Genomic DNA, 56,570 nt, shown 5'->3' with positions numbered 1-56,570 from the left:
GCTCCTGGAAGCGGAAGCCGGCAAAGCCGGAATTCTCGGGCAGCTTGCGGGCGGGGGAGTCCGCCGGCATGTCGAAATAGTTTGCCTCGTAAAGGATCTCGCGGGCCTGTCCCTTCTCCACGACGTGCATGTGCACGGGCTTCTGGAAGTAGCGGCCCATGTGGAAGAAGGTGACCGGGAACTCGCTCGGCCCCTTGGCCCAGAGCGCGAGGTCGGTCTTGAACTTGATCTTGCCGTGAGCGTCGTAGTCGATCTGGTTCAGGATCTCGGGCGAGGGGCTAGCGGGCGCCACATAGGGGCTCGCCGCCATATCCCGCGCGCGCTTCTTCAATCCCTCGAAGGAAAAGGCCGACGGCGCGCCGTACCTCAGGCCCTGCTGCGCCAGGGCCGAAGCCGGAAAGCCCGCTGCCGCGAGGCCGGCGGTAGCGGTTGCGAATTGAAGAAACTGACGACGATCGAACATGGGAAAATGCACTTCAGCCCAGAGCATGATCAGAACAAATGGAAACCGGTTGTTCGCCCGGATCATGCGGTAAAATCAAGGAGACTGGTGTCTGATCGTGTTCAAAGAGACCCGATCGGACGCCAGGACTAACCCTACCAAGGTGGCAGGATTGCGATCCTCATAACCTCTTGAGAAATCCCCGTCAGCCGTCAAACTGCATCCAACCACAGGCGTAAAAGCGCCGCCAGCGGCAACGTCTGCAGGCTTGGGGCCGTTTGTCTAAGGTGCTGAAGGTGTGCGGGAGCCTTCTTGAGAAGGCTTCAGGCGCGCTTGGTCAGGGGCTCGACGGCGACGCACTGGCGCCACAGGGCCACGAGCGCATAGAGCGCGAGCAGGCTGAAAAGGCCCATCAGGACATAAGCGACGATCGGCCCGAGATCGAACAGGCCCGCAAGCGCCCAGCCGCCGGAGAGGGCGACGCCGAAGACCTCCGTGCCGATGAGGATCATGATGCTCACGACGGTCAAAAGGTTGCGCCAGTTGGTGCGGGTCGGCTTGGACAAGGTCGAAACTCCCTTTTCGTGAGATGAGGAACTACCCCAAACCCGGCCTTCGGCGCAAGTTCGGGTGTCAGCTCGCCGCGCCGGAGCCAAGCAGCCCGAACAGGAGGCTGAGGCCCAGCACCAGCACGAAGGCTGCGGCCAGAAGCTCGATTCCCGCCATCGCGAGCGCCCCGGCGACGCCTCGCCCGCCCGCGACTCTCAGAGCGGTCGCCTTCGCAAAGACAGCAAGCGCCGCGATCGCGCCGGTGGTCAGCGCGGTGCCGAGGGCCATCGCGAAGGTGGAGGCGATGCCCGCCGCAAAGAGCCCCTGCGAGAGGGCGAAGACGAGCACGATCAGCGCACCCGCGCAGGGGCGGATGCCCGCCGCGAGGGCGACGCCCGCCATCTCCCGCCACTTCGTCAGGCGGTCGAACGCTTCCGGCGGCGGCAGGTGGACGTGGTCGCACGATTCATCCTGCGCTTCGGCGAGGGGATTGCGCGAGAGCGCCGCGACACCGAGAACCTTGCCCGCCTTGCGCCAGGTGATGAGCGCGCCCATCAGCGCGACGACGGCGAAGCTCGCCATTTCCACCTGCGCGGTGAGCGCGTTCATGGTCGCGGCGGTGGCCTTCAGGATCAGCGCGGCGACGCAGACGATGAGGATGGCGACGAGCGCCTGAATCAAAGCGGCGGCGAGGCTCAACGTGAAGCCTTTGCGCAGCGCCTTCTCGTCGGCGATCAGATAGGCCGAGATCACCGCCTTGCCGTGGCCGGGGCCTGCGGCGTGGAAGACGCCATAGGCGAAGCCGACGAAGAGCAGCGACCATAGGGCCGCGCCGTTCTCCTTCAACTCCCGCACGGAGGCCTGAAGGCTTTTGTAGAAGCCGGCCTGAATGGAAAGGAGATAGGTGCCGAGCGTGCCGGAGGGCGCCGCTTCCCGCGCGCCGATGCCGAAGGGGTTCTTGACCGGCGGGGGGGCTGCCGGAGCAAACCACCACACGAGAAGCGCGACGACAGCGGCGACCAGCGCCGTTGCAGCGATGGCAAGGAACGCCCTTTGCCAGAGGCGGCCTTTGCCGGGAGCGGCGATCTCAAGCGGTTCTGCCGTTACGGACATGCGAGGATCGCCTTGTTGGAATACTGCGCGCCAAAATTGGCGTTCGCCGAATTGCTGAACATGCCCTCGGTCAGCGCCTGCTGGTCGGCCATGTCGAGGCCCTTGGCGCGGGTCACGGTGATCGAGCAGCCCTGCGGCGCGCCCACCATCTTGATGGCGTCGTTCGCTTTGGCGAGCTCGAAAAAGACGAAGAAAGAAGGATCGTTGATATCGACCGAGACCGCGCCCCCGCCCGGGATGGGCGATTTCAGGGGCAGGAAGAACGAGAGAACGACCTTGCCGTCTTCGAACGCCATGCCGGGGTTTTGCGGGGCATCGAAGGCCTGCTTCTTTCCGTTCGCCTTCATCACGGTGAAGTAGTCGAAATCGACCAGCGATTCTGTGTTCTCCTTGGCGAGATCCTGCAGCTCGTCGGGCGTCAGCTTGCCGTCGTTATTCTTGTCGAGCCCCTGCGTGACATAGGCCGAATAGCCTTCGTCGAAGGCCCAGGAATGGCGGATGCCGGTGGCTTTTCCGTCCACGAAGACCACATCCGCCTTGGCCGTGACCCAGACATGGGGGTGGGCCAGGGCCGGGAGGGCCGCCGCGGAAAAGGCGGCGGCGAGAGCGGTTTTGAGACCAAGGCGACGGTTCATGCGTTTGTCTTCAAAATGGCGAGGCTTGAATCGGTGCTGCAAGGCTTGGACCGCAAGTCGGAGAGGCTTGCAAGGGAAAGGCGGCGAAAGGGAGGCGCCGATTGACGCATAAGATGGTTTATGTCAGCATTCCTGACATAAATAGAAAAGAACAAAAAGACCGGATCACCGGCGTTTCTGGGGGCACCAGAGGAGGAAGCGGGCAATGGCCAAAGGTCATGTCGCTCTACGGGACGTAACGCTCGACGATAAGTACGATCTCACGAAGGATCGCATTTTCGTCACGGGCACGCAGGCCATCATTCGAATGCTGTTGATGCAGCGCGAGCGCGACAGGCTCGCCGGGCTCAACACCGCCGGTTTCGTTTCCGGCTATCGCGGCTCACCCATCGCCGGGCTCGACCTGAACCTCTGGCGCGCGAAGCACTGGCTCAAGGAAGAACAGATCGTCTTCCAGCCCGGCCTCAACGAGGAGCTGGCAGCGACCGCCGTGTGGGGCTCGCAGCAGGCGGAGCTTCACGGGGACGGCAAGCACGATGGCGTGTTCGGCATGTGGTACGGCAAGGGACCCGGCGTCGACCGCTCGGGCGACGTGTTCCGCCACGCCAATATGGCAGGCACCTCGAAGCATGGCGGTGTGCTGGCTCTCATGGGTGACGATCACACGGCGGAATCCTCCACCGTCGCCCACCAGTCGGAATTTCATTTCCTCGATGTGATGATCCCAATCCTGAACCCGGCGGGCGTTCAGGAGATTCTCGATTACGGCCTTTACGGCTACGCCATGAGCCGCTTCTGCGGCACCTGGGTCGCGTTCAAATGCGTGAAGGAGAACATCGAGTCGACGGCCTCCGTCGACGGTTCCCTCGACCGCGTGAAGATCATCATGCCCGATGATTTCGCGATGCCGCCCGGCGGGCTCAACATCCGCAATCACGATGGCGTGCTGGATCAGGAAGCGCGGCTGCAGGACTATAAGCGCGATGCGATGATCGCCTTCGTGCGCGCCAACAACCTCAACCGCATCATCCTCTCCGGCGGGCGCAACCCGAAGGTCGGCGTGATCACCGTCGGCAAGTCCTATCTCGACGTGCGCCAGGCGATGGACGAACTCGGGCTCGACGAGGTGAAGGCGAACGACATGGGCCTTCGGCTCTACAAGATCGCCTGTCCCTGGCCGCTCTCGCAGCGCGAGCTGATCGCCTTCGCCGAAGGCCTCGACATGATTATCGTTGTCGAGGAAAAGCGCTCGCTCATCGAAGTGCAGGTGCGTGAGGAGCTTTACGGCACCGCCAACCAGCCGATCTGCATCGGCAAGAAGGACGAGCAGGGCAACTGGCTCTTCCCCGTGAAGGGCGCGCTCGATCCCAACGACATCGCCATCACCATCGGCGAGCGTCTGTTGCAGTATCACCGCAACGACGACCTTGCCGGGCGCGTCGCGCGCTTGAAAGAAGCGCAGGCGATTCTCGCCGCGACGACCGATATCGCGACCCGCACGCCGCATTTCTGCTCCGGCTGCCCGCACAACACCTCGACGAAAGTGCCGGAGGGCATGCGCGCCTATGCGGGCATCGGCTGTCACTACATGGTGCAGTGGATGGACCGCGCCACAGAAGGCTTCACGCAGATGGGCGGCGAGGGCGCGAACTGGATCGGCGAAGCGCCGTTCTCCAATCGCGGCCACGTCTTCCAGAACCTCGGCGATGGTACGTACAATCATTCCGGCGTGCTGGCGCTGCGGTGGGCGGTCGATACCAAGACCAACATGACCTACAAGATCCTGTTCAACGATGCGGTGGCGATGACAGGCGGCCAGCCGCACGAGGGCGGGCTGACGGTGGATATGATCGCGCGGCAGGTGCGCGACGAGGGCGTCGAGCGCATCGCGCTCGTCACCGACGAGCCGGATAAATATCCGAAGTCCATTCAGTGGCCTTCGGGCATGACGATCCATCATCGAGATGATCTCGATGCGGTGCAGCGCGAGCTTGCGACTGTTCCGGGCGTCACGGTGATGATCTACGATCAGACCTGCGCCGCCGAAAAGCGCCGCCGCCGCAAACGCGGCGCGTATCCCGATCCGGACAAGCGCGTCATCATCAACGATCTCGTCTGCGAAGCGTGTGGCGATTGCTCGGTGCAGTCGAACTGCGTGGCGGTGCAGCCGGTGGAGACGGAGTTCGGCCGCAAGCGCCAGATCGATCAGTCGAACTGCAACAAGGACTTTTCCTGCGTTAAAGGCTTCTGCCCGTCCTTCGTGACGGTGCATGGGGCGAAGATGAAAAAGGCGCTGCCCGCGATGGGAGAGGCCGACGGCTTCGCCCTACGGGCCTTGCCCGATCCTGTTCTTCCGCCCATCGATCTCACCTTCAACATCATCGTGACGGGTGTGGGTGGCACGGGTGTCGTCACCATCGGCGCGATCCTCGGCATGGCGGCGCATCTCGAAGGCAAGGGCCTCGGCATGATCGACATGGCGGGTCTCGCGCAGAAGGGTGGCGCGGTCTATTCCCATGTGCGCCTCGCCAACAAGCAGGACGACATTCACGCCATCCGCGTCTCGGCGGGCTGCGCACATCTGGTGCTCGGCTGCGATCTTGTGGTGACCGGCACCAAGAAGGTGCTTGCTTCCGTGTTGCCGGGGCAGACGGCGCTCGTGGTCAACACGGCGGAGGTGATGCCGGGTGACTTCACCCGCAATGCCGATTTCTCGTTGCCGGTGGAGCGCCTCAAGCGCGCCATCGCGTCTTCCGCGGGCTCCGACCATGTCGCTTTCATCGATGCGACGGCGATTGCCACCAAAGTCCTCGGCAATGCGATTGCCGCCAACATGTTCATGCTGGGCTACGCCTATCAGTCCGGCCATGTGCCGCTGACGGCGGATGCGATCGAGAAGGCCATCGAGCTCAACGGCGAAGCGGTGAAGATGAATCTCGCTGCGTTCAACTGGGGCCGCCGCGCGGTGGTGGAGCCGGAGATCGTTACGAAGATCATGGCCGATCTGAAAGCCCCCACCGACGAGCTCAAGATCTCGGCGACTCTCGATGAGATGATCGAGCGCCGCGTGAGCTTCCTCGAAAGCTACCAGAATCGCGCTTATGGCCGACGCTACCGCAGGATCGTCGAGAAGGTGCGCGCGGCGGAAACCGCGATGCTTCCTTCCGCCACCGCGCTCACCGAGGCGGTAGTGCGCTCGCTCTTCAAGCTCATGGCCTACAAGGATGAGTACGAGGTGGCGCGCCTTTACACCGATGGGCATTTCGAGCGGCTCGTGGCTTCGACCTTCGAGGGGGACAACCTGCGCTACGAGTTCCATCTCGCACCGCCGCTCTTCGCCAAGAAGGACCCCGTGACCGGCGTGCCGAAGAAGATGAGCTTTGGTCCCGGTATGATGAGAGCGTTCAAGGTTCTGGCAAGCTTACGGCGCGTGCGCGGAACGCCGCTCGATGTGTTCGGCTACACGCAGGAGCGTAAGACCGAGCGGCAGCTAGTCCGCGATTATGAGGCGCTGGTCGAAGACCTGATCGCGCATCTTTCGCCGGAAAAGCACGCACTCGCCATCGAACTCGCCAACATCCCGCAGAAGATCCGCGGGTATGGCCACATCAAGGAGCGCAACCTGAAGAACGCGAAGGTGGAGGAGGCGGCGCTTCTTGCACGCTGGCGTTCCGCAGAGTCTCCGCTGGCCATGGCGGCGGAGTAACTCCAGAAGATGTCATCCCGGGTCCGCGCCAGCGGAGCCCGGGATCGCGTTCAGGTGACGTGCTGAAGAACCTCAATCCAGCCGCCAGTCGATGGGCGGCATGCCCTTCGACACGAGCCATTCATTTGTGCGCGTGAACGGCCTCGTGCCGCGAAAATCGCGCAGGCGGTTGAGTGGCGAAGGGTGGCCGCATTCGATGACGAGATGCTTCGTTCGGTCGATGAGTTCGGCGCGTTTGCGCGCCGGACCGCCCCAGAGCAGGAAGACCACGGCGGGGCGCTCTTTGGAAATGGCGGAAACGGCGTTGTCTGTCAGGGCGGACCAGCCAAACTTGAGGTGCGCCCCGGCCTTGCCCGCCTCCACGGTCAAAGCTGTGTTGAGGAGAAGAACGCCTTGCTTCGCCCACGGCGTGAGGTCGCCCGACTTCGGCACGGATGTTCCGGTTTCCTCCGCCATCTCCGCAAGAATGGTCTTGAGAGAGGCCGGCAGGCGGCGTTTGCCGTGGTAGGAAAAGGCGAGACCGTGGGCATCGCCCGGCGTCGGATAGGGGTCCTGCCCCAGAATGACGACCTTCACCTCATCAAGCGGCGTCGTGATGAGGGCGTTGAAGATCTCTCCCGCCGGGGGCAGCACCGATGCGCCTGCGGCAATGCGTTCATCCACCCGCTCCGCGACAGCGTCGGCCGCATGCCCATTGAAGAAAGGCAACTTCCGCCATCCGACCGAGCGTGGGTCGTCACGAAAGGCGGCAAGGGCCTGACCGGCGAGTCCTTTCATCGATTCTCTCTTAACATATGGACTTGTTTTCGAAGGTCCGGGGTATCAGGTCCGGCGGCGACTTGCACTCGCATGTTCGATCCTTTGACAGGAAAGCCAAGGGCAAAGCGGGCCAGGGATGGAACTGCTACGCCTCGGATGCGTTGAAGAGGCTATTGGCCGCTCTTGTGGTTCTGCTATGAACTATTACTCTCTTGGGGAGATCCGCGGCCACGAGACCGGAGCGACATTGCGATCCCAGCCCTCCATGCGCCCTCCATGCGCCCGTTGAGTTCGACGCTCTCCCAAAAGCGCCGGATACGCTCCCTGACACGGGGCCGGGCCGCCTTGATCATGGGCATGTTCGGAGTCGTCTTCATCGCGATCACGTTCGGCTATATCGCCTGGGAGCAGCGTGACCGTCTGCTGCAGCAGATTACCGACAACACGCGCAGCAACGCTTTTTTCCTGGCGGATCACGCAGCCCGTCTTTTTGAAGTTTCCGACCTTGCCCTGCAGAAGACCGCGACTCTGATCGAAGAGCAGAACTGGAGCACGATACAGGCCTCGCGCCCGCTCTGGGAAGAAATGCGCGCCATCAATGAGACACTGCCTTATATCGAGAACATCTGGCTCAACGATTCCGATGGCCAGCTGCGGCTGACGACGGCGGAGTTCCCTGCGCCACCAGCGAATGCAGCAGGCCGCGATGTTTTCACGGCGCAGCGGGACGCGGCAACAGGCCTCTTCGTCGGCGCGCCGATCATCGGACGCTTGACGCAACGCCCGACATTCGTCGTGAGCCGGCGTCTCGAGTTTTCCGATGGCACGTTCCGCGGCATCATGTCAGTGACGGTCTCGCTCGCCTATTTCTACACGCACTGGAACGAACTCCGGTTACCCAAGGGTAGCAGGGTTACTTTATTCCGTGCCAACGACAGGGCGGTCCTCGCGCAGTTGCCGCCGCCGGCGGATGGCGTTTCCTTCGTTCCGGTCGAGTCGAACGCATTCCTCGCCGCCTCGGAGAAGGACAGTCGCCAAGGCACCATGCAGTACGAGATTATCGGTGAGGAGCGTATCGGCTCCTACCACAAGGTTGGAGCCTTTCCGCTTTACATCCTGGTCAGCATGCCGAAGAGCGCTTACTGGATGCCGTGGGTTGCACAGGCGCGGTTGTACGGGATCTTTGCCTTGGTCGCGCTTCTTGCTCTACTCGCGTTGACGGGGTTCGCATCACAGCAATTCCGCGAACACGCGCTGAATGCCGCGCTCCTGGAGCGGGACGTGGCAATGCGCACCAGCGAATTGCAGGCGGAAACGACGGCGCTCGAGATTCTCAACAGAACCATCACCACGCTTGCGGCGGAACTCGACATCGACCGCATCGTGCAAAACGTCATCGATGCCGGAGTGGAGTTGAGCGGCGCGCAGTTCGGCTCTTTCTTTTACAGGGGCGATAACGATCCGCAGGACAGCTTCACGCTTTTCGCGCTGGCCGGAGCCTCGCGTGACGCATTCGCTCATTCGCCCGCCGTGCGCGTCACGGAGGTCTTCAGGCCCACCTTTTCGGGCGAAGGGGTGGTGCGCTCCGACGACATCACCACCGATCCTCGCTACGGCCATAATGCTCCCTTTACGGGCATGCCGAATTGGCATCTGCCGGTGCGCAGCTATCTTGCCGTCCCGGTAGTCTCGCGCACGGGCGAGGTGCATGGAGCGCTGCTCTTCGGCCATACCAGACCCGGCGTCTTCACCGAGCGTTCCGAGAGGTTGATGGTCGGCCTTGCGGGACAGGCTGCCATTGCTCTCGACAATGGCCATCTCTATCAGGCTGCGCAGCATGAAATCAGTGAGCGCAAGCATGCCCAGGCGCAGCAATCGCTGCTCATTCGTGAGCTGCACCATCGGGTCAAGAACACGCTCGCGACAGTGCAGGCGGTGGTCGGCGCCACCGCGCGCGCGACGTCCAGCGTCGACGAATTCTATCAGGCTTTCGTCGGGCGCATCATTTCGCTGGCGAATACTCATTCCCTTCTCACGGAGGCTCTCTGGCAGACGGCCTCGCTGCGCGAATTGGTCGAGAAGGAGTTGAGCCCTTACAATGACGACACGGGCGTGCGCGTCAGCATCGATGGAGAGCCCGTCGAACTGCCGTCGGATGCCGCCGTTCCCATCGGCATGGCCATCCACGAGCTGACGACGAATGCCGCGAAATATGGCGCCCTTTCTGTCAGCACGGGCCGCGTGGCCGTGGGCTGGACCGTCGATCCGGATATCGAGGGCGGGCGGCTTCGTTTGGAATGGCGCGAGGCGGGGGGGCCGAAGGTCGTGCGCCCCAGGCGTCAGGGTTTCGGCTCCCGCCTGCTCAACCGGGTGCTGGCGGCCCAACTGAATGCCCGCGTGGAGACGAACTACGACCCACAAGGGCTCCATGTGACCATCGAGGCCCTCCTGAAGCACACCGAACCGCTCGATTCCGTCGGCTGAGAGAAGTTTCTCACGGCGGCGACCTTTCTGCCTGTTGGCGCATGGCGCGGAACCTCTTATCTAGCAGCGAGATCCGGAAAGGGACGCAAAAGTCGACTTCTCGGAAAATGACGCAGATCATCTCGCGGGGCCTTGCTGAATGAATGAGCGTATCGATCCAGTTCTTTTGAACGTCCCCGGGCAGAGGCCCACCGATCATCCCACCATGAAGGTCGGGCGGATCGGCGTCCTGCTCCTTAATCTCGGGACGCCCGAAGGGACCGACTACTGGTCGATGCGGCGCTATCTCAAGGAGTTCCTGTCAGACCGCCGGGTGATCGAAACGCCACGGCTTCTGTGGTGGCCGATTCTCAACCTCATCATTCTCACCACTCGTCCCGGCCGGAAGGGGCGGGATTATGAGACGATCTGGAACAAGGAGCGTGACGAGGGGCCGCTGAAGACCATCACCCGCGCCCAGGCCGAGGATCTCACCCGCCATCTCGGCACCATCGCCGGTGATCGCGTGGTCGTCGATTGGGCGATGCGCTACGGCAAGCCGGAGATGCGCGAGCGCATCAAGAAGCTTCTCGATCAGGGCTGCGACCGCATTCTGCTTGTACCGCTCTATCCGCAATATTCCGCCGCGACATCCGCCACGGCCTGCGATCACGCTTTCCGCGCCCTCATGGACATGCGCTGGCAGCCGAGCGTGCGCGTCTCGCCGCCTTATTACGACGATCCGGTCTATATCGACGCCGTCGTTTCTTCCATGAAGCGCGACTTGGCGAAGCTCTCCTTCGAGCCCGAGGTCATCCTCGTGTCGTTTCATGGGGTGCCAAAAGAGTATCTCTTGAAGGGCGATCCCTATCATTGCCACTGCGTGAAGACATGGCGTCTGATGCGTGAAGCCTTCGGCTGGCCGGCTGAGCGCTTTCGTATCAGCTTTCAATCACGCTTCGGGCCCGACGAATGGCTGCAGCCCTACACTGACAAGACCGTCGAGGCGCTGGCGAAAAGCGGCGTGACGCGGCTGGCCATCGTGGCTCCCGGTTTTTCGGCGGATTGTCTCGAGACTCTCGAAGAACTCGATGTCGAAAACCGCGAGATCTTCCTGCACAACGGCGGCGAGCAGTTCGCGTACCTGCCTTGTCTTAACGACAACGAGGACGGCATGCGCGTGATCCGTCACATCGTCGAGCGGGAGTTGCAGGGCTGGCTTTAAATCTCGCCTGCGCTCAAGCGCGCGCAGCGTCGAAGGCGTGCAAGAGTTTCTTCAGGAGGTCGAGATTGGTGAACATCGGTTCTTTCATCGCCTGACGTTCAATATGGCGAAAGAGGTCGCGCTCGGCTTCCTCGAGATAGTCGCGCCTGGTCGCGCCCCGCATCGAGGCGAGGCCGGTATTGCGGAAGAACTCGACCAGTGCGTCGAAGTCGAAGAGCGAGACGCCCAGATGCTCGAGCGGATTGCCTGTCGCCGGGTTGGCCGCGAGGCTGCCGAGCGTGACGTTTTTGTCGAACAGAAGGAACTCTGTGGCGCGAGGTTCGAGGGTCTTCCTGAAAATCTGAATGTGATTGTGCCGGCGATTCAGGAAGACGCATCGGCCCAATGAACCTGTCCCGAGCAGCTCGACGCCGTGGCAGGCCGATCCTTCCGGAAAAACGAGCAGTTCCGCCTTGCGGTATGTGTCCATCTGCTCGGTGAAGGAACAGTTCTCGGGGTGAAAGACCTCGAAGCCCTCAGCGGCGAGAATGCGTTCCACATATCGCTCGCCGAGAATGCTGCCGGGCGATCCATAGGCCGACCGCGAGACGTAGATACGCCCGTTGGACTTCTGCGCTCCATGCAGCTTGTCGAGGCGGCCATGCGTGTAGTCCGCGAGGAGGTCGAGATAGCCCGGCTTCGCTCCGCCTCCGTAATCCGAGCCCTGCTCGCAAACGAAGAGTTCGGAGACAATGGTGTTCTGGTTCAGGACCGAGACGTTGCTCTCGTTCAATTCGAGGAATTCATAGATCGGCTTCAGCCAGTCGAACAGTTTCTCGAACGTATTTCGAGGGTATTTGGGGGTCGTCACCAGGACCCAGTGAGGGTCTCGAACATGAGCCTTGCTGGGAATGATGCGGTGGACCATCTCCGCCATGACGTGGCCGAAGTGATGGTAGGTCGCTCCCGCATACACATAGGAGCCTTCCAGAATGGATGGGTATTCGGCCGCAGGGTCGAAGCTGTCCACCGGCTTGCGGGAGCGGGTCTGCCGAAGCCTTGCATCCTCCTCACCGTCGCCAAGCACCAACCCGCCGCGCCAGCCCTGCGGAGGCGGGGCGACCTGCGGGTGCTGGAAGGCCTGAATTCGGGCGTCCGCAATGGAGCGGTGGGCGAGGGATGGGAGAATCATCCTGCAATCTTGCGCGTGAAATAGGCGCGCAACAATATTTAATTGCGGGATTGCGGGATTGCGAGAGAAACCGGCTGCCGACGAGCGTCCACCTCAATCGGCAAAGCCGACGCGGATGCGCCTGTTCTGGCGGCCTTTGTTGTCGCTCTTGAGGATCCTTACGCCACGCCCTCGCGCAGCAGGTCGAGATAATGCACCAACCCGACGGGGCGAGCGTTCTCCACCACGATGAGAGAGGTGATCTTCGCCGTCTCCTGCACTTCGAGCGCGCTCGCGAGGAGGTCGTCCGGAGCGATGGTGCGCGGTGTCCTCGTCATGACGGCGGTGACGGGAAGCGTCGCGAGGTCGGGCTTGAGATTGCGCCGCAGATCCCCGTCGGTGATGATTCCGGCCAGGGTGCCGTCCGCATTCGTTACGATGACGGAGCCGAAGCCCTTGGCGCCGATCTCGGCGATGGCGGCATCCATCTTCGCATCGGCGCTCACGATCGGCAGGCGCTCGCCCTTGTGCATCACGTCGCGAACGAGCTTCAACTGCGCGCCGAGTTTTCCGCCCGGGTGATAGACGCGGAAATGCTCGGCGGTGAAGCCGCGCCGCTCCAGAAGGGCGACGGCCAGCGCATCGCCCAGCGCCAACTGCATGGTGGTCGAGGTGGTCGGGGCAAGGCCGTTCGGGCAGGCTTCCTTCGCCTTCGGCAGAGCAAGGCAAAGATCCGCGGCATCGCCCAGGGTCGAGGTTGCGCCGGAGGTCAGCGCGATCAGCGGTACCCGGAAGCGCTTGGCATAACCGATCAGGTCCGCCAGTTCGGTCGTCTCGCCCGACCAGGAGAGGGCGATAATGACGTCCTCTTTGCGCACCATGCCGAGGTCGCCGTGGCTCGCTTCAGCGGGGTGCACGTAATAGGCGGGGGTGCCGGTGGAGGCGAGGGACGCGGCGATCTTCCGGGCCACATGGCCGGATTTTCCCATGCCGCTGACGATCACGCGGCCTTGCGCCGAGGCAATCAGGTCGACGGCCTTGGTGAAGATCTCGCCAAGCCCGTTCCCGATGGCCTCCATCAGGGCGGTCAGGCCGTCCCGTTCGGTGGCAAGGGTGCGCAGGGCCGAAGCGACGGCCTGCTCGGAGGAGATTTTGGTCGCGGTCAAGGAAGCCATGAGCACGCTCTAGCACGGGGGAGGGGGCAAGCGAACCCCTCCCCGAGGGAGATGGCCGTTACTTTTGACGCAGGAAGGTCTCGAGTTCGCGGCGGAAATCGGGGCCGAGGTCCTCGCGCTCGAGGGCATAGGCGACGTTCGCCATCAGGAAACCGATCTTCGAGCCGGTGTCGTAGGTTCGGCCCTGGTAGTTCATGCCGTAGAACTTCTGGTTCGCCATCAGGCGGATCATGGCGTCGGTGAGCTGGATCTCGTTGCCCGCGCCGCGCTCCTGCGTGCCGAGGAGATCGAAGATCTCGGGCTGCAGGATGTAGCGGCCGGAAATCATGAAGTTCGACGGCGCGGTGCCCTTGGCGGGCTTTTCCACCATGCCGGTGACCTCGAAGGTCTGGCCGAAGGTCTGGCCCATCGAGACGATGCCGTACTGGTGCGTCTGGTCGGAGGGGACCTCCTCCACCGCGATGATGTTGCCGCCGTGCTTGTCGTAGGCCGAGACCATCTGCTCCATCGAGCCGCGGCTGAGCATGTCGGGGAGAATCACGGCGAAGGGCTCATCGCCCACGAGCTCCCGGGCGCACCACACCGCATGGCCGAGGCCCAGCGGCTCCTGCTGGCGCGTGAAGCTCGTCTGGCCGGCCTCGGGCTGGTCCTTGGCGAGGGCCTCGAGCTCCTTGGTCTTGCCGCGCATTTTCAGGGTGTTGTTCAGCTCGTAAGAGAGGTCGAAGTGATCCTCGATCACGCCCTTGTTGCGGCCGGTGACGAAGATGAAATGCTCGATTCCGGCGGCCCTTGCCTCATCGACCACATGCTGGACGACCGGCCGGTCAACCACGCACAGCATTTCCTTCGGCATCGCCTTGGTGGCGGGAAGAAAACGCGTGCCGAGACCGGCGACAGGGAGGACGGCTTTGCGGATACGCTTCATGGAATGCGCCATTGCGGAAAAAGTTCGGGTCGGTGAGGAAGGCAGGAGACCCAAACCCTAAGGATTTGAGCCGTCCAAGCCTACCGGCTAGAAAGGATGGCCTGTTGCATCAAGCCAGATTTTCTGTTTGCCATAAAAGACATGAATTGAAGCTGAAGCCTTTTGGTTAACGGGCTCCGGAAAGACGGATTTTGGGAGAATATTCATGACGGTCCTGGTGACGGGTGGAGCTGGCTATATCGGTAGCCACCTGGTTCTCGAGCTGGTTGATGCGGGCGAAAAGGTGATCGTCCTCGACGATCTGTCCACAGGCTTCCGTTGGGCCGTGCCTTCCGAGGTCCGTCTCGTCCAGGGGGATGTCTCCGACAAGCAACTGGTGGCCCGCCTCATCGAGGAGAACGGCATCGACAGCATCCTGCACTTCGCCGCGAAGATCGTGGTGCCGGAATCGGTCGCCGACCCGCTCGGTTATTATCTCAACAACACGGTCAAAGCTCGCACGCTCATCGAGACGGCGGTCGAAAAGGGCGTGAAGAACTTCATCTTCTCCTCGACGGCTTCGGTCTACGGCAACACAGAGGTGAGGCCGCTCACCGAGGATACGCCGATCTCGCCGATCAACCCTTACGGACGCTCCAAGGCGATGACGGAGTGGATTCTCGATGATGTCGCGAAGGCGCACGGCCTGCGCTACGCAGTGCTGCGCTACTTCAATGTGGCGGGGGCCGACCCGAAGGGGCGCTCCGGTCAGTCGACGCCGCAGGCGACGCATCTTCTGAAAGTCGCTGCCCAGGCAGCCCTCGGCCAGCGGCCTTATCTCGAAGTGTTCGGCACCGATTACCCGACGCCGGACGGCACCTGCGTCCGCGATTATGTGCAGGTCAACGACGTGGCGCGGGCGCATCTCGTCGCCCTCAATCATCTGCGGGGTGGCGGTGAAAACCTCATCCTCAATTGCGGCTATGGGCACGGCGCTTCGGTGCTCGAGGTCATCGAGGTGGTGAAGAAGGTTTCCGGCGTCGATTTCGAGGTGCGGTTCAGCCCGCGCCGCGCCGGCGACCCGGCCAACCTCGTCGCCAGCGTGGACCGCGTGCGCAGTCTCGGATGGAAGCCCCTCTACGACGATCTCACCGTCATCGTGGAACAGGCCATGCGGTGGGAAAAGACGCTCGCGGCACGCAAGGCCGCCTGAGCGATGCGCCGGTCAACGGTTCGTTAATCGCAATGATGGCGCAATGGGGCCGACGATCCTTCTCGCGAGTGAGCGCCGGTATGTTTGACGCCTTCCCCTTGCGCCGCATTGTTTGCGGAGCCCTGTTCCTTGGCCTGACGGCGGCCTTTGGTCTTGCCTCGGCGACCGTGCCGGCGCAGGCCCAGCAAGACGTTTCCCAAGCCGGGTTCGACCGTTTCATCGCCGGGCTCTGGCCCGCGGCCAAGGCGCGCGGCGTTTCCCGCGCGACCTTCGACGAGGCTTTCCGGGGTGTTTCGCCCGATGCGAAGATCATCGCGCTCACCAAAAAGCAGTCCGAGTTCGTGCGCCCGATCTGGGATTATGTGGAGGGCTCCGTCTCGCAGCAGAGGCTGGATCGCGGGCGCCAGCTCGCGGGCCAGTGGGCGAAGACCCTCGATACCGTCGAGCGCCGCTACGGCGTGCCGCGCGCGGTGGTGCTCGGCGTCTGGGGCATGGAGACGAATTTCGGCAGCTTCACCGGCTCGATCTACGTGGTGCGGGCACTGGCGACGCTGGCGTACACGGGCTACCGGGGCGACTTCTTCAAGAACGAACTGCTGACGGCGCTGGAGATCCTGGAGCAGGATCATATCGACCGCGCCAAGATGCTGGGCTCCTGGGCGGGGGCGATGGGGCAGACGCAGTTCATGCCCTCGAGCTTCATGGAATATGCGGTGGATGGCGATGGCGACGGCGCGCGCGACATCTGGGCCTCGGTGCCCGATGCGCTGGCCTCGACGGCACACTACCTTCGCCAGAAGGGCTGGCAGCCGGGCCTGCCGTGGGGGTTCGAGGTTCACCTTCCCAAGGGCTTTGACTTCCGCAATCTGCGGCAGGGCCTTGCAAGTTGGGCGTCCCTCGGCCTGCGCCGGGTCGACGGCAAGGCGATGCCGAGGTCTGGCGAGGCGAGCCTCTTCCTGCCCGGCGGCGCGAGCGGACCGGCCTTCCTCATCACCGACAACTTCGCCGTCATCAAGGCTTACAACTCGTCCGACGCCTACGCGATGGGCGTTGCTCATCTCGGTGACCGGGTGATGGGCGGCGCGTCGATCAAGGGCGCATGGCCGAAGCATGAGCCGATGCTCAGCAAGGAGCATCGGCAGGAGGTGCAGCAGCGTCTGGCATCGCTCGGGTACTATATGGGCGATGCCGATGGCATGCTCGGCTCCAAGACCCGTGAGGCCGTGCGCAATTTCCAGCTTGCCGCCAACCTGATTCCGGATGGCTATGCCGACAGCGCCCTGCTGCGCGAATTGCGCGCGGCACGCTGACGAAGGGGGCTGCGAGCCCTATAAAAAGGTGGCCCGACGGGAGTTGGACCACCAATGCCGTTAAAGCTCTGGCCGCTGCTGCGTCTGATGCCTGTCCTGACCGGTTGCGCCTTCATCGCGCTGGGGGCGGCTCCTTCCAATGCACAAACTTATGGATACCCGCAGCAGCGCTCCCCCTATGGTGCGCCGCCGTCTCCGGGGCGTCGCGATCTGCGCGCTTATCCGCCGGGCTATTATCCCGGCAAGCTGGTGCAGCCGGCACCGCAGCAAGGCTTCAGCCTGCGGCGGTTCTTCGGCATTCCTGATGAACCGCCTCCCCAGCCGCTTGTCGTCCGGCCGGCGCGACCCAAACCTGCGCCGACGACGGTCGTTCATCAGGAAAAGGTCAAGCCCAACGCGGCAACGCATATCGTCGTTTTCGGTGATGCTCTTGCCGCCTTCGCGAGCCAGGGTATCGATGCCGTCTACGCCGAATCCGAGGATGTCGCCGTGATCCGCAAGACGCGGAACGAAAGCGGCCTCGCGCGGGCGGCTGCCGATGAGTGGCCGAAGTTCATCCGTGAGACGCTGGATGGCGGGCAGAAGATCACGCTCGCGGTGGTGATGATTGGCGTCAATGACCACGCGCCGATCAAGGACGGCAACGAGACTTATGAGCCGCTCTCGGATCGCTGGCGCGACATTTACCGTCAGCGCGCCGACGGGATCGTGCGCGCCTTCAAGGAGCGCGGCATTCCCTTCATCTGGATCGGCCTGCCGCCCATGCGAAGCGACAAGCTCTCCGAGGATCTCATGGCCATGAACGAGATCTTCCGCGAAGCCACAGAGCGTCTCGGCGGTGACTACGTCGACATCTGGCAAGGCTTCGTCGATGAGGACAACCGCTTCACCATGGCGGGCCCGGACGTTGACGGCCAACCCGCGAAGCTGCGCACCAATGACGGCGTGTTGTTCACGAATGCGGGTGCGCGCAAGCTTGCGCATTTCGCGGATATGGAGATCAAGAACCTCCTTGAGCAGCACGCCGCGACGGGAATGGCGGCAAGGCCGGATGACGGGATGCAAGGACCGATTGTCCCGACCCCGGAGACGGCGGATATTCCCGCCCTTCCATCAAAGCCCCTGATCGGGCCCGTGCTTCCGCTGACCCGGCCGGATCTCGCTCAAGGTGGAACGCTCGTCTCCTCCCCACCACGCCTGCAAGGCGAGCGCGCCTCTCCGATCCAGCGCTCATTGCGCGAAGGTGCGCCGTCCAGCCCGCCGCCGGGGCGGTTGGACGATTTCCGCTGGCCGCCTTCGTAGGGCTCGCAAAAAAAGAAAAGCCCGCCCAGGATGATGTCCGAGGCGGGCTGCAATTGTTGCAAGTTGCTGAATGTCAGCGCGGCAGGAGGCTCGATCCCGTCAGGGATTCATCGATGGCGCGCGCGGCCTGCCGGCCTTCGCGGATCGCCCACACGACGAGGGATTGGCCGCGCCGCATGTCGCCTGCCACGAACACCTTGTCGCTCGAGGTGCGATAGTCCGCATCGTTCGCCACCACGTTGCCGCGACGGTCGAGAGCGACGCCGGATTCGTCGAGCAACCCTTCCTTCACCGAACCGCCAAAGCCGATGGCGATGAAAACGAGGTCGGCCTTGAGGATGAATTCCGATCCGGGAATAGGCTGGCGCCTCTCATCCACGCGCGCGCACTTCACGCCGATGGCGCGGCCGTTCTTGCCCTCGACGCCGAGCGTCGCCGCCTGGAACTCACGCTCAGCGCCTTCCGCCTGGCTGGATGAGGTGCGCATCTTCGTCGGCCAGTAGGGCCACACGGTGAGCTTGTCCTCACGCTCGGGCGGACGCTGGCGAATGTCGAGCTGCGTCACCGACAAAGCGCCCTGGCGGAACGCGGTGCCGACGCAGTCGGAGGCCGTGTCGCCGCCGCCGATGACAACGACATGCTTGCCGTTCGCGAGGATCGGCTCGCCCGTCACACCCTCCGCGCCGACGCGCTGGTTGGATTGAGTGAGATAGGGCATGGCGTAATGCACGCCCGCGAGATCCTGCCCCGGCAGGTTCGGATTGCGCGGATCTTCTGCGCCACCCGCGAAGAGCACCGCATCGAACTCGTTGTGCAGCGAAGCGAAGGAGCGGGTGACGCCGATATTGACGCCGCAATGGAACGTCACGCCTTCCGCCTCCATCTGCTTCACGCGGCGGTCGATGTGGTATTTCTCCATCTTGAAATCGGGAATGCCGTAGCGCAGCAGACCGCCGGGCTTCGCCTGACGCTCGAACACATGCACATCGTGACCGGCGCGCGCGAGCTGCTGCGCGGCGGCAAGGCCTGCGGGGCCCGAGCCGACGATCGCCACGCGCTTGCCGGTGGAGACTTCCGCCGGCTCCGGCTTGATCCAGCCCATCTCCCACGCCTTGTCGGCGATGGCCTGCTCGATGGTCTTGATGGTGACCGGCTGATTCTCGAGGTTCAGCGTGCAGGCTTCCTCGCACGGCGCGGGGCAGACGCGGCCAGTGAATTCCGGGAAGTTGTTGGTAGAATGCAGATTGCGTGTCGCATCCTCCCAATCACCCTGGAAAACGAGATCGTTCCAATCGGGAATCTGGTTGTGAACGGGGCAACCCGTTGGCCCGTGGCAGAAGGGAACGCCGCAATCCATGCAGCGCCCCGCCTGCTTCTTCAGATCGCTGTCGTCGAGTGGCAGCGTGAATTCGCGGAAATGGCGAATGCGGTCGCCGGCGAGCTGATACTTCTGCTCTTGCCGGTCGTATTCGAGAAAGCCTGTGACCTTGCCCATTTTCTTTGCCCCTCTCGTTCTTATTCCGCAGCCTGCAAGGTGCGCAGACGATCCATTTCCTGAAGCGCGCGGCGGTATTCCACCGGCATCACCTTCACGAACTTCGTGCGGTAGGTCGGCCAGTTGTCGAGGATCTCCTTGGCGCGGGCCGAGCCGGTATAGGTGTGGTGGTTGGAGATCAGCTGCATCAGGCGCTCTTCGTCGGAGCCCGACATGTTGGCCATGATGTCGATGCGCCCCTTGGTCTCCAGATCGCCGCCGTGATGGTGGAGGCGCTGCATCAGGTCCTCCTCTTCCTCGACGGGTTCGAGATCGACCATCGAGAGATTGCAGCGCTTGGCGAAGGTGCCGTCCTCATCGAGCACATAAGCGATGCCGCCCGACATGCCCGCCGCGAAGTTGCGACCGGTTTGGCCGAGCACGACGACGAGGCCGCCGGTCATGTATTCGCAGCCGTGATCGCCCGTGCCTTCCACCACCGCGATAGCGCCGGAATTGCGCACGGCGAAGCGCTCGCCTGCGATGCCGTGGAAATAGGCTTCGCCTGCAATCGCGCCATACATCACCGTATTGCCGACGATGATGGAGCGCTCAGGCTTTGCTTGCGACGCACGGGAGGGTGAGATGATCAGCTTGCCGCCGGAAAGACCCTTGCCGACATAGTCGTTTGCCTCGCCTTCGAGGATGAGGGTGACGCCCGCCGCGAGCCATCCGCCGAAGCTCTGTCCGGCGGTGCCCTTCAGGTTCACGGTGATCGTGTCGTCCGGCAGGCCCTCATGGCCATAGCGCTTGGCCACTTCGCCGGAGAGCATCGCACCCACCGTGCGATCCGCGCTGCGCACGCTGGCCTCGATGGTGACGGGCTCCCCCTTCTCGATAGCTTGACTTGCCTTCGCGATCAGATCGCGGTCGAGCACATCCGCGATGGGGTGCACCTGGCGCTCCTGATGGCGGATGGAAACGCCTTCGCCGGCTTGCGGTTTGTGGAAGATCTTCGCGAAGTCGAGACCTTTCGCCTTCCAGTGGTCGATGGCGGTGTTCTTGTCGAGGAGGTCGGACTGGCCGATCATTTCGTCGATGGTGCGGAAGCCCATCTCCGCCATCAGCTCGCGCACCTCTTCGGCGACGAAGAAGAAGTAGTTGATGACGTGTTCGGGCAGGCCCTTGAAGCGCTTGCGCAACACCGGGTCTTGCGTCGCGACGCCGACCGGGCAGGTGTTGAGATGGCACTTGCGCATCATGATGCAGCCCGCCGCGATGAGCGGCGCGGTCGAGAAACCATACTCGTCCGCGCCGAGAAGCGCCGCGATGATCACGTCGCGTCCGGTGCGCAGGCCACCATCCGCCTGAATGGCGACACGCCCGCGCAGGCGGTTGAGCACGAGAGTCTGCTGCGTTTCGGCAAGGCCGATTTCCCACGGCGAACCGGCGTGCTTGAGCGAGGTGAGGGGGGACGCGCCCGTGCCGCCCTCGAAACCGGAGATCGTGATGTGATCGGCGCGCGCCTTCGCGACGCCCGCCGCGACCGTACCGACGCCGACTTCGGAGACGAGCTTCACCGACACGTCCGCCGAAGGGTTCACGTTCTTCAGATCGAAGATGAGCTGCGCGAGGTCCTCGATGGAATAGATATCGTGGTGCGGCGGCGGCGAGATGAGGCCGACGCCCGGCGTGGAGTGACGCACGCGCGCGATCTTCGCATCCACCTTGTGGCCGGGAAGCTGGCCGCCTTCGCCGGGCTTCGCGCCCTGCGCCACCTTGATCTGCATCATGTCGGCATTGACGAGATATTCCGTCGTCACGCCGAAACGGCCGGAGGCCACCTGCTTGATGGCTGAACGCTTGGAGCGTCCGTCGGCAAGAGGCTTGAAGCGCTCCGGCTCCTCACCGCCCTCGCCGGTGTTCGACTTGCCGCCGATGGAGTTCATGGCAATCGCCAGCGTCTCGTGCGCCTCGCGCGAGATCGAGCCGAAGGACATCGCGCCGGTGGAGAAACGCTTCACGATCTCCTTGGCGGATTCGACCTCGTCCAGCGGAACGGCCGTGCGGCCGTTCTCTCCCGCGAGCTTGATGCGGAACATGCCGCGCATCGTCTTGAGGTTCTTGTCCTGCTCGTTCACCAGCTTCGCGAATTCGCGATAACGCTCCTGCGAATCGAGGCGCACCGCGTGTTGCAGGGTCGCGACGGTGTCGGGCGTCCAGGCATGTTCCTCGCCGCGCAGGCGATAGGCGTATTCGCCGCCGACATCGAGGGCGTTGCGGTAGACCGGCGCATCGCCGAAGGCGTCGCGGTGGCGGTGCACGTTTTCTTCCGCCACCTCGTCCATGCCGATGCCTTCGATGGTGGTCGCCGTGCCGAAGAAATCGCGATTCACGAAATCCGAACGCAGGCCGACCGCATCGAAAATCTGCGCGCCGCAATAGGATTGGTAGGTCGAGATGCCCATCTTGGACATCACCTTGAGAAGGCCCTTATCGATGGCCTTGATGTAGCGATAGACGATCTCGTCCTCGTCCACTTCCGGCGGCAACTCGTCCTTCATGGCAAGAAGCGTCTCGAAGGCGAGATAAGGATTGATCGCCTCCGCGCCGTAGCCTGCAAGGCACGCGAAGTGATGGATCTCGCGCGGCTCGCCGGATTCGACGACGAGGCCGACGGAGGTGCGCAGGCCCTTGCGGATCAGGTAGTTGTGAACCGCAGCGGTGGCGAGCAGCGCCGGGATCGGGATGCGGTCCGGCCCCACCATGCGATCGGAGAGAATGATGATGTTGTAGCCGCCATGGACAGCCGCTTCCGCTCGGTCGCAGAGCCGGTCGAGCGCGCCGTCGAGCGCCGCTGCGCCAAGCTCCGACGGATAGGTGATGTCGAGCGTTTTGGTGTCGAAACGATCTTCGAAGTGCCCGATGCAGCGGATCTTCTCCAGATCCTCGTTGGTGAGAATCGGCTGACGCACTTCAAGGCGTTTGCGGCGCGAGGTGCCCTCAAGATCGAGAATGTTCGGACGCGGGCCGATGAACGACACGAGGCTCATCACGAGCTCTTCGCGGATCGGATCAATCGGCGGGTTCGTCACCTGCGCGAAGTTCTGCTTGAAATAGGTATAGAGCAGCTTCGCCTTGCTCGAGAGCGCGGAGATCGGCGTGTCCGATCCCATCGAGCCGACAGCCTCCTGCCCGGTCACGGCCATCGGCTGCATCAGGAGCTTCAGATCTTCCTGCGTGTAGCCGAAGGCCTGCTGACGGTCGAGAAGCGAGACGTCCGTGCGCGACTCGCGCGCCTGCACGGGCTTCAAATCTTCCAGAACGATCTGCGTGCGCTTCAGCCAGTCCTGATAGGGATGCGCCTGCGAGAGCTGCTGCTTGATCTCGTCGTCGGAGACGATGCGGCCCTCTTCCAGATCGATGAGCAGCATCTTGCCCGGCTGCAGGCGCCACTTCTCGACGATCTTCTCTTCCGGAATCGGCAGAACGCCCATCTCGGACGCGAGCACCACGAGTCCGTCGTCGGTTACGAGGTAGCGCGCGGGGCGAAGGCCGTTGCGGTCGAGCGTCGCGCCGATCTGCTTACCGTCGGTGAAGCACACGGCGGCAGGACCGTCCCACGGCTCCATGAGGGCGGCGTGATATTCGTAGAATGCGCGACGATCCTCATCCATGAGCGGATTGCCGGCCCAGGCCTCGGGGATCAGCATCATCATGGCGTGGGTCAGCGAATAGCCGCCGCGCACCAAGAACTCGAGGGCGTTGTCGAAACACGCGGTGTCGGACTGGCCCTCATAGGAGATCGGCCAGAGCTTCGAGATGTCGTTGCCGAAGAGTTCCGAGTCGACGGAGGCCTGACGCGCCGCCATCCAGTTCACGTTGCCGCGCAGCGTGTTGATCTCGCCGTTATGCGCAACCATGCGATACGGGTGCGCGAGCTGCCAGGTCGGGAATGTGTTGGTGGCAAAGCGCTGGTGCACGAGGGCGATGGCGCTCTCGAAGCGCTGGTCCTGCAGGTCGAGGTAATAGCCACCAAGCTGGCCCACCAGCACCATGCCCTTGTAGACGATGGTGCGCGAGGACAGCGACACGGGGTAATAGCCCGCCGTGCGCGGGTCCTTCATGTCGTAGACGGCGTTGGAGATGACCTTGCGGGCGAGGAACAGGCGACGCTCGAACGTCTCCTGATCGTCCATGCCCGAAGTTTTTCCGAGACCTTTGCCTTTGCCGACGAAGATCTGCCGGTGCAGGGGCTCGGTCGCCTTCACACTCTCGCCGAGGTCGCTGGAATCGACCGGCACGTCGCGCCAACCGAGAACCTGCAGGCCTTCATCCGCGATGGCTTTGGTGACGATTTCCTCGACGAGCTTGAGGCCTTCCGCATCTCGCGGCATGAACAGGTGGCCGACGCCGTATCCGCCTTCCTCCGGCAGCCAGATGCCGAGCTTGGCGCATTCGGCGGAAAAGAACTTGTGCGGGATCTGAACGAGAATGCCGCAGCCGTCGCCCATCTTGGGGTCCGCGCCGACCGCGCCGCGATGGTCGAGGTTCTTGAGGATCTGGAGGCCCTGCTGGACGATCGCATGCGACTTGCCGTTCTTCATATCGGCGATGAAGCCGACGCCGCAGGAATCCTTCTCGTTCGCCGGGTTGTAGAGGCCCTGAGCGAGGGGCAGGGCAGGATCGCGAACGGCGAGGCCCGTTTTCGTCGTGCCGGCGGTCCGGCTCAAAACGGTAGATCCCAGCTTCTTCTTCGCCTCGTTGCTCATTTGCAATCCTCGCGTCCGGTCGAACGTCATCGTGGTTCTGTGAGGCGGTTTTCAGGCCTCCGGAAGGTAAGGATTGTCCGGATGCCCACCGCTTCTGGCGTTTCTTGGAGGCTTGGGTCCGTTGTCGAGAGCCCGCACCTCGCGGGCATCTCTCTGGCTGATTTTAGCCGAAGATCGCCCGTTCCGCCCACGTTTTGCGGGCGGATTTCGTCGTATCTCGTTTCGTTCGCAGCTGGCGAAGCATCAAGACGACCTCAGGGCTGAAAAGCACGCCGGTTGGCGCGCCCGATGGGACAGCATGACTGTCCTAACCGGGCCGAAAATTGCCAGAGTTCTTGGCACCGCACAAGAGCATTCTAGAAAAATTTTAGACAAAAATTTCAAGTCCGCCCGGCGGTGCGTAATAAACTCACCTTTAGTCGCATAAAGGCGCAAGCCTGAGCCGAAGGGTCAATGATCTTGACGTGTTGTTCCTTGGGTATTCCCCTTGGCGCATGGTCCGCCGAACTGATAACGGTTCCGGCGAGAACGTCAGGCAGATTTCCAAGAGACGGGCAGGAGACGGGCATGAATTTCGCGAGCGACAATATCGTGGGGGCGAGCGCCCCTGTTCTGGAGGCCCTGGCCAGGGCCAATGGCGGGGCAATGGCCGCCTATGGCGGGGACGAGATCACGAAAAGGGTCAAGGCCCGGTTCTCCGAAATCTTCGAACGTGACGTTTCTGTTTTCTTCGTCACGACGGGCACGGCGGCCAACGCGCTGGCGCTTGCCTCCGCCGTGCCGCCGTGGGGATTGTGCGTCTGCCACCGTGAATCGCACATCATCGATGACGAATGCGGCGCGCCGGAATTCTTCATGCACGGCGCGAAGCTTGCCGGTCTGCCGGGCGTTGCGGCCAAGCTCGATGCGCAGGCGGTCGCGGCCTATCTGCAAGGGCTCCCAAAAGCCGTGAAGCAGATGCCGCCGAAGGCGCTTTCGATCTCGCAGGCGACTGAGTGCGGCACCCTCTACCGGCTGGATGAAATCGCCGCCCTCGGCCGTGTCTGCCGCGAGCACGGCCTCTCGTTCCACATGGACGGCGCGCGCTTCACCAATGCCCTCGTCAGCCTCGGCTGCACGCCCGCCGAGATGACCTGGAAACAGGGCGTCGACATCCTCTCCTTCGGGGCGACCAAGAACGGCTGCCTGATGGCCGAGGCCATCGTGGTGTTCGATTCTGCCCTGGCGGAAGGGCTGGATTACCGCTGCAAGCGGGCGGGTCAGATCGTCTCGAAGGGCCGCCTGATCGCGGCGCAGTTCGAGGGGTATTTCGCGGGCGACCATTGGTACGCCAATGCCCGCCACGCAAACGGTCTTGCCCAGCGTCTCGCGGCGGGCCTTGCCGCCCTGCCGGGCATTCGCCTCGCGTGGCCGACGGAAGCGAACGAGGTTTTCCCGATTCTACCGAAGGCCGTCGATCAGGCCCTGCGGGCCGCCGGTGTTCTGTATCACCCCTGGACGGATCTGAGCTTGCCGGCCACCGAGCGCGTCGGCGCGGACGAGACGCTTGTGCGCTTCGTCGTGTCCTTCGCCACGGAGGAGGCGCAGGTGGACAAGGTTCTCGACATTGCGAAATCCGCCCTGGGGCGGCAGGCCGCAGAGTAAGGTTGCCATACCCGCGCCGCATTCGTTGCCGATTGAAGCGGCGAGACCTCATCGACGGGCGGAGCTTCCCTCCAGGCTCCGTCAGGACCAGGGCCTTGCAACCAAGAATAAAAAAAGCGCCCCGGGTTTTTCCGGGGCGCTTTTTCTTTTCACGCTGAGATAGCGGGGGTTACGCGGCCTTTTTGGCCTCGATGGTCTGCGCGCCCGAGGTCGAGATCGGGATCAGCTTGGGCTTCTTCGTTTCCGGGATCTCACGCACGAGGTCGATGTGCAGGAGGCCGTTCTCGAGGGCGGCGCTGGTGACGAGAACGCCATCGGCAAGCTGGAATCGGCGTTCGAAGGCGCGCGACGCAATGCCCTGATGGAGCAGGTCGGACTTGCGCTCTTCGGCGGGCTGTTTCTCGCCGCGAATGGAGAGGCTGTTCTCCTTCACCTCAATGGCAAGATCCTTGTCCGTGAAGCCGGCGACCGCGATCGAGATGCGATAGGCGTTCTCGCCGGTGCGCTCGATGTTGTAGGGCGGGTAGCTGGACGCAGGCTCGACGCCGCCGAGCTGGTCGAGCATCGAGAAGAGACGGTCGAAACCGACCGTGTTGCGGTAAAGGGGGGAAAGATCGAACTGACGCATGGCATATCCTCCTTGAGCGACATGCAGTTGATGAAGATCCGCCTCACGAGGCCGGATCGGGATCGCACCGCCCGTTTGGGCCGGTACGAAATTTACGTGGGTGCGGCATTTATGCCTTTCAAGACCCTGCTGACCTGCCCACATTCATAGAACATGCTCCAGGAGGCCGACGGCGTGCAGTTCTACCCGACCCCCGACAATCCCATTCCTGGCGAACCGGTTCTGAGACGCGTGGAGACACACGACGGGCTCGCCCTTCGCGTCGCCTGCTGGTCCCCATCGGGGCCGAACCGGAAAGGGACGGTCTGCATCCTTCAAGGGCGCGCCGAGTTCATCGAGAAATATTTCGAGGTCGTCGGAGAGCTGCTCGAACGCGGTTTCTCGGTGGTCGCCTTCGACTGGCGGGGGCAGGGCCATTCGGCTCGGCAGGTGGGCAATGCCCGCAAGGGCTATGTCCGCCATTTCGACGATTACCGGCTCGATCTCGAAGCCATTCGCGAGCATGTGCTCGCCGAGATGCCCGGGCCGCACTTCGCCCTCGCTCATTCGATGGGCGGGGCCATCGCGCTGAACGGCACATACGAGGGCTGGTTCCCGTTCCAGCGGCTCGTGGCTCTGGCCCCGATGGTGGGGCTGAGCATCATCAAGCACCCGCGCTCCGTGCAATCGCTCGCGGGTTTCTTAAGGGCGCTCGGCCTCGGCAAGGCCTTCGTACCCGGAGGCGGCGAGACGTCGATCTCGACCATGCCCTTCAAGGGCAATCGCCTCACCACCGACCCCATCCGCTATGCCCGCAACGCGCACGCCGCCGTGGAGGTGGGCGATGGCGCCATCGGCTCGCCCACGGTGGCCTGGCTCGATTCCGCCTTTCGCTTCATGCAGCGTTTTGCCGATCCGCGTTTTGCCCTGAAGATCCACCTTCCGGTTCTCGTCGTTGCAGCGGGGGAGGATCCTGTCTGCGCCACGCCCGCCATCGAGCGTTTCGCGGCGCGGCTGAAGGCCGGCCACGCCATCGTCCTCCCAGGCGCGCGGCATGAGATCATGATGGAGAGCGATGCGATCCGCGCCCAGTTCTGGGCCGCCTTCGACGCCTTCATCCCCGGCTCGTCGGATGCGTTCGATGCGCACCCCGAGCCGGTGCGGCCCTCAGCGGCTGAGCAGCTCCACCGCCGCCGCATGGATGCGGCGGTCGCCGGCGGCGACTATCCGGCCACCATTCGCCGCTGAGCCGCCATCCCACGCCGTCACGATACCGCCCGCGCCCTCGATGATCGGGATCAGGGCGACGATGTCGTAGGGCTTGAGGCCGGATTCGACGACGAGATCGATATGACCGGCCGCCAGCATGCAATAGGCGTAGCAGTCGCAGCCGTAGCGCGCGAGCTTGGCGACGCTTTCCACGCGGTCGTAAGCCCGCAATTCCTCGCCGGCGAAAAGCTTCGGGCTCGTCGTGGAAATCACGGCGTCCTTCAGCGAGCCGCAGCGGCGGGTCATCAGTTTGCGCTCGCCGCCGGGGCCGCGATAGGTCGCGCTGCCGCAATCGCCGAAGAAACGCTCGCCCGTGAAGGGCTGGTGCATCATGCCGAAAGCAGGCCGGCCGTTGCGGTTCAGTCCGATCAACGTGCCCCAGGTGGGCAGCCCCGCGATAAAGGCGCGGGTGCCGTCGATGGGGTCGAGCACCCAGACATATTCCGCGTCCGGCTGCTCCGTTCCGAATTCCTCGCCGACGATGCCGTGCGTCGGGAAAGAGCGGCGGATGAGCTGGCGCATGGTGGCCTCGCTCGCCCGGTCCGCCTCGGTCACCGGATCGAAGGCGCCGCCGCGCGACTTATCCTCCGTCGCGATGGCTGTCCGGAAGAAGGGGAGGATCGCCTGCCCCGACGATGTCGCGAGGTCGTTGACGAAATGCGTGAAGTCGATGAGCGCCATGCGCCGGAGATCCTCTGCCTAGACCTTGATCGTTTCAAATTGAAACGATCAAGGTCTTATTCTTATCGAGATCGCATGATCTAAGGCGAACAATCGGTTTCCACTTGTTCTGATCATGCTCTAGCCCCCAAGGGCCACATTCGGGATCTGCTTTTATCAAGCGCGCGGACCGCGGCAAGAGCACCTTTGGCGCAGGCGTGGCCATTGAGGGTCTTCCCCTTGAAAGGGCGTCCCGGCGGGCCTCTCGTGCGGCGCTTAAGGGCGATTTCGGCATTTCCATGCGGTGGGTGCATGGCTCATAGACCCGAGAAGTGTTGCAGATTGTGCAATGCGGTGTATATTGTGCAGTGCGATATGCGATTGGCGTCGCTTGTCGTAGCCCTTCTTGGGCGTTTCCTCCCTAAACTTTTGGGCCGCTGGCAACAGCGGCCTTTTTTCTTGTCCGGGCTCTTATTCCGCAGCAATCCGGCGGGGCGACCAATCGTCGTCGATCGCCCGGATGATGGCCGTGAAGGCCTCCGCGATATCCGTGGCGAGAATGCCGAAATCGGGCCGCCGCTCCAGCGTCTTCTCATCCATGTAGAGCGCCCGGTTGATCTCGATCTGCAGGGCGTGCCGCTCGAGGGCGGGCTCCCCGTAATGCTCGGTGATGAAGCCGCCCGCATAAGGCTTGTTGCGGACCACCGTGTAGCCGAGTTCGCGAAACACCGTCTCGACGATATCCGTCAGCGCCCCGGCGCAGCTCGTTCCGTAGCGGTCGCCGAGAATGATATCGGCCTTCGCCTCGTCACGGCCGTTGAAAGTGGACGGCATGGAATGGCCGTCGATCAGGATGGCGTGGCCGAAGGTTTTCGCCGTGCGGTGGATGAGGTGCCGCAGGGTGCGGTGATAGGGCTTGTAGAGCCAGTCGATCCGCTGGAGCGCCTCTTCGACCGCAAAACGGGCGCGGTAGATCTCCTGACCGTCGGCGACGAGGCGCGGAATGGTGCCGAGCCCGCCCGCGACACGCATGGAGCGCGTGTTGGCGTAAGGCGGCAGGCGCCCGTCGAACATGCGCGAGTCGAGTTCGTAAGGCTCGCGGTTGAGATCGAGAAAGGCTCGGGGGAATCTGGCGGCCATGAGCGGCGCGCCCCGCTCGACCACTCCGCCGAACAGCTCGTCGACGAAAGCATCCTCCGAGCGGCGCAAGGTCAGGGGATCGAGATGCGAGGCGGCGAGGAACGATTCGGGATAGACGGCTCCCGCATGAGGCACGTTGAAGACGAAAGGGGTCGTCTGCTGCGCGGGCTCGATGACGATGAAGGGGGGCTCGAATTCCTCGTCGAAAGTGGGCCGCATCGGGTTCGGGACTGCCTCGGGAAGAATGAACTGGCTTAATTTTCTTAGTGTGACGGCGCCTCCGAGTTCTGTCCATGCACAAATCTTGATGGGTCGGGCCCGGTTTTCACCGCTTGTTTACCGGCCTTCCCTCATGAACGGGGGCAAGACTTCGCGGCTATTGGGGCGAAAGATGAAGATCATTCTGGCCGAAGACGATAACGACATGCGGCGCTTCCTGGTGAAGGCGCTGGAAAATGCAGGCTACGACGTGGCCTCGTACGACAACGGCCTTTCGGCCTACGACCGGCTGCGGGAAGAGCCCTTCGAGCTTCTTCTCACCGATATCGTCATGCCGGAGATGGATGGAATCGAGCTGGCCCGCCGGGCCACCGAGCTCGATCCGGAGATCAAGGTGATGTTCATCACGGGCTTTGCCGCCGTTGCCCTGAACCCGGATTCCCAGGCCCCGCGGGACGCCAAGGTGCTCTCGAAGCCCTTCCACCTGCGCGATCTGGTGAACGAAGTCGATAAACTGATGGCGGCGTAAGGGTTTGGAGAACCTTATCGCAGCCTGGTCCCACTTTTTCCCGATCAGGCTCAAAAAGGTTCGCCGACACGGCTTGCGTCCCTGACAGCTTGCCGGTATATCGCCCTCCACACACGAAGCGGGGCTCGCAAGAACCGCCGCTTCTGGGGCGCGTAGCTCAGCGGGAGAGCACTACGTTGACATCGTAGGGGTCGCTGGTTCGATCCCAGCCGCGCCCACCATTCTTTTAATCCGGCCTTCCCGAGAGGCCGCAGGAGATCCGGATATGAAGATCCGTAACTCGTTGAAGTCCATCCGCGGACGTCACCGCGACAACCAGCTCGTTCGTCGCAAGGGCCGGGTGTACATCATCAACAAGACGCAGAAGCGCTACAAGGCTCGTCAGGGCTAAGCTCTTCTCAGGTGCGGCGACGCCGCGCCAAATCGGAATTGACGCCGCATGCCGGAATCCTACATGGTTCCGGCATGCGGCTTTTTGCGTTCCTCCTTGCCGGCTTCATCGGCCTGACCGCCATCCCGGTTCAGGCACAGGAGAGCACGCCTCCAAAATCTCCGCAGGAAACACCCCGCCCGCAGCAGGCCCGCCGCCCCATCACGCTGGACAGCCTGTTCGATCGCCTGGCCAAGGCGCAGGATGAGGACGAGGCGAAAGGCATCGCCGCGCAGATCGAAAAGCGTTGGGAGCGTTCCGGCTCCGATACCGCCGACCTTCTCCTGAGCCGCGCGAACGAGGCTGTCGAGGCGAAGGATTATCCGCTGGCCGTCGAATTGCTCGACCGGGTCATCACGCTCCAGCCCAACTGGGCTGAGGCGTGGAACCAGCGCGCGACGGTGTTCTACCTGTTGGACGATCCGGTGAGCGCGATGGCCGATTTACGTCAGACGCTGAAGCTCGAGCCGCGCCAGTTCAACGCCTGGGCGGGACTCGGCCATATCTACATGGCGTCCGACGACAAGGCCCGCGCACTGAACGCCTACCGCCGGGCGCTGGCGATCAACCCGCAATTTCCGATACTCAAGAAAATCGTCGACCACCTCGCTCCGGAGATCGACGGGCTCGATCTTTAGAGCGCGATTGGCCGCCAAACTCTCGTGGAACGTGTCATGACGCGTTCAAGGCGTGAAGCGGCTTGCTCAGGATCACGCTGCGATAGACCTTCCCGTCCCACTGGGCGTGCTCGATGAAGCGATAGCCGCATCGGCCATACCAGGACACCAGATGGTGCGCCTCTTCCGCCGTATCGAGCGCGATCTCGTCTGCGCCGGCAAGAGCCGCTTCGGCTTCCGCGCGTTGGAGCAACAAAGCCCCGACGCCTGTTCCCTGGCATGAGGGCTCGACACCGAACTGTCCGATCTTGGCGATGTTCGGCCTGTCATACCACGGGCAGCCGCCCTTCGTGCCGGATGGGTAGTACATGATGGTGCCGACGATGGTGCTGTCCATCTCGGCGACGAAACACAGCCCGTCCGCAATGCGGGCGAGCGTAACATCGGCGCTCTGGTCAACAGCGGTATAGTTGAAGCCCATCGCCGCGAGCCCCGCATAGGCGCGGTGCAGAAGGCTGGTCAGATCGTCGATGCTGTCGGTTGCAGCAAGACGCCGGATCACCGGTTCTCTTTTAAGAGATGGGACGGGTTGAGCGGAATAAGACATGGGCAAACCTTTGAGAGACCGTGCGTCTCTCAAAGGTCAAGCTAACGCCATGTGACGATCTTTCAAAGCCCTTCAGGCGCGGCGCGCCCATCGCGCTCAAGCCTGCGCCGCATGTTCCTGCGTGATGAAGGCGACGCGCACCATGTTGGTGGCGCCGGGCGTTCCGAACGGCACGCCCGCAACGATGATGATGCGGTCGTTGACGTCGGAGAGCCCTTCGCGGACCGCGAACTTGCAGGCGCGGGCGGTCATGTCGTCGATGTCGCTCGCGTCCTTCGTGCGGATGGCGTGAACACCCCAGACCAGCGCGAGGCGGCGGGCCGTGTTGATGTTCGGCGTCAGCGCCAGCACCGTCGAGTTCGGACGCTCGCGAGCGAGACGGAACGCGGTGGAGCCCGACGAAGTCCAGGCGGCGATGGATTTCAGGTGCAGCGTGTCGGCGATCTGGTGCGCGCCAGCGGCGATAGCGTCCGAACCCGTGGCTTCGGGCTCGATCCGCTGGGCCTGCATGATCGACCAATAGGCCTGATCCTGCTCCACTTCCTCGGCAATCCGGTTCATGGTCGCCACGGCTTCCACCGGATACTGGCCGGAGGCGCTTTCCGCCGAGAGCATCACCGCGTCCGCGCCGTCATAGACGGCGGTCGCGACGTCGGAGACTTCCGCGCGGGTCGGAACCGGGGCCGTGATCATGGATTCGAGCATCTGGGTCGCCACCACGACGGGCTTGCCGAGCTTGCGCGCCGTGCGGACGATCCGCTTCTGGATGCCGGGAACCTTCTCGAGGGGCATTTCCACGCCAAGGTCGCCACGGGCGACCATGACCGCGTCGGAAATCTCGACGATCTCGTCGAGGCGGGCGATGGCCTGCGGCTTTTCGAGTTTGGACATGACGAGCGCCTTGCCGCGCGCCACCTTCTTCACCTCGGCGACGTCTTCCGGACGCTGCACGAAGGAGAGGGCGATCCAGTCCACGCCTGCGGCGAGGGCGGCTTCGAGGTCCGAGCGGTCCTTCTCCGTCATGGCGGCGACGGGGATCGTCGTATCGGGCAGGCTCACGCCCTTGCGATTCGAAATCTTGCCGGCGACCTCGACTTCCGTGGTCGCCGAGCCCTGTTTCACTGATTTCACGCGCAGGCGAAGCTTGCCATCGTCGATCAGCACCGTGTGGCCGGGCTCCAGCGAGGACAGGATTTCAGGGTGCGGCAGGTGAACCCGCTTTTCGTTGCCCGGGGTCTTGTCCGCATCGAGAATGAAGGTCTGGCCCGGCACCAGCATGGCGCTGTCGTTCTCGAAGGTGCCGACGCGCAGCTTCGGCCCCTGAAGGTCGGCCAGAATCGCGATGGGGCGCTTGCACTTGGCTTCGACGCTGCGGATCATCTCCACGCGCTCGGGCAGCTTTTCGCGCGCCAGATGGCTCATGTTGAGGCGGAAGACGTCCGCTCCAGCGCGGCAGAGCTTCTCGATCATCTCCGGATTTTCGGAGGCCGGACCAAGTGTTGCGAGGATTTTCGTGCGTCGTGCGCGGCGCATATTTTATTGCCCCCCTGGGCGGTTCGTGTCTGTGAGCTGGATCGTCCAGCTTTGTTGTTCGCCTGTATCGACCTCGAAGAAGCCGCTGCGGTCGAAGCCGCGGGCGAGGCAATCCTCGGTCCCGCGAATGGTGAATTCACGCTCTCGCGTGCACATGAAGGACCGTCCGCTCCAATCGCCGCCACGGTCGTAGTCGAGGGCGTAGATGTAATAGAAGCGTCCGGCGAGTTGCCCCTTGAGCAGGGTTTCGCAGGCGCGCGAATTCAGGTTCCACCACCCTTCGGTGATCCAGCCCTGATTGTCGCGATAGCCCAGCGCCACCCCGACGCGGCTCGGCGTCATGTTGCACAGGCGCAAATCGGCCCGGGCCGGAGCGGCGGCAACGAGCAGGCCGACGCCCGCAAGCGCCGCAAGCCATAGGCTTCGCCGCCGGTTTCGAGCGAAAATGGTTTCAGGGCCAGTCATGGATGTTGGTGCGATCCGTCAAAAAGAACGGCCAATCTTCAAATCACTGTGTCGAATCGTTGTCGGTCAGAACAGGCGAGGCATCAAGGCCTCAACTCTCTAGGATACGCAGAATACAAATTTATCACAGGGAAATCCCTGTGGAAGATTAGCCGGCTATTGCCTTGGGCTTCGGCCGCGCCGCCCAGATACCGACGAAAATCAGCGCGCCGCCAAGGATTTGCGGCAGGGTAAGGGCCTCACCCAGCACCACCCAGCCAAAGGCTGCGGCGGCCACCGCCTCGAGAAAAATGACCAGGGACGAAAACACCGATGGCAGGCGGCCGAGAGCCACCGCTAGAAGCCCGATGCCGCCGGCCTGGCTGATGAAGGCGAGGGCTGTGAGCGCCGCAATGCCTTGCAGGGTCTGAGGGACGATGCGGTTTTCGAAGAGCAGCGCGATGATGAGGAGGCACGCCGAGGTCACGAGGCCAGCCTCGAACGTCACCCGCGCCGCACCCGCCGTCTTGCGGGCGCGCTCGACGGTCAGGAAGTAGAGCCCGAAGAAAAAGGCGGTGGCGATACCATAGAGATCCCCACGGATACGCGCCGGATCGACATTGATGCTCTGGCCGATCAGGGCAACTCCCCCGAGAAGGCAGCAAGCAAGGCCGATGATCGTCCCCCGCGAGATCCGCTGCTTGAGGACGAGCCAGACGATCAGGATCACGAAGAGCGGCGCCGTCGTCGCAAAAAAGGTCGCATTGGCGACGGTGGTGGCGAGAATGGACAGGTGCCAGAAAAACAGGTCCCCCGTGAAGGCGAGGCCAGCAAGGATCGAGGCCTTGCTGAAGGTGACGCGCGGCGTTCCGGGGCTCGCCTTCGTCTCCTCGATCCGCATCCAGATCCAGAGGACAGGCAGGGCAAGCGCCACGCGCCAGAAGGCGCTGGCAAAGGGCCCCACATCGGCCGAAGCAAAGCGCACGAAAATCGGAGACGCTCCCATAGCGACGGCTCCGGCGCACAGGGCCATGAAGGCGCTGGCGAATCCGGAATTCTGGCTGGCGGCTTGGGGTGTCGAGGTCATGGCCGTTCGGGATTGGTGTGCGCAAGGCGCGCGTTGCCAAGGCTCCTATGGCAGTTTAAGCGAGTTGGCATCACCTCAAGCCATTCTTCGCCAGATTTTTTCGAATGTCCGCTTCCCTCGCGCCTGTCCTGGACGCGCCTTCTCCGGCTCCGCACCCCGTCGAAACCATTCCGGGCTCACTTGAATCCGGCGTTCTGTTGCTGTGCGACCACGCCTCGAACGCCGTGCCGGAGGATTATGGCGATCTCGGCCTGCCGCCCGCGCAGTTCGAGCGCCACATCGCCTATGACATCGGGGCGGCGGCGGTCACGCGCTCGCTGGCCAGGCGTCTCGGCGCGCCGGCCATCCTGACCCGGTTCTCGCGCCTTCTCATCGATCCCAACCGGGGGCGGGACGACCCGACGCTCGTCATGCGCCTGTCCGACGGGGCGGTCGTGCCCGGAAACGCCAGGGCAGACGAGGCGGAGGTTCAGCGCCGCATCGCCCGGTTCTACGATCCTTATGACGCCGCCATCCAGGCGGCGGTCGAGAATGCCATAGGGAGCGGGAATCCGCCGGTTATCGTCACAATCCACAGCTTCACGCCCCTGTGGCGGGGTTGGCCCCGCCCCTGGCATGTGGGCATCCTCTGGGACGTGGACGACCGATTCGCCCGCCCAATCCTCGACGGCCTTGCTGCCGAGGACGGGTTGGTGGTGGGCGACAACGAGCCTTATGACGGGGCGCTGGCGGGCGATACCATCGACCGGCATGCAACCCGCCGGGGGCTTGCCAACGCTCTCGTCGAAATCCGGCAGGATCTGATCGCCACGGACGAAGGCGCGGAACAATGGGCGGAGCGGTTCGCGAAGCTTCTGACGCCGCTGGCCGCAAACCCGGACCTGCGCACGCCGAAGCCCCACGCGACGCGCACGCGAGAACGGCTTCGTCGCCGTTGATTGAGGAACCCATGAGCGGGATCGACAAAACGCTCCAGACCGAACTCGAAGCCGCGGCCTTCCGCCGGCTGGCGGAGCATTTGCGCGCGCGCAGCGATGTGCAGAACATCGACCTCATGAACCTCGCCGGCTTTTGCCGCAACTGCCTCTCGAACTGGCTCAAGGAGGCCGCCGACGAACGGGGTTTGGCTTTGTCGAAGGACGACAGTCGCCTCATGGTCTATGGCATGCCTTACGAGGACTGGAAGGCGCGTTACCAGAGCGAAGCCGATCCAGTTCAACTGGCGCAGTTCGAAAAGTCGAAACCCTCTCACTAGCCTCATGGAAGAGGCTTCACCCTTCACCTGAAACCAACGATTACGGAAACACTTTCATGGACGACGCATCTTTTCAGACCGAATCTGTCGCGGCCGATCAACTGAAGGCCTTCATCGAGCGCATCGAGCGTCTTGAAGAGGAAAAGGCGGGCATCGCGGGTGACATCAAGGATGTCTATTCCGAGGCCAAGGGCAATGGCTTCGACACCAAGGTCCTGCGCAAGATCGTCTCCATCCGCAAACGTGATTACGCCGAGCGTCAGGAAGAGGAGGCGATCCTCGAACTCTACATGCAGGCACTGGGCATGGCCGGCTGATTTTTCCGTTCGTAAAACCTGCTTAGAACAAGGCCGCCGCGAGGCGGCTTTTTTCATTCGTGAGGCAGGGCTCGTGATGCCTCCGTGCAAGCCTGGGCCAATCTTCGCGCCTTAAAGCCTCCTTCTCGATCGAAGCTGGGGCACAACCATGCAAACCAACAGCGCGCTTGCGGAACGTCTGGCCTTTCTGGGTATCGATGACGGTGTCTCGGAAGAGCTGCGCGCCTTGTGGCCCATCATCGAGCAGGCCCTGCCCCAGATGCTCGAACGGTTTTACGCTCACCTGAATAGCGTGCCGAAGCTTGCCGGCATGGTCGGTACGAGCAAGCCTCGTCTTGTCGCGGCGCAATCGCAGCATTGGGCGCGTCTTTTCAGCGGGCGGTTCGATGAAGCCTATGTGGAGAGCATCGGGCGCATCGGCCTCATCCACAACAAGATCGGCCTGGAACCACGCTGGTATATCGGCGGCTACTCCTTCATCATGAACGAGTTGCTGCATGTCCTCGCGACGAAGCACCGTTTCAGCGGCGCCTCGCTGGCGCGCAAGGTCGAGGCGATGAACAAGGCCGTCATGCTCGACATGGACTACGCCATCTCCGTCTACCAGAACGCGCTGGTCGAAGAGCGCCAGAGACGTGGCAAGGAACTGTTCGAAGCGGTGACGCAATTCTCCGACGCTGTGCAGGCCAGCCTGCGGATCTCGCACGAGGCGAGCGAGGCTCTCGAGCAGAGCGCGACCGTGCTCGACCACGCGACAGGTGAGGCGCGTGCGCTCGCCGGCGAGGTTGCGACTACATCGGAGCAGACCGCCTTGAGCATGCAATCGGGCGCGGCAGCGACGGAGCAACTTGCCGTTTCCGTGCGGGAGATCGGCCAGCAGGCCGGGCGCTCCGCCGATGTGGCGCGGAAGGCTTTCGAGAGCGCGCAACGCACGAAGGAATCGGTGGCGAGCCTCGCGCAGCAGGCGCGGCAGATCGGCGATGTGATCGACCTGATCGACCAAATCGCGGCGCAGACGAACCTTCTGGCGTTGAATGCAACGATCGAGGCGGCCCATGCGGGCGAAGTCGGAAAGGGCTTTGCCGTCGTCGCGCAGGAGGTGAAGACGCTTGCGACGCAAACGGCGCAGGCGACGACCGAAATCGGCTCCCGCATCGGCGCCATTCAGCAGGCGACCGACAAGAGCGCGAGTGAGATCGAGGAGATTGCCCACGTCATCGAGGAAGTGAGCCGCATCGCCACCGCCATCGCGGCGGCGGTGGAGGAACAATCGGCGGTGACATCCGAAATCGCGATGAACGTGCAGCAGACGACGGGCCATACGCAGGTCGTGGTGCGGAGCATCGAAACGCTGAGCGGTTCCGCGACCTCTGCCGCTGAAGCTGCGCAGCAGGTGACACAGGCCAAGCACACGCTCGACCAGCAGCTTCGCCGCCTGCGGCAGGACATTGACCGTTTCCTGGAAGCCGCGCTCTCCGATCAGGAGAAAATGGCCGCCTAGAGCATGATCCGGCGGTCTAAACGATCATCTTCTAGGCGACGGCAAGGCGGAACTGCGCGAAAGTCGCCCGTCTGTAGGCGCGATGTGCGCGGAAATAGGCTTCGGCCTCGTCGGCCGTGACAGCGCGGCTGAAGTAGAATCCTTGCGCGTATTCGCAGCCCAGCATCTGTAGGCACCGCAGTTGCGCTTCAGTCTCAAGCCCCTCGGCCACTGTCTCGATTCCGAGGCTTCGCGCGAGGCTCAGCATCGCCCGGACGATGGCGTTGTCGTCGTCGTTCGAGGTGAGTTCCGCAATGAAGGAGCGGTCGATCTTGATCTGGTCGATGGGATGGGTGCGCAGATGCGTCAATGTCGCAAAGCCGGTTCCGAAATCATCAAGCGCGATTGAAACGCCGAGCTTATGCAGATCGTTCAGGGTCTTTGCGAGCTGCGTCACGTTCTCGTCGAGAAGAACGGTCTCCGTGATCTCGATAGTCAGTTGTGAAGGCGGAATGCCCTTCGCCGCGAGAACGGCGGCAACTTTCTCAGGATAGTCGCCGCGGTTGAGCTCCGGCGCGGTGACATTGACGGAGACCTTGCACGGAGGCATTCCGCCTTCGCGCCACCGGCACAGATCGTCGCTCACGCTTTGCAGCATATGTTCGCCGAGCAGGATCGCCGCGTCGGGATCTTCCAGCGCAGCCTGAAAGTCCTTGGGAAAAAGAATATCCCCGTTGGGCAAAATCCAGCGCGCCAGGGCCTCGAAACCATGAGAGCGACGATCCGTAAGTCGCACCTGAGGTTGGTAGTAAGGCCTCACGCTGCCGGCTTCGAGGAGAGTCCGGAACGCCGACATCTGATCGAGGCGCTGCGTGAAAGCCGCGCGCATGTGCGGAGCATAGACCTCCGCACGGCCCCGCCCGTTGGCCTTCGCGCGGTAGAGAGCAAGCTCCGCGTTCTGGATCAGTTCGCTGACCTCCGAGCCGTGATCCGGAAACAGGCTGACGCCGAGGCTCGCGCTGGAACGCAGGTTCGGACTCAGGCGCGGCACGGACGCCCCGACGACGGAGAGCAGCCGTTGGATGATGGAGCTTATGCACTCCGCGCTCGAGACGTTGGGGATGAGAAGGGCGAATTCGTCGCCTCCGAAGCGGCCTAGCGTGTCGTCGGCGCTCAGTAGCGTCTGAATAGTCTCCCCTGTCTCGATCAGGATCGCGTCTCCGGCCTGGTGACCGAGGGTGTTGTTCACGTCCTTGAAGTTGTCGAGATCCATCAAGAGAAAAGCGAGCCCGCTGCCGGCATCACGCGCACGGGCAAGCGCTCGTTTGAAGAGATCCTGAAAATGTTGACGGTTGCAGAGGCCGGTAAGGGAATCGTGCTGCGTGGCATGTCGAAGCCGCTTGGCGATGGCGCGGCGCGCCGCAGATTCCTTTGAGGCGTCGGGCGAGCGTTTTTCCTTCTCCTCGTTCTCGTCGTCCCCCGCCGATTTGCGCGCGCGCGAAGATCGGTCACCCTTCGCCGGAGCCAAGGCAGATTCGAACGCGCTGCTCAGGAGCTCCAGCGTTTCTCTTCCGGGTGAATCGTAAACGCCAAGGATATCATCACGCGAAAGAAGCATCATGATCATCCGGTAGTTGTTGGGGAAGAGGCGATGCCGCGCCGCGCAGCACGCATTCCTGCTGCGATGTCCGGTGGGGTACACGCGTTGCGCGAGGCGACCGATTGCCGTGTCTGTGCCGTTGCACGATCACAACCGGGACTCCTTCAAATTGATCTGAAGGCAGTGCCGACTGGCCCCCACCAGGTCGAACTGCTCTAAAAAGCATCGTGGACCCGGTTTCTTAACAAGCTCTGAAGGGAGATGCGGTTTTACGCCAGCTTCGCGCAAGATTGTGCGCGTAGCCCTGTCGGACAAGGTGCCCGATTTGGGAGGTCCGTTTTGGGATCTGTCTATCTCTTCGATGTTGCTTCGCGACAGGCGCAGTGGCTCTCGGTTCGCCAGGCGGCGGTCTCAGGCAACATCGCGAACGCCAATACGCCCGGCTTCAAGGCTCTTGATGTGGAGCCGTTCGCCGATGTGCTCGACAAGACGCAGTTGCGAATGGCCGCAACGGACAAGGGGCATCTCGGGTTCGACAACGCCCATGTGCGTTCGGCCAAGGTCAAGAAGACCGACAGCTGGGACGTCATGCACTCCGGGAACTCCGTCAGCCTTGAGCAGGAGATGGCCAAGGCGGAAGAGGTCAACCGCGCTCACTCGCTCAACAACGGCATCGTCAAGGCTTTCCACCGCATGGTTCTCTCCGCGGCAAGGACGGGACAATGATTGATCCTCTGCAGGCTTCCTCCCGTCTTGCCGTCACCGGGCTGGAAGCTCAGTCCATGCGCTTGCGCATCGTGTCGGAAAACATCGCGAATGCTCAGTCTACCGGCAGGACGGCGGGCGCGGACCCGTATGCGCGCAAGACGATCACCTTCAAGAGCGAGCTCGACCGGGCGCTCGGCGCTGCAACGGTGCAAATCAAGGACGTCGGCGTCGACCAAGCGCCGTTTCAGGTCGAGTACGACCCCGGCAATCCGGCAGCGGATGAAAAGGGATTCGTGAAGATGCCGAACGTCAATGTGCTGATCGAGATGGCCGACATGCGTGAGGCCAACAGGTCCTACGAAGCGAACCTGCAGATGATCAAGCAGGCACGCTCCATGATTTCTGGAATGATCGATTTGTTGAGAGGGACCTGATGCTGGACGCGATTTCGGCGATCTCTTCTTTTGTCGAGCGGTCGGGCGGCGTTTCGTCCTCGCAGCTCGGCTCCGTTCAAGCCGCTGCGGCAACGGCGGTGCCGAACCATCAGATCGGCTTTGGCGAAATGATGGTGCAGGTGGCCGCGAACGCCGCAAACACCCTGAAGTCCGGTGAAGCTGCCGCGATCTCCGGCATTCAGGGCAAGGCGTCCGTGCAGCAGGTCGTTGAGGCGGTTATGTCCGCCGAGCAGGCTCTTCAGACAGCGATAGCGATCCGCGACAAGGTCGTCGCGGCCTATCAGGAAATCTCGCGGATGGCGATTTAAGGAGACGATGATGAAAGCGCTCGCAATCGCAGCGACCGGCATGAATGCCCAACAGCTCAATGTCGAGGTCATCGCGAACAACATCTCGAACGTGAACACCACCGCATTCAAGGGTGCGCGGGCCGAATTCACTGATCTTCTCTATCAGGCGGAGCGCCTGCAAGGCGTTCCGAACCAGGCGGGCGAGCGGCCGGTTCCGGAGGGCGCGATGCTCGGGCTTGGCGTGCGCACCGCGGCCATCCGCAACTTGCATCGTCAGGGATCGCTCACCAACACCGGAAACCAGTTCGATCTCGCCCTGAACGGGCGCGGATGGTTCCAGGTGACAGGCGCGAACGGAGAGACCACTTATACCCGCGCGGGTTCGTTCAACAAAGACGGCAACGGGCAATTGGTGACCATCGACGGTTACAGTCTCGACCCGGCGATCATCATTCCTCAAAACACGATTGACGTGGTGATCAACGAATCTGGTGAGGTCTTTGCCAAGGTCGACGGGCAGCCTCTGCCGCAGAATCTCGGGCAGCTCACCATCGCGAACTTCGCGAACGATTCCGGCCTTGAGCCTCTCGGCAACAATTTCTACCGCGAGACGCCAGCCTCGGGTCAGCCCGTCGTCGGTGTCGCGGGCGATCCGGGTTTCGGCAAGATCCATCAGGGTTATCTCGAAGCGTCGAACGTCGATCCGGTGAAGGAGATCACCAATCTGATCTCTGCGCAGCGCGCCTTCGAGATGAACTCCAAGGTCATCCAGGCGGCGGACGACATGGCCGGAACGGTCTCGAAGGGTATCCGCTGAGATCGCGGCTGATCGGTGATGGAACGCGTTTTGAAGAATCCGCTCAAATACATTTTCGTCGTGCTGGCGGCTGTGGCCGGGGCGCAGGCGGCTGTCGCGCAAGAGCGGATGCTTCCCGTTCCGACCATCACGATTTATCCTGGCGACGAGATCAGGGCGGGAATGTTGCGCGAGCGCAGCTTCCCCCTTGGCTATCAACCGCGCGGCGCTGTCATCGACACGCCGCTCGCCGTTGTGGGAAAAACCGCGCGCCGTACGCTTCTTCCGGGTGAGGCGATCCCGGTCAATGCCGTCGATGACCCCAAGATCGTCTCGCGCGGCGTGCCGACGCAGATAGTCTTCGAGGAAGGCGGGCTTTCGATCACGGCAATGGGATCGCCGCTGCAGTCGGGCGGGCTCGGAGAGCAGATCCGCGTCCGCAATACGGATACCGGGCGCATCATCCTCGGCACTGTCCAGGCAGACGGGCGCATCCGCATAGGTGGCCGATGATCGGGCGGGTCGTTCTTTTCGTCCTGGCGATGCTTGCGGCCCACACCGCCGAGGCCGCCACGCGTATCAAAGACATCGCCGCCGTTCAGGGCGTCCGTGACAACCAGCTTGTCGGCTATGGCCTTGTGATGGGATTGCAGGGCACCGGCGATACGTTGCGCAATTCCCAGTTCACGGAGCACTCGCTGCAATCCATGCTGGACCGCATGGGGGTCAACGTTCGTGATGCCACCCTGCGCACGCGCAACGTCGCCGCGGTCATCGTCACTGCCGACCTGCCGCCTTTTGTGGGCACGGGCTCGCGCATCGACGTCACCGTTACCTCGCTGGGCGATGCCACGTCCTTGAAGGGCGGAACGCTCATGCTCACGGCCCTGATGGGGGCGGATGGCCAAGTTTATGCGGCGGCGCAGGGGCCGATCGCGGTGTCCGGGTTCTCAGCGACAGGCCAGGCGGAGACCCTGACGCAGGGTGTCGCGACGGCAGGGCGCATTCCAAACGGCGCCCTGATCGAGCGTGAGGTCGGAGGCGGGTTTCGCGAGATGCCTTCGCTCGTGCTCGAGTTGAAGAACCCGGACTACAAGACGGCGACGCTGATGACGGACGCGATCAACGCCTATTCCATGAGCCGCTATGGCCGGCGCGTGGCGACGCCGCGGGATTTCCGCAGCATTGTCTTGCAAAAGCCGAACGATGTCGCTTCTACCCGCTTCATAGCGGAGATCGGCGACCTTCTGGTTCAGCCCGATACGCCTGCGCGGGTCGTGGTGGACCAGCGCACCGGAACGGTGGTGATCGGCAGGAACGTGCAGATCTCAACGGTTGCGATGACACACGGCAACCTCACGGTTCGCGTGACGGAGCTTCCGCAGGTGTCCCAGCCTGAGCCCTTCTCGCAAGGCCGCACGGTGGTCGTTCCGCGAACGGAGATTCAGGCGAACGAACAGGACGGCCACCTCGCCATCATTGGCGGCTCCGACTTGCAGACTCTGGTGAAGGGATTGAACCAGATCGGCCTGAAGCCGACCGACATCATCGCCATTCTCCAGGCTGTGAAAACAGCGGGCGCCCTCCAGGCTGAGCTGGTCGTCCAATGATAGCGCCCTTGAAAGTGGATTGAGAGCCATGATCTTGCGGAACATTCAAGAAGTCACAAAGCGTACCCTCCCGCTTGGTGCGGTTTTCATGCTCGTTGCGGCGCTCAATACGGCTTCGGCGCAACAAAAGGCAGAGGACGCCCGTAATCCGGCACCGCCAAAAGCAGGTGCTGCGGTAAGCGATCCGAAGGCGAACCAGTATTGCGCAAACATCGCGGATGCGGCGGCGGACGCGCGATATGAATGGCAGAAGGAAACGCTTACGAAGCTCGAGAAAGACATCGAGGGCCGCATCAAGATTCTCGAAGAAAAACGGGCCGAGTACGAAGAATGGCTTCGCCGGCGCAACGAATTTCTGGCCAAGGCCGATGAGGCTGTCGTCGCCATCTATTCGCGCATGCGTCCTGAGGCGGCAGCTCTTCAGCTTGCCAACATGAAGGATGAAACGGCGGCGGCCATCCTTGCGAAACTTGGCCCGAGGAGCGCGAGCGCGGTTCTGAACGAAATGGAACCGGCGCGCGCGGCGCAGCTCAGCAACGTCATCAACGGCAGCAAGCGCCCGCAAGACAACGAGAAGGCAGGATGATGAAACATATCTTATCGCTGACGGCCTGCCTTGCTCTAGGCGCCTGCGCAACGGATCCGAGCACCATCGGTCGGGAGCCGACCATGACTCCCGTGGGGCACGGCCTCAACGTGGCGTATGACCCTATGCCCGCTGCGTTTCGCGCAAAGCCGAGGCACTCCTATAATTCGCTTTGGGACCCCAGCGCCGCCGATCTCTTCCAGGACCCGCGCGCCAAGAATGTCGGCGATGTGGTCACGATCAACATTCAGATCGATGACAAAGCCCAGTTCGACAACGCTACGGATCGCTCACGCAATTCAAAGTCGAACCTCGGATTCAATGTCGGTTTCGATTTCAACGGGCGCTCGGCGGATTATTCCGCCAAGGGAGACATCCGATCCGGAACTTCTACCGAAGGCCAGGGTTCCATCGATCGTTCAGAAAAGCTCCGATTGTCCGTCGCCGCCGTCGTGACGGAGGTCTTGCCGAACGGAAACCTGCTCATCAGTGGATCGCAAGAAGTTCGCGTCAATTTCGAAGTGCGTGTTCTCAACATCGCCGGCATCGTTCGCCCGGGGGACATCTCCCGCAAGAACACGATTGGCTATGACAAGATCGCAGAAGCGCGCATTTCGTATGGCGGTCGTGGCCGCATTACGGAAGTGCAGCAGCCCGCGGTAGGTCAGCAGATCTATGATCTTCTGACGCCCTGGTAGAAGCGCAGCGTCATGGTCCGTCGCAGTCTTATAAAAGGTAGTTCAGGAGGCGGCTCCGCGAAGGGCGGCAGGAGCTGGCTGTTGACGCTGGCTGTTCTCACCGTTCTGGCTGTCGTAACAGGCGGCGCCTTCGGCATGTATCTCGTCACAACTGTCGAGAAAGCGGTGGATGAGCGGAAGAAGGACGAACAGGAAAAGACGTCGCACGCCCTGATCTATTCAGGTGACGCGACCTTGAAGACGCTCGGACCTGTCGTCACGAACATCGCCGGTTCCAGCGATACCTGGATCAGGATCGAGTCCTCCATTGTCTTCAATACGAAGGACGTGCCGAACCCGGATGTAATCGCGGCCGAGATCAAGCAGGACATGCTTGCCTACCTGCGCACGCTCGGCATCGCACAAATTCAGGGCGCAAGTGGGCTTCAGAGCTTGCGGGAAGACTTGAATGAGCGCGCGAGCCTGCGGTCCAAGGGGCTGGTGCGCGAGTTGATCGTCGAAACCCTGATTGTTCAATGAAGACCGGTTGCCGGCCGCTCATACAACAACGTCTTACCCTTGGTGCATGATGTTTCGTTTTCTCGCTATTGCCGCCTTCTCCATTGTCGCCACCACGGCCAGTGCACAGGTGCCGGGGCTTGAATCGCTGATCCCGGAAGGAAATGGCGCCGCCAGCGGCAAGATCATTCAGCTTATCGCGCTGCTGACGGTTCTGTCCGTCGCGCCGGGGATTCTCGTTATGACGACGAGCTTCACCCGCTTCGTCGTCGCTCTGTCCTTCCTTCGCTCGGGGCTTGGTCTGCAAAGCACGCCAGCTAACCTTTTTCTGATCAGCCTTTCCCTTTTCATGACGTTTTACGTCATGGCGCCGACCTTCGATCGCGCCTGGGAGGAGGGGGTGAGACCTCTCACGGAAAACCGGATCACCGAAGCAGAAGCCTTTTCGAAGGTTGCGGATCCCTTTCGCGATTTCATGCTGACCCATGTCAGGCCGAAAGATCTTCAGACTTTCAGCGATCTGGCTGCGGCCAACTTTCCGAAAGCGCAAAGCGATTCAAAAATAGATCTGCGGATCATCATTCCTGCTTTCATGATCTCGGAATTGAGGCGCGGATTTGAAATCGGCTTTCTTATCGCTCTGCCATTTCTTGTGATCGACATGATCGTCGCAACGCTTGTGATGTCGATGGGTATGATGATGATGCCGCCGACCGTGATCGCGATGCCGTTCAAGATCCTGTTCTTTGTGCTGATCGATGGCTGGAATATTCTGATCAGCGGATTGGTCCGTTCTTACTTCTAAAATTGTGATTCAGTTTCATCAGAGGAAGTAGCGGCAGAGTCTCCGTTAACGATCTTGTAAGATGAAAGGTGCTTAGGTTAGCGAACGTTGTCGTTATGACTTGACCATGATGAAAGCTTCACGCAAATTCATGTGGTCAGTACGACACGAATGGCAGATTGAACGGCTTGCTCGATGAGGCCCCGTTCGAAGGCATGACGCCGCCCTGCCATACCGGTGAAAGCCCGGTATGTCCCGATTTACTCAGTTCTAGGGACAGAAAAACATGTCTAGCCTTCTCACCAATACCTCCGCGATGACCGCCCTGACGACGCTGAAGAGCATCGCCGGGGAACTCGACAAGACCAGCAGCCGCATCTCGACCGGCTTGAAGGTCTCGAATGCCGCTGACAATGCGGCCTACTGGTCCATCGCCACGACGATCCGCGCTGACAACGGCTCGCTCGGCGCGGTGAAGGACGCTCTCGGCCTCGGCGCAAACTCGGTCGATACCGCCTTCAACGGCATGAACAGCGCCATTGAAGATATGAAGTCGATCCAGTCGAAGCTGACGGCGGCTCTTTCGCCGAACGTTGATCGCAACAAGATCCAGACCGAAATCGGCGCCATCCTGAACAAGATGAAATCGACGGCTGACTCTTCGGTGGTTTCCGGCGAGAACTGGCTGTCGACGGACTCGGGTGCAGGCAACTACACCTCCGACCGTAAGATCGTCGCCTCGTTCACCCGCGTCGATGGAGCCATTTCGGTCGACACCGTGAATGTCTCGGTGGACGACACGAAGCTCTACGACAAGACCACGACGGCCTCGGCCGGCGGTGGTGTGGATGCGGACATCACTGCCGACAAGGCGACGTTCCAGGCGGCTGAGACCCAGTGGGACACCGACCTGGCGACCTGGGAAGCGAGCACCAAGGACGCGGCGGCCAAGACCGCTTATGACACGGCCAAGACCACCTTCGACACCGCGAAGGCGACCTACGCTACGGCGATCGACACCGCCAACGCGGCTGCGGTCAAGGACGCGGACGGTGCGGGCGGCATCCTGAACAAGGAATGGGGCGTCTTCGGCAAGGACGAGGACGGTGCTAACAAGGCCTATGCCCTGTCGGTGGACAAGATCGACATCTCGGCGATCCAGAACCAGGACCTGTCGAAGCTTCGCGCCTACATTGCGGTTGTCGACAAGGCGCTCAACGCCATGACCGAAGCGGCCACCACGCTCGGTGCGAACAAGACGCAGATCACCTCGCAGACGACCTTCGTCGAATCTCTCATCAAGTCGAACGAACGCTCCATCGGCACCCTCGTTGATGCCGACATGGAAGAAGAGTCCACCCGCCTCAAGGCCCTGCAGGTGCAGCAGCAGCTCGGCGTTCAGTCGCTCTCCATCGCGAACTCGAACACCCAGAGCATTCTCTCGCTCTTCCGCTAAGACTAAGCTCATTCCCCGATCCGTCGGGGAGTGACGCAAGAGCCACGCTCCCCCCAGGGCGTGGCTTTTTTATTTTGCGCCCCGGAGCACAGCCCCACGCAAGGTTCGCCAGCTAGAAAAGCCGATATGGCAGATTGAGCATTACGCTATAAGCCCGCTCGAAGGCATGACGCCGCCCTGCCATACCGGTGAAAGCCCGGTATGTCCCGACCATTTTGCTCACCTGGGGGACGCCGCATGTCTAGCCTTCTCACCAATAATTCCGCCATGACTGCTCTGACGACGCTGAAGAGCATCGCCGGACAACTCGATCAGACCAGCAGCCGCATCTCGACCGGCTTGAAGGTCTCGAATGCCGCTGACAATGCGGCCTACTGGTCCATCGCCACGACGATCCGCGCCGACAACGGCTCGCTCGGCGCGGTGAAGGACGCTCTCGGTCTCGGCGCAAACTCGGTCGATACCGCCTTCAACGGCATGAACAGCGCCATTGAAGACATGAAGTCGATCCAGGCGAAGCTCACCGCAGCGATGTCGCCGAACGTCGATCGCGGCAAGATCCAGACCGAAATCAGCGCCATCCTGAACAAGATCAAGTCGACCGCCGATTCCTCGGTTGTGTCCGGCGAGAACTGGCTGTCGACGGATTCGGGCGCCGGTAACTACATCTCCGACCGCAAGATCGTCGCCTCGTTCACCCGCGTTGACGGCGCGATCACGGTCGATACCGTGAACGTCTCGGTTGACGAAACGAAGCTCTATGACAAGACCACGACGGCTTCGGCTGGCGGTGGTGTGGATGCAAACATTGCTGCCGACAAGGCGACGTTCCAGGCGGCGGAGACCCAGTGGGCGACCGACCAGGCGACCTGGGAAGCAAGCATCAAGGATGCCGCGGCCAAGACCGTGTACGACACGGCCAAGACCACCTTCGACACCGCGAAGGCAACTTACGCTACGGCGATTGACACCGCCAACGCGGCGGCCGTCAAGGACGCGGACGGTGCGGGCGGCATCCTCAACAAGGAATGGGGCGTCTTCGGCAAGGACGAGGACGGTGCTAACAAGCACTACGCCCTGTCAATCGATAAGCTCGACATCTCGGCGATTCAGAACCAGGACCTGTCGAAGCTCCGCGCCTACATCGCGGTCGTCGACAAGGCGCTCAACGCCATGACCGAAGCGGCCACCACGCTCGGCGCGAACAAGACGCAGATCACCTCGCAGACGACCTTCGTCGAATCGCTCATCAAGGCGAACGAACGCTCCATCGGCACCCTCGTTGATGCCGACATGGAAGAAGAGTCCACCCGACTCAAGGCCCTGCAGGTGCAGCAGCAGCTCGGCGTTCAGGCTCTTGGCATTGCGAACGGCAACACGCAGAGCATTCTCTCGCTGTTCAAATAAGCGATTACCTCGTTCTTTCCTTTCGGGAAAAGTAGAAAAGGCCACGCTCTCCAGAGCGTGGCTTTTTTGTTGCGCAAGCTCCGGACAAGATTGCCGGGCGACAGATTGTTCACTGAACAATTTGTCAGAAGCCGAGCCTGAACATGACCGGACGCGAACACGCCGAGAAACTTTGGAGCAATCTCCTTGAGCTTGGTGTTCGTCGCCTGGTGGCTCTCGGCCTGATCGGGCTTGTCGTCTTCCTCGGCGTCGGCCTTGGGGCCTATTATCTCAGCCGCCCTGCGCAGGAGCCGCTCTATGTCGGACTGGAGCGTGAGGATGTGAGCCGGATCGGCGCCGTGCTCAAGGATGCTGGAATTCCTTTCGATGTGAGCTCGGACGGAACGGCAGTCCTCGTCAGCCATGCGAACACCGCGAATGCCCGCATGCTTCTGGCTGAGAAAGGGCTGCCGCAGAGTTCGAAATCGGGATACGAGCTGTTCAACGATCTCGGTTCGCTCGGCCTGACGTCCTTCATGCAGGAGGTGACGCGCGTTCGCGCCCTTGAGGGCGAGATCGCCCGCACGATCCAGACCATGAAGGGTGTCAAGGCGGCGCGGGTTCACATCGTGATGCCGGATCGCGGATCTTTCCGCCGTGAGCAGCAGGCGGCCTCCGCGTCTGTCGTTGTCAGGACGGAGTCGGCGGACGATACGAGTTCCGCTCAAGCCATCCGCCACCTCGTCGCGGCTGCAATTCCCGGTATGAAGGTCGACCGGGTGACGGTGCTCAATACCGATGGCACGCTCCTGATGTCCGGCGATGACGGCGCCAGCGCGGCAACCGGCAGAATGGCGACCCTTGAGCGCAACGTCGGGCGCGAGATTCAGGAGAACGTTCGCCGCACCTTGACCCCCTATCTTGGGCTTGGAAACTTCGAGGTCAGCGTCGCGGCGCGTCTCAACACGGACAAGACCACGATCAACCAGACGACTTACGACCCGGAATCGAAAGTCGAGCGTTCCATCCGAACGGTCAAGGAAGCTGAGGTCTCTCAAAATCGCAGCAATCAAAAACCGACGACTGTCCAGCAAAATCTGCCGGAAGAACGGGTGCGTGCGGATGGTGGCGAAAATTCGAGCCAGGACAACCAGCGCCGCGAGGAGCTGACCAACTACGAGATTTCGTCGAAGACGATACAGACCGTGAGCGATGGATACGCCGTCAAGAATCTTTCGGTTGCCGTTCTCGTCAATCGCAGCCGCTTGACGGCGCTGATGGGAAGCGACGCTCCGCAGGGCGCCATCGACGCGCGCATTGCCGAAATCGAGCAACTCGTCTCGTCGGCAGCCGGCTTCGACAAGGCTCGCGGCGATCAGATCAAGGTCGCCGCCGTCGGGTTCATCGATGACGGCCGCATGATGGAGCCGACGCCGCCTCTCGGCCTTGGCGAAGTGCTGATGCGGCAGTTCGGCAATGTCATCAACGCCCTGACGATCCTGGTTGTTGCCAGCCTGCTGATCTGGTTCGGCCTGCGCCCCGCAGTGACCGCAATTCTCGCCCGCCCTGAGAAGGAGCAGGCCTATGAGGCGACAACCGCGAGCCTTGCTGCACCTGACGAAGCTCTGGAAGCCGCTGAAGGCACGCCGCAGCTTGAAACGGTCACTGTGCCCAACCTGATCGAAGATCTGACCGGCAAGATGAACCGCACGCCGCAGAAGAAGCTTGAGCAGATGGTGGAGTTCGATGAAGAGCAGGCCGCAGCCATTCTCAAGCAATGGCTGATGCAGGCGGAGGCTGCCTGATGGCTCACGCGATTTCGCGCTATCTTCCCGATTTCGACCTCGCAGGCGCGCAAATTCCGGAAAGGCCTGCTCCCGCTCTCAAGCCACAGCCGCCCGTGCAGGACATTGCGGCTCTCGTTGCTTCCGCCGAAGAGCGCGGACGCAGTGAGGGACGCGCAGCGGCACTTCACGAGGCGCAGGAGACTCTTGCGCTCGAGCGCGCCCGGTTTGCGGAGCAGCTTTCTGCCGAGCGCGAAAGGTGGCTTTCAAAGGAAAGCGAACAGCTCTCGTCACAACTGACTGACGCGGTTCAGCATCTTGAGGAGAAGCTCGCGGACAGCATGGCGCGGATAATCACACCCTTTTTATCCGATGGTGTGCGGCGGCAGATTCTGGACGAATTCGTGGCAAACCTCTCGTCCCTGCTCGAAGATCGGGGAAAGCCGGTCGTCACAGTCAGGGGGCCGGGCGATCTTTTGGACGCTCTTTCAGATCGCATCGGTTCGGCGGCGATGGCTGTCTCGTTCGTCAAGGCCGATGAGCCGGAAGTGTCCGCCGTCGTGGACGATACGATGATCGAAACTCAGTTCGCCGCGTGGGGCGCGCGCCTCGCCAATGCCGGAGAGTCGCTCTGACCATGTCCGATGCAGGAAAGAACGAAATCATCATCGTCCGTCGACATGACGATGAGGAGGAGCACCACAAAGGCGGCGTGTGGAAGATCGCGCATGCCGATTTCATGACGGCCATGATGGCCTTCTTTCTCGTCATGTGGCTGATCAGCTCCACCGACAAGGCAACGCGGACGACGATTGCGAACTACTTCAACCCGGTCCAGCTCGCCGAGAGTTCTCCGGAGCGGAAAGGTTTGAAGGAGCCGAAGAAGACATCGCCGGATACATCGGTCGATGCTGATCAAAGCGACAAGCCCTCTCCCGGCACAGGCCCTGAAATGGGCGGACGTGCGCCGCAGCCTGGAAAATCCCGCTACAAGGAAAGCGAGCTTTTTCAGGACCCTTACGCGATCCTCGCAAAGCTTGCCTCCGAAGCGGAGCATGAGCGGGTGCAGGACACCTCCGGCGCGGATGCGACGCTCGGGGAAACCGGCGTGCCCGGCATGAACGGCGGCGAGGCCTACAGGGATCCTTTCGACCCGCTCTATTGGCAGGTGGCGCCTCTCCCAAAGCCAAAGACGCAGACGCCCGGAGCGCCGGGAACCGCGCCGGCACTGCCGCCGGAGGCGAGGCTCGATGCACTGGCGCCGGCGACGCCAGCGGATAAGCAAAAGATGGGCGATGCCGGAGATGTTGCCGCGGAAAAAGCGTCGCAGAAAACATCACCCGAAACCGAGAAGCAGGCGCTCCGCCAGCAGGACGCGGAGCTGAAGGCTGAGATTGCAAAGGCGCTTCAAGGCGAGCGCGACACGGCAAAAGCTCCGCATCTTGAGGTGAGCAGAACCGGAGAAGGTGTTCTTATCAGCATCACCGATGAGCTCGACTTCAGCATGTTCGCCATCGGCTCCGCCGAGCCCCAGCCGAAGGTCGTGCGCGCGATGGAGAAGATCGCGAAGATCCTCAGCGCGCGCAGCGGGCGCATCATCATCCGTGGGCATACCGATGGCCGCCCCTTCAAGTCGGACACTTACGACAACTGGCGTTTATCGACGGCGAGGGCGCACATGGCCTTCTACATGCTCGTGCGGGGAGGCTTGGACCAAGCGAGGGTAGAGCGCGTCGAAGGACATGCCGACCGGACTTTGAAGAATGCGGCCGATCCAAAGGCGCCTGAAAACCGGCGCATCGAGATTCTTCTGCGGGATCGCCCCTCGTGAAGCGGGGAGGGTATTCCCTGGTGGCGATGGCCATCCTGACGTCTTTCCCTGTCATGGCCGAGCCTGACGGGGAGCAGCAGTCGCGCGCCATTTCGGCGACGCCGATTGAACTGGTGCGCACCTTGCAGGCGTTGCAGGACCAGATAGCGATGGGATCTACCAATGCGCATCTCGCCCAGCGCACCCTTCTCGCACGCATCGACGAGAGCCTGACATCCCTTGATGCGACGGTATGGCAGGAGCCGCACAATGTCCGCTCCACTGTCGTGTTTGTGCTGAGCGGCGGAAGGCCCGACATTCTACGGAAAATCCAGAACACCGGCGGGCTCGCGACGCTGGACGAGGTTCTGGTGAAGGGGGCCCTCGCCTACGTGGAGGGGCGGGAGGACGATGCGCGCCAGCTCCTTGAAGGGATCGACGTGCACACGCTTCCACCGGTCCTCGCGGGCCAGATCGCGCTCGTCCAATCGGCTCTGGTGGTTCGCAACGATCCTGCGAGATCCGTCGCCCTGCTGGACTTCGCGCGCCTGCAGCTTCCGGGAACGCTGGTTGAGGAAGCGGCCCTGCGGCGCGAGATCTTCGTGGTCAGCCAGATGGGGGATACGAAGAAATTCGATGCGTTGTCCCGGCAGTATCTGCGCCGTTTCCGGCATTCGATCTATTCCGGAAACTTTCGGCAACGGTTTGCCAGCGCCCTCACGCGCCTTGAATTCGCGAAGGATCACGAGCGCTTCAGGCGGCTCGTATCCATGCTCGACGAACTGGAGCCGTCTGTTAGCCTGGAACTTTACCTGATGATCGCGCGCGCCGCGATCGAGCAGGGGCAGACGGGTGCCGCCGTTCTCGCGGCGGACAAGGCGGGCGAATTGTCCGGAAAGGATTCTGTCAGCAATGCCCGGGCAAGGCTCTATCGGGCGGCGGCCATCGTCGTGTCCAAAGAGGGGTTTGAACCCGGCCTCGCGGAATTGAGGCGCATCGACAAACAGATCCTTCCCCCGCGCGATGTCGAGCTTCTGGATTCAGCCCTCGCGATGGCAAGCTTCATCCGCAGCGGGCCAGCCGGTGCGCCATCGCCGGTCCCGCCGCCCAAACCCGTTGCATCCGTTGAGCCCCCCGAAAAAATCAACCTGCCGACGCCAGCGATATCCCGTGCGCAAAGCGCCCTTGAGAGAGTCGATCGGCTTTTCCAGAAAGATTCCAGATGACCAAGCTCGATGGCTTCATCCAGAATATGTCGCGACAGGTCGATCTCATCGCGCTAAAGCCGGCCCCGCAGACGGACGGGTCAAGCGAGCGGGGAGGGCCTCTGGATACAGCAGCCTTCGATTCACTCCTTCAGGATCTCTCCTCTGCCAAGGATGGCCTCACGCCGCGTGATGAGCGGGCGATGGGCGAGAGGGATCAGGCTCTGCAGGAGAGTGGAAATCCCATCAAGAGTAACGCAGACCAGGAAGGCCGGAATCAAGGCGCCGATGGCACGATGAGCCTGTCATCGATACCGAATGCGAACCCGCTTCTTCTGGAACAGGCGCTGGCGAGCGCCGCTGTCGCAAAAGCTCCATTGCCGGATGCAAGTACACAGCTTGTCTCCGCAACACCAAAGGACATTGCGCCCTCAGGGATCGCGTCTCTTCTCTCAATGCCGGATACAGCTCTACCCAGCGAGCTTACGGGGGAGGGACAGGTGCAGGACTTTGCAAACAAAGAAAAGCCGAAGATCGCCGTGCTTCATCAGGAGGCGCACTTCAAGCCGGTTTCTTCGAGTCCTGCTCTGGCGGCTCCCGACACGCGTGGCGTGGTGGGTGAAGCGCCTCGGGAAGCCATGGGCATCAAGCCTTCGCATCCCCTCACGGCGCTACAGGCAACGTTGACTGCGCATGCGGGCAATGATGCTACGCAAGACGATTCACTGCGGATCATGGCAAACCAGACCGACCGGGACGCGAATGAGACCGCGACCTCAAATGCGGTTCTTCAGCGGATCGCCGGAGCTGTCTTTTCTGAGGCAAGAGAGGCCAGCAGCGAATTGCGCCCGAACGATATCAAGACCGATCCGACACGGCCCGTGGTATCGCGAGCCTCCGAAGGTGTCATGAGAGTCCTGAACATCCAGCTCCACCCGGTCGAGCTTGGTATCGTCACAGTCAAGATGCGGCTGTCAGGCGACACGCTGGAGATGGAGCTTCATGCGCAAAGCGACGAGACCGCGCAATTGTTACGCAAGGATTCCGAAAAGCTTTCCGCGTTGCTGCGCACATCGGGCTACCGGCCGGATGTCGTGAGTATCCATGTGGGAACGCCTGAGGCGTCGCAGCAGGACACATCGTTCGGTCAGCGGCCACAATCGCAACCGCAATTCGGCGGTCAGCAACAAGGATTCGCAGCCGGCTCGGAAGAGCGCCCGCGCGAGCGAGCCGCCTCTCACGAAAGAACGGATAAACAGGGGAAGGATCGGAACGATGAGAGCATTTCTGCTCATCGCGCTGTCGGCAGCCTCTATCTGTAGCATTGGATCGCAGGCTTCTGCGAGTGCCAACAGCTGCGAGCGGGAAATGGTCCGTGCCGCTGCGAAATACGGCGTTCCTCTCGGAATGCTCTATTCGGTCGGCCTGACGGAGACAGGGAAGCGCGGGTCCTTGCAGCCCTATGCCATGAACATCGAGGGAAAACCGTATTTCGCGGCAAACGCCTCCGAGGCCATGAAGCAGTTCGAGGGTGCGAGTCGGAACGGAGCCAAGTTGATCGACCTCGGTTGCATGCAGATCAACCACCATTACCACAGGGACAAGTTCGCCTCTCTGGCGAGCATGCTGAACCCGCGCGACAATGTCGATTATGCGGCGCAGTTTCTAAAGCAACTTCGCGTGCGCGAAGGAAGCTGGACCATGGCCGTGGCCCGCTATCATGCGGGGCCAAACAACAATCCGGCACAAAAGCAGTATGTCTGCCGCGTCGTCGCCAATATGGTGGCGACCGGCTTCGGGGAGTGGACGCCGGGTGCTCGCGCTTTCTGTCAGTAGCGTGGTACTTAGCGGGAAAGTGTGAGGGGAATGCTGGACCCCTCAAGCATCCCCTTCAGAGGCGCCCCCTCCGTGTTCATGCGCGCAACGACACTGCCTCTGGCATAGAGCACGATGTTGCCGTTGCGGATATTCCATGAATTGACGTTCTGCAGGGCGTTGCTGCTGCAGCTGGATATCGAAGCCTTGTAAAGATCCAGCGTAGGAACGCTCGTCAGGTTCAGTCGGCACGGCGCGCCGTTGGCCGGTTTGATCGTCCAGTTCCCCACGAAAGAGGTCGGTCCTCGTGCATGCGAGGAGGGCTTCGTCACCGGTGAAGGTGATGCGGGCGGCTGCGGCGTTGCCGCAGGCAGTTCCCGTGTCTGCGCTTCAAGCCTCTGTGGCGGTGCCGGTGTTTGTGATGGAGCAGGCACGACCGTGCCGCGCGTGGCGAGGGGAGCTTTCCCCGGCACGCGGTGCGCTTGCATGGCGGGATGATACGGCCTGCTCACAGGAGGGCGCTCAACGACGATGGAGACCTCGCGAGGAACTGTGCCCCATGCGCCGCCTATTGCCGCAACCGATACAGGAGGCGGGGGGCCCCAGGGGCCGGATGTATAGAGAGCTTCCGTGCCGTTGCAGGCCGTGAGAGAGCAAACGCCCGTAAGCAGAAAAAGCCGCCTTGCCGGGCGATACAGATTCTTGAAGTGATCTCTTCGTCTTTTTGTGTCCGGAGTGCTCATTCGCTTTCTCTCGGTGAAATTTGAATCGCAACCCACCGGGAGTTCGAGCGGGAATGATCGGATTTTCACCCGACGAAGGTGTATCCGATGTATCGCTTTGCTTCGATGGGATCGTGTCCGAGCTTGAAGCGGAGCTTCTTGCGGAGCTTGCTGATGTGGCCTTCGATGACGCTTTCCTCGACGTCGTTGGAATAGATTCCGTAGATGGCGTTGAAGATCTGCGTCTTGGTCAGGCGGCGTCCGCGGTTGCGCACGAGGTATTCGAGAATGTGGCGCTCGCGGCGGGGCAGGATGAGGCTCTGGTTGTCGATCTCGG

The 56,570-nt window shown here is 62.3% G+C and carries 53 protein-coding genes and 1 tRNA gene (1 of these 54 running past the window's edge); 34 read left to right on the top strand and 20 right to left on the bottom strand.

Annotated features, from left to right (window positions below; genetic code table 11):
• From DQW91_RS15720 to DQW91_RS15705, 4 genes are all read right to left on the bottom strand, one after another.
• Nucleotides 1-463, bottom strand: the 5' portion of a protein-coding gene (locus tag DQW91_RS15720; protein WP_112664622.1) for an OpgD/OpgG family glucan biosynthesis protein. The gene continues 1,115 nt to the left of window position 1, outside the view; the window shows 463 of its 1,578 coding nt (coding positions 1-463); the start codon lies at nt 461-463; its stop codon lies beyond the left edge, outside the window.
• A 302-nt stretch (nt 464-765) separates the two neighbouring features.
• On the bottom strand, nt 766-954 hold the full coding sequence (locus tag DQW91_RS15715; RefSeq protein WP_112664621.1) for a hypothetical protein: 189 nt from the start codon (nt 952-954) through the stop codon (nt 766-768).
• Nucleotides 955-1,075: 121 nt separating this feature from the next.
• Nucleotides 1,076-2,104 carry a nickel/cobalt transporter gene (locus DQW91_RS15710; protein ID WP_112664595.1) on the bottom strand — a complete coding sequence of 343 codons (1,029 nt, stop codon included), beginning with the start codon at nt 2,102-2,104 and terminating at the stop codon, nt 1,076-1,078.
• The gene (locus DQW91_RS15705; RefSeq protein WP_112664594.1) at nt 2,095-2,739 is read right to left on the bottom strand and encodes a DUF1007 family protein; all 645 of its coding nucleotides are present in this window, start codon (nt 2,737-2,739) and stop codon (nt 2,095-2,097) included. Before DQW91_RS15705 ends, DQW91_RS15710 begins: the two co-directional genes overlap by 10 nt.
• 205 nt (nt 2,740-2,944) lie before the next feature.
• Here DQW91_RS15705 and DQW91_RS15700 point away from each other — a divergent pair, with 205 nt between their 5' ends.
• A complete protein-coding gene (locus DQW91_RS15700; RefSeq protein ID WP_112664593.1) occupies nt 2,945-6,445 on the top strand; it encodes an indolepyruvate ferredoxin oxidoreductase family protein in 3,501 nt (1,166 codons plus the stop codon).
• Between the two features lie 72 nt (nt 6,446-6,517).
• On the opposite strand, the gene ung is transcribed toward DQW91_RS15700, so the two are convergent.
• The gene (gene ung / locus DQW91_RS15695; RefSeq protein WP_112664592.1) at nt 6,518-7,222 is read right to left on the bottom strand and encodes a uracil-DNA glycosylase; all 705 of its coding nucleotides are present in this window, start codon (nt 7,220-7,222) and stop codon (nt 6,518-6,520) included.
• A gap of 339 nt (nt 7,223-7,561) precedes the next feature.
• Between ung and DQW91_RS15690 the strand changes: the two genes are divergently transcribed.
• Both DQW91_RS15690 and hemH read left to right on the top strand, forming a co-directional pair.
• A complete protein-coding gene (locus tag DQW91_RS15690; RefSeq protein WP_245411070.1) occupies nt 7,562-9,688 on the top strand; it encodes an HWE histidine kinase domain-containing protein in 2,127 nt (708 codons plus the stop codon).
• A gap of 139 nt (nt 9,689-9,827) precedes the next feature.
• The gene (gene hemH, locus DQW91_RS15685; protein WP_112664591.1) at nt 9,828-10,892 is read left to right on the top strand and encodes a ferrochelatase; all 1,065 of its coding nucleotides are present in this window, start codon (nt 9,828-9,830) and stop codon (nt 10,890-10,892) included.
• A gap of 13 nt (nt 10,893-10,905) precedes the next feature.
• Here hemH and DQW91_RS15680 read toward each other — a convergent pair whose 3' ends face one another.
• The 3 genes from DQW91_RS15680 to galU form a co-directional block, all read right to left on the bottom strand.
• The gene (locus DQW91_RS15680) at nt 10,906-12,063 is read right to left on the bottom strand and encodes a glycosyltransferase 61 family protein (RefSeq protein WP_112664590.1); all 1,158 of its coding nucleotides are present in this window, start codon (nt 12,061-12,063) and stop codon (nt 10,906-10,908) included.
• A 158-nt stretch (nt 12,064-12,221) separates the two neighbouring features.
• Nucleotides 12,222-13,217, bottom strand: a complete 996-nt coding sequence (locus DQW91_RS15670) for a KpsF/GutQ family sugar-phosphate isomerase (protein ID WP_112664589.1) — start codon at nt 13,215-13,217, stop codon at nt 12,222-12,224.
• 58 nt (nt 13,218-13,275) lie between these two features.
• Nucleotides 13,276-14,142 carry a UTP--glucose-1-phosphate uridylyltransferase GalU gene (galU, locus tag DQW91_RS15665; RefSeq protein ID WP_112664619.1) on the bottom strand — a complete coding sequence of 289 codons (867 nt, stop codon included), beginning with the start codon at nt 14,140-14,142 and terminating at the stop codon, nt 13,276-13,278.
• A 205-nt stretch (nt 14,143-14,347) separates the two neighbouring features.
• Here galU and galE point away from each other — a divergent pair, with 205 nt between their 5' ends.
• The 3 genes from galE (at nt 14,348) to DQW91_RS15650 (ending at nt 17,946) form a co-directional block, all read left to right on the top strand.
• Entirely contained in the window at nt 14,348-15,334 is a 987-nt protein-coding gene (gene galE, locus DQW91_RS15660; RefSeq protein ID WP_112664588.1) for a UDP-glucose 4-epimerase GalE, read from the top strand.
• Nucleotides 15,335-15,414: 80 nt separating this feature from the next.
• Complete coding sequence (locus DQW91_RS15655; RefSeq protein ID WP_112664618.1) at nt 15,415-16,644, top strand: lytic murein transglycosylase; 1,230 nt, start codon at nt 15,415-15,417, stop codon at nt 16,642-16,644.
• Between the two features lie 54 nt (nt 16,645-16,698).
• Nucleotides 16,699-17,946 (top strand): SGNH/GDSL hydrolase family protein, encoded by a 1,248-nt coding sequence (locus DQW91_RS15650; RefSeq protein WP_112664587.1) that lies wholly within the window; start codon nt 16,699-16,701, stop codon nt 17,944-17,946.
• 73 nt (nt 17,947-18,019) lie between these two features.
• On the opposite strand, the gene DQW91_RS15645 is transcribed toward DQW91_RS15650, so the two are convergent.
• On the bottom strand, nt 18,020-19,441 hold the full coding sequence (locus tag DQW91_RS15645) for a glutamate synthase subunit beta (protein ID WP_112664586.1): 1,422 nt from the start codon (nt 19,439-19,441) through the stop codon (nt 18,020-18,022).
• Between the two features lie 20 nt (nt 19,442-19,461).
• Entirely contained in the window at nt 19,462-24,192 is a 4,731-nt protein-coding gene (gene gltB, locus DQW91_RS15640; RefSeq protein ID WP_245411069.1) for a glutamate synthase large subunit, read from the bottom strand.
• A 567-nt stretch (nt 24,193-24,759) separates the two neighbouring features.
• Between gltB and DQW91_RS15635 the strand changes: the two genes are divergently transcribed.
• Nucleotides 24,760-25,836 (top strand): threonine aldolase family protein, encoded by a 1,077-nt coding sequence (locus DQW91_RS15635; RefSeq protein ID WP_112664585.1) that lies wholly within the window; start codon nt 24,760-24,762, stop codon nt 25,834-25,836.
• Between the two features lie 169 nt (nt 25,837-26,005).
• Here DQW91_RS15635 and DQW91_RS15630 read toward each other — a convergent pair whose 3' ends face one another.
• Complete coding sequence (locus tag DQW91_RS15630; RefSeq protein WP_112664584.1) at nt 26,006-26,464, bottom strand: Hsp20 family protein; 459 nt, start codon at nt 26,462-26,464, stop codon at nt 26,006-26,008.
• 153 nt (nt 26,465-26,617) lie between these two features.
• Here DQW91_RS15630 and DQW91_RS15625 point away from each other — a divergent pair, with 153 nt between their 5' ends.
• On the top strand, nt 26,618-27,691 hold the full coding sequence (locus tag DQW91_RS15625) for an alpha/beta fold hydrolase (protein ID WP_112664583.1): 1,074 nt from the start codon (nt 26,618-26,620) through the stop codon (nt 27,689-27,691).
• Here DQW91_RS15625 and hisN read toward each other — a convergent pair.
• Together hisN and DQW91_RS15615 are read right to left on the bottom strand one after the other, a co-directional pair.
• On the bottom strand, nt 27,611-28,393 hold the full coding sequence (gene hisN, locus DQW91_RS15620; RefSeq protein WP_112664582.1) for a histidinol-phosphatase: 783 nt from the start codon (nt 28,391-28,393) through the stop codon (nt 27,611-27,613). The two genes, DQW91_RS15625 and hisN, sit on opposite strands and share 81 nt — an antisense overlap.
• Before the next feature lie 450 nt (nt 28,394-28,843).
• A complete protein-coding gene (locus tag DQW91_RS15615) occupies nt 28,844-29,731 on the bottom strand; it encodes an N-formylglutamate amidohydrolase (protein WP_112664581.1) in 888 nt (295 codons plus the stop codon).
• A 172-nt stretch (nt 29,732-29,903) separates the two neighbouring features.
• Between DQW91_RS15615 and cpdR the strand changes: the two genes are divergently transcribed.
• From cpdR to DQW91_RS15595, 4 genes are all read left to right on the top strand, one after another.
• Nucleotides 29,904-30,260, top strand: coding sequence for a cell cycle two-component system response regulator CpdR (cpdR, locus tag DQW91_RS15610; protein WP_112664580.1), 357 nt, complete (start codon nt 29,904-29,906; stop codon nt 30,258-30,260).
• A gap of 146 nt (nt 30,261-30,406) precedes the next feature.
• Nucleotides 30,407-30,481, top strand: a tRNA-Val gene (locus tag DQW91_RS15605).
• Nucleotides 30,482-30,525: 44 nt separating this feature from the next.
• Nucleotides 30,526-30,651 carry a type B 50S ribosomal protein L36 gene (gene ykgO / locus DQW91_RS15600; protein WP_009763379.1) on the top strand — a complete coding sequence of 42 codons (126 nt, stop codon included), beginning with the start codon at nt 30,526-30,528 and terminating at the stop codon, nt 30,649-30,651.
• A gap of 74 nt (nt 30,652-30,725) precedes the next feature.
• The gene (locus DQW91_RS15595; RefSeq protein WP_112664579.1) at nt 30,726-31,328 is read left to right on the top strand and encodes a tetratricopeptide repeat protein; all 603 of its coding nucleotides are present in this window, start codon (nt 30,726-30,728) and stop codon (nt 31,326-31,328) included.
• 34 nt (nt 31,329-31,362) lie between these two features.
• Here DQW91_RS15595 and DQW91_RS15590 read toward each other — a convergent pair whose 3' ends face one another.
• The 4 genes from DQW91_RS15590 to DQW91_RS15575 all read right to left on the bottom strand — a co-directional run bounded on the left by DQW91_RS15590 (nt 31,363) and on the right by DQW91_RS15575 (nt 34,978).
• Nucleotides 31,363-31,869 (bottom strand): GNAT family N-acetyltransferase, encoded by a 507-nt coding sequence (locus DQW91_RS15590; RefSeq protein ID WP_245411068.1) that lies wholly within the window; start codon nt 31,867-31,869, stop codon nt 31,363-31,365.
• A 141-nt stretch (nt 31,870-32,010) separates the two neighbouring features.
• Nucleotides 32,011-33,447 (bottom strand): pyruvate kinase, encoded by a 1,437-nt coding sequence (pyk, locus tag DQW91_RS15585; RefSeq protein ID WP_112664577.1) that lies wholly within the window; start codon nt 33,445-33,447, stop codon nt 32,011-32,013.
• Between the two features lie 3 nt (nt 33,448-33,450).
• Nucleotides 33,451-33,912, bottom strand: a complete 462-nt coding sequence (locus tag DQW91_RS15580) for a DUF1036 domain-containing protein (RefSeq protein ID WP_112664576.1) — start codon at nt 33,910-33,912, stop codon at nt 33,451-33,453.
• A 148-nt stretch (nt 33,913-34,060) separates the two neighbouring features.
• Entirely contained in the window at nt 34,061-34,978 is a 918-nt protein-coding gene (locus tag DQW91_RS15575; RefSeq protein WP_112664575.1) for a DMT family transporter, read from the bottom strand.
• Nucleotides 34,979-35,082: 104 nt separating this feature from the next.
• Here DQW91_RS15575 and DQW91_RS15570 point away from each other — a divergent pair, with 104 nt between their 5' ends.
• The 4 genes from DQW91_RS15570 to DQW91_RS15555 all read left to right on the top strand — a co-directional run bounded on the left by DQW91_RS15570 (nt 35,083) and on the right by DQW91_RS15555 (nt 38,051).
• Nucleotides 35,083-35,916, top strand: a complete 834-nt coding sequence (locus tag DQW91_RS15570) for an N-formylglutamate amidohydrolase (RefSeq protein ID WP_112664574.1) — start codon at nt 35,083-35,085, stop codon at nt 35,914-35,916.
• Between the two features lie 11 nt (nt 35,917-35,927).
• Nucleotides 35,928-36,233 (top strand): DUF1244 domain-containing protein, encoded by a 306-nt coding sequence (locus DQW91_RS15565; protein WP_112664573.1) that lies wholly within the window; start codon nt 35,928-35,930, stop codon nt 36,231-36,233.
• 56 nt (nt 36,234-36,289) lie between these two features.
• The gene (locus DQW91_RS15560; protein WP_112664572.1) at nt 36,290-36,550 is read left to right on the top strand and encodes a DUF2312 domain-containing protein; all 261 of its coding nucleotides are present in this window, start codon (nt 36,290-36,292) and stop codon (nt 36,548-36,550) included.
• A 148-nt stretch (nt 36,551-36,698) separates the two neighbouring features.
• Complete coding sequence (locus DQW91_RS15555; RefSeq protein WP_112664571.1) at nt 36,699-38,051, top strand: globin-coupled sensor protein; 1,353 nt, start codon at nt 36,699-36,701, stop codon at nt 38,049-38,051.
• A 31-nt stretch (nt 38,052-38,082) separates the two neighbouring features.
• On the opposite strand, the gene DQW91_RS15550 is transcribed toward DQW91_RS15555, so the two are convergent.
• Nucleotides 38,083-39,651, bottom strand: coding sequence for a putative bifunctional diguanylate cyclase/phosphodiesterase (locus DQW91_RS15550; protein ID WP_198411887.1), 1,569 nt, complete (start codon nt 39,649-39,651; stop codon nt 38,083-38,085).
• Between the two features lie 318 nt (nt 39,652-39,969).
• On the opposite strand from DQW91_RS15550, the gene flgB reads away from it, so the two are divergent.
• The 18 genes from flgB (at nt 39,970) to DQW91_RS15460 (ending at nt 55,532) form a co-directional block, all read left to right on the top strand.
• Entirely contained in the window at nt 39,970-40,356 is a 387-nt protein-coding gene (gene flgB / locus DQW91_RS15545) for a flagellar basal body rod protein FlgB (protein ID WP_112664569.1), read from the top strand.
• Complete coding sequence (gene flgC / locus DQW91_RS15540) at nt 40,353-40,772, top strand: flagellar basal body rod protein FlgC (protein ID WP_112664568.1); 420 nt, start codon at nt 40,353-40,355, stop codon at nt 40,770-40,772. Before flgB ends, flgC begins: the two co-directional genes overlap by 4 nt.
• Nucleotides 40,772-41,101 carry a flagellar hook-basal body complex protein FliE gene (fliE, locus tag DQW91_RS15535; protein WP_112664567.1) on the top strand — a complete coding sequence of 110 codons (330 nt, stop codon included), beginning with the start codon at nt 40,772-40,774 and terminating at the stop codon, nt 41,099-41,101. Before flgC ends, fliE begins: the two co-directional genes overlap by 1 nt.
• 10 nt (nt 41,102-41,111) lie before the next feature.
• Nucleotides 41,112-41,900 (top strand): flagellar basal-body rod protein FlgG, encoded by a 789-nt coding sequence (flgG, locus tag DQW91_RS15530; RefSeq protein ID WP_112664616.1) that lies wholly within the window; start codon nt 41,112-41,114, stop codon nt 41,898-41,900.
• A 30-nt stretch (nt 41,901-41,930) separates the two neighbouring features.
• On the top strand, nt 41,931-42,392 hold the full coding sequence (gene flgA, locus DQW91_RS15525; protein ID WP_281024045.1) for a flagellar basal body P-ring formation chaperone FlgA: 462 nt from the start codon (nt 41,931-41,933) through the stop codon (nt 42,390-42,392).
• Complete coding sequence (flgI, locus tag DQW91_RS15520) at nt 42,389-43,489, top strand: flagellar basal body P-ring protein FlgI (RefSeq protein ID WP_112664565.1); 1,101 nt, start codon at nt 42,389-42,391, stop codon at nt 43,487-43,489. Before flgA ends, flgI begins: the two co-directional genes overlap by 4 nt.
• An 88-nt stretch (nt 43,490-43,577) precedes the next feature.
• Nucleotides 43,578-44,075, top strand: a complete 498-nt coding sequence (locus tag DQW91_RS15515) for a MotE family protein (RefSeq protein WP_112664615.1) — start codon at nt 43,578-43,580, stop codon at nt 44,073-44,075.
• Nucleotides 44,075-44,773: a flagellar basal body L-ring protein FlgH gene (gene flgH, locus DQW91_RS15510; RefSeq protein ID WP_112664614.1), complete on the top strand. Its 699-nt coding sequence runs from the start codon at nt 44,075-44,077 to the stop codon at nt 44,771-44,773. The genes DQW91_RS15515 and flgH overlap by 1 nt, the downstream gene beginning before the upstream one ends.
• Nucleotides 44,774-44,854: 81 nt before the next feature.
• Nucleotides 44,855-45,292 (top strand): flagellar basal body-associated FliL family protein, encoded by a 438-nt coding sequence (locus tag DQW91_RS15505; RefSeq protein ID WP_245411066.1) that lies wholly within the window; start codon nt 44,855-44,857, stop codon nt 45,290-45,292.
• Between the two features lie 46 nt (nt 45,293-45,338).
• Nucleotides 45,339-46,076 carry a flagellar type III secretion system pore protein FliP gene (gene fliP, locus DQW91_RS15500; RefSeq protein ID WP_112664563.1) on the top strand — a complete coding sequence of 246 codons (738 nt, stop codon included), beginning with the start codon at nt 45,339-45,341 and terminating at the stop codon, nt 46,074-46,076.
• Nucleotides 46,077-46,341: 265 nt separating this feature from the next.
• Nucleotides 46,342-47,511, top strand: coding sequence for a flagellin N-terminal helical domain-containing protein (locus DQW91_RS15495; RefSeq protein ID WP_112664562.1), 1,170 nt, complete (start codon nt 46,342-46,344; stop codon nt 47,509-47,511).
• A gap of 237 nt (nt 47,512-47,748) precedes the next feature.
• Entirely contained in the window at nt 47,749-48,918 is a 1,170-nt protein-coding gene (locus DQW91_RS15490; protein ID WP_112664561.1) for a flagellin N-terminal helical domain-containing protein, read from the top strand.
• A 143-nt stretch (nt 48,919-49,061) separates the two neighbouring features.
• Nucleotides 49,062-50,702 carry a flagellar basal-body MS-ring/collar protein FliF gene (gene fliF / locus DQW91_RS15485; RefSeq protein WP_112664560.1) on the top strand — a complete coding sequence of 547 codons (1,641 nt, stop codon included), beginning with the start codon at nt 49,062-49,064 and terminating at the stop codon, nt 50,700-50,702.
• A complete protein-coding gene (locus tag DQW91_RS15480; protein WP_157961472.1) occupies nt 50,702-51,316 on the top strand; it encodes a hypothetical protein in 615 nt (204 codons plus the stop codon). Before fliF ends, DQW91_RS15480 begins: the two co-directional genes overlap by 1 nt.
• 2 nt (nt 51,317-51,318) lie before the next feature.
• Complete coding sequence (locus DQW91_RS15475) at nt 51,319-52,512, top strand: MotB family protein (protein WP_112664558.1); 1,194 nt, start codon at nt 51,319-51,321, stop codon at nt 52,510-52,512.
• Nucleotides 52,509-53,717: a chemotaxis protein MotC gene (locus DQW91_RS15470; RefSeq protein WP_157961471.1), complete on the top strand. Its 1,209-nt coding sequence runs from the start codon at nt 52,509-52,511 to the stop codon at nt 53,715-53,717. Before DQW91_RS15475 ends, DQW91_RS15470 begins: the two co-directional genes overlap by 4 nt.
• A 182-nt stretch (nt 53,718-53,899) precedes the next feature.
• Nucleotides 53,900-55,018 (top strand): flagellar hook-length control protein FliK, encoded by a 1,119-nt coding sequence (gene fliK, locus DQW91_RS15465; RefSeq protein WP_157961470.1) that lies wholly within the window; start codon nt 53,900-53,902, stop codon nt 55,016-55,018.
• On the top strand, nt 54,972-55,532 hold the full coding sequence (locus DQW91_RS15460) for a transglycosylase SLT domain-containing protein (protein WP_112664555.1): 561 nt from the start codon (nt 54,972-54,974) through the stop codon (nt 55,530-55,532). Before fliK ends, DQW91_RS15460 begins: the two co-directional genes overlap by 47 nt.
• Before the next feature lie 8 nt (nt 55,533-55,540).
• Here the strand turns inward: DQW91_RS15460 and DQW91_RS17355 are convergent, their stop codons facing one another.
• Together DQW91_RS17355 and DQW91_RS15450 are read right to left on the bottom strand one after the other, a co-directional pair.
• Nucleotides 55,541-55,999, bottom strand: coding sequence for an AprI/Inh family metalloprotease inhibitor (locus DQW91_RS17355; protein ID WP_425373408.1), 459 nt, complete (start codon nt 55,997-55,999; stop codon nt 55,541-55,543).
• Between the two features lie 320 nt (nt 56,000-56,319).
• Nucleotides 56,320-56,570: winged helix-turn-helix domain-containing protein (locus DQW91_RS15450; RefSeq protein ID WP_198411886.1), on the bottom strand; the 251-nt coding region annotated here is incomplete at its 5' end.

The organism is Microvirga flavescens (assembly GCF_003290125.1).
Taxonomy (GTDB): Bacteria; Pseudomonadota; Alphaproteobacteria; order Rhizobiales; family Beijerinckiaceae; genus Microvirga; species Microvirga flavescens.
Note: the sequence above shows the minus strand (reverse complement) of the source record. Positions and strands in the feature narration are given on the sequence as shown.

Coding starts and splice junctions, on each gene's coding strand:
- DQW91_RS15715 (WP_112664621.1), bottom strand. CDS start 954: ATGATCCTCATCGGCACGGAGGTCTTCGGCGTCGCCCTCTCCGGCGGC.
- DQW91_RS15710 (WP_112664595.1), bottom strand. CDS start 2,104: ATGTCCGTAACGGCAGAACCGCTTGAGATCGCCGCTCCCGGCAAAGGC.
- DQW91_RS15705 (WP_112664594.1), bottom strand. CDS start 2,739: ATGAACCGTCGCCTTGGTCTCAAAACCGCTCTCGCCGCCGCCTTTTCC.
- DQW91_RS15700 (WP_112664593.1), top strand. CDS start 2,945: ATGGCCAAAGGTCATGTCGCTCTACGGGACGTAACGCTCGACGATAAG.
- ung (WP_112664592.1), bottom strand. CDS start 7,222: ATGAAAGGACTCGCCGGTCAGGCCCTTGCCGCCTTTCGTGACGACCCA.
- DQW91_RS15690 (WP_245411070.1), top strand. CDS start 7,562: ATGTTCGGAGTCGTCTTCATCGCGATCACGTTCGGCTATATCGCCTGG.
- hemH (WP_112664591.1), top strand. CDS start 9,828: ATGAATGAGCGTATCGATCCAGTTCTTTTGAACGTCCCCGGGCAGAGG.
- DQW91_RS15680 (WP_112664590.1), bottom strand. CDS start 12,063: ATGATTCTCCCATCCCTCGCCCACCGCTCCATTGCGGACGCCCGAATT.
- DQW91_RS15670 (WP_112664589.1), bottom strand. CDS start 13,217: ATGGCTTCCTTGACCGCGACCAAAATCTCCTCCGAGCAGGCCGTCGCT.
- galU (WP_112664619.1), bottom strand. CDS start 14,142: ATGAAGCGTATCCGCAAAGCCGTCCTCCCTGTCGCCGGTCTCGGCACG.
- galE (WP_112664588.1), top strand. CDS start 14,348: ATGACGGTCCTGGTGACGGGTGGAGCTGGCTATATCGGTAGCCACCTG.
- DQW91_RS15655 (WP_112664618.1), top strand. CDS start 15,415: ATGTTTGACGCCTTCCCCTTGCGCCGCATTGTTTGCGGAGCCCTGTTC.
- DQW91_RS15650 (WP_112664587.1), top strand. CDS start 16,699: ATGCCGTTAAAGCTCTGGCCGCTGCTGCGTCTGATGCCTGTCCTGACC.
- DQW91_RS15645 (WP_112664586.1), bottom strand. CDS start 19,441: ATGGGCAAGGTCACAGGCTTTCTCGAATACGACCGGCAAGAGCAGAAG.
- gltB (WP_245411069.1), bottom strand. CDS start 24,192: ATGAGCAACGAGGCGAAGAAGAAGCTGGGATCTACCGTTTTGAGCCGG.
- DQW91_RS15635 (WP_112664585.1), top strand. CDS start 24,760: ATGAATTTCGCGAGCGACAATATCGTGGGGGCGAGCGCCCCTGTTCTG.
- DQW91_RS15630 (WP_112664584.1), bottom strand. CDS start 26,464: ATGCGTCAGTTCGATCTTTCCCCCCTTTACCGCAACACGGTCGGTTTC.
- DQW91_RS15625 (WP_112664583.1), top strand. CDS start 26,618: ATGCTCCAGGAGGCCGACGGCGTGCAGTTCTACCCGACCCCCGACAAT.
- hisN (WP_112664582.1), bottom strand. CDS start 28,393: ATGGCGCTCATCGACTTCACGCATTTCGTCAACGACCTCGCGACATCG.
- DQW91_RS15615 (WP_112664581.1), bottom strand. CDS start 29,731: ATGCGGCCCACTTTCGACGAGGAATTCGAGCCCCCCTTCATCGTCATC.
- cpdR (WP_112664580.1), top strand. CDS start 29,904: ATGAAGATCATTCTGGCCGAAGACGATAACGACATGCGGCGCTTCCTG.
- ykgO (WP_009763379.1), top strand. CDS start 30,526: ATGAAGATCCGTAACTCGTTGAAGTCCATCCGCGGACGTCACCGCGAC.
- DQW91_RS15595 (WP_112664579.1), top strand. CDS start 30,726: ATGCGGCTTTTTGCGTTCCTCCTTGCCGGCTTCATCGGCCTGACCGCC.
- pyk (WP_112664577.1), bottom strand. CDS start 33,447: ATGCGCCGCGCACGACGCACGAAAATCCTCGCAACACTTGGTCCGGCC.
- DQW91_RS15580 (WP_112664576.1), bottom strand. CDS start 33,912: ATGACTGGCCCTGAAACCATTTTCGCTCGAAACCGGCGGCGAAGCCTA.
- DQW91_RS15575 (WP_112664575.1), bottom strand. CDS start 34,978: ATGACCTCGACACCCCAAGCCGCCAGCCAGAATTCCGGATTCGCCAGC.
- DQW91_RS15570 (WP_112664574.1), top strand. CDS start 35,083: ATGTCCGCTTCCCTCGCGCCTGTCCTGGACGCGCCTTCTCCGGCTCCG.
- DQW91_RS15565 (WP_112664573.1), top strand. CDS start 35,928: ATGAGCGGGATCGACAAAACGCTCCAGACCGAACTCGAAGCCGCGGCC.
- DQW91_RS15560 (WP_112664572.1), top strand. CDS start 36,290: ATGGACGACGCATCTTTTCAGACCGAATCTGTCGCGGCCGATCAACTG.
- DQW91_RS15555 (WP_112664571.1), top strand. CDS start 36,699: ATGCAAACCAACAGCGCGCTTGCGGAACGTCTGGCCTTTCTGGGTATC.
- DQW91_RS15550 (WP_198411887.1), bottom strand. CDS start 39,651: ATGATGCTTCTTTCGCGTGATGATATCCTTGGCGTTTACGATTCACCC.
- flgC (WP_112664568.1), top strand. CDS start 40,353: ATGATTGATCCTCTGCAGGCTTCCTCCCGTCTTGCCGTCACCGGGCTG.
- fliE (WP_112664567.1), top strand. CDS start 40,772: ATGCTGGACGCGATTTCGGCGATCTCTTCTTTTGTCGAGCGGTCGGGC.
- flgG (WP_112664616.1), top strand. CDS start 41,112: ATGAAAGCGCTCGCAATCGCAGCGACCGGCATGAATGCCCAACAGCTC.
- flgI (WP_112664565.1), top strand. CDS start 42,389: ATGATCGGGCGGGTCGTTCTTTTCGTCCTGGCGATGCTTGCGGCCCAC.
- DQW91_RS15515 (WP_112664615.1), top strand. CDS start 43,578: ATGCTCGTTGCGGCGCTCAATACGGCTTCGGCGCAACAAAAGGCAGAG.
- flgH (WP_112664614.1), top strand. CDS start 44,075: ATGAAACATATCTTATCGCTGACGGCCTGCCTTGCTCTAGGCGCCTGC.
- fliP (WP_112664563.1), top strand. CDS start 45,339: ATGATGTTTCGTTTTCTCGCTATTGCCGCCTTCTCCATTGTCGCCACC.
- DQW91_RS15495 (WP_112664562.1), top strand. CDS start 46,342: ATGTCTAGCCTTCTCACCAATACCTCCGCGATGACCGCCCTGACGACG.
- DQW91_RS15490 (WP_112664561.1), top strand. CDS start 47,749: ATGTCTAGCCTTCTCACCAATAATTCCGCCATGACTGCTCTGACGACG.
- fliF (WP_112664560.1), top strand. CDS start 49,062: ATGACCGGACGCGAACACGCCGAGAAACTTTGGAGCAATCTCCTTGAG.
- DQW91_RS15480 (WP_157961472.1), top strand. CDS start 50,702: ATGGCTCACGCGATTTCGCGCTATCTTCCCGATTTCGACCTCGCAGGC.
- DQW91_RS15475 (WP_112664558.1), top strand. CDS start 51,319: ATGTCCGATGCAGGAAAGAACGAAATCATCATCGTCCGTCGACATGAC.
- fliK (WP_157961470.1), top strand. CDS start 53,900: ATGGGCGAGAGGGATCAGGCTCTGCAGGAGAGTGGAAATCCCATCAAG.
- DQW91_RS15460 (WP_112664555.1), top strand. CDS start 54,972: ATGAGAGCATTTCTGCTCATCGCGCTGTCGGCAGCCTCTATCTGTAGC.
- DQW91_RS17355 (WP_425373408.1), bottom strand. CDS start 55,999: ATGCAAGCGCACCGCGTGCCGGGGAAAGCTCCCCTCGCCACGCGCGGC.